At 68.3% G+C, this 54218-nt stretch carries 57 protein-coding genes and 1 pseudogene (2 of these 58 only partly in view); 32 read left to right on the forward strand and 26 right to left on the reverse strand.

Going from position 1 to position 54218, the window contains the following annotated elements; translation table 11 throughout:
- From gmd to QTI45_RS08170, 4 genes are all read right to left on the reverse strand, one after another.
- Positions 1-267, reverse strand: the 5' end (the start) of a protein-coding gene (gene gmd / locus QTI45_RS08155) for a GDP-mannose 4,6-dehydratase (protein ID WP_286654001.1). Its footprint begins 771 nt before the window's first position; the window shows 267 of its 1038 coding nt (coding positions 1-267); its start codon is at positions 265-267; the stop codon falls past the left edge of the window.
- A gap of 79 nt (positions 268-346) precedes the next feature.
- Complete coding sequence (locus tag QTI45_RS08160; RefSeq protein ID WP_286654002.1) at positions 347-1048, reverse strand: ABC transporter ATP-binding protein; 702 nt, start codon at positions 1046-1048, stop codon at positions 347-349.
- A gap of 6 nt (positions 1049-1054) precedes the next feature.
- Entirely contained in the window at positions 1055-1858 is an 804-nt protein-coding gene (locus tag QTI45_RS08165) for an ABC transporter permease (protein WP_286654003.1), read from the reverse strand.
- Positions 1855-3273 carry a mannose-1-phosphate guanylyltransferase/mannose-6-phosphate isomerase gene (locus tag QTI45_RS08170; RefSeq protein ID WP_286654004.1) on the reverse strand — a complete coding sequence of 473 codons (1419 nt, stop codon included), beginning with the start codon at positions 3271-3273 and terminating at the stop codon, positions 1855-1857. Before QTI45_RS08170 ends, QTI45_RS08165 begins: the two co-directional genes overlap by 4 nt.
- A gap of 215 nt (positions 3274-3488) precedes the next feature.
- On the opposite strand from QTI45_RS08170, the gene QTI45_RS08175 reads away from it, so the two are divergent.
- Together QTI45_RS08175 and QTI45_RS08180 are read left to right on the forward strand one after the other, a co-directional pair.
- Positions 3489-4481, forward strand: coding sequence for a glycosyltransferase family 2 protein (locus QTI45_RS08175; RefSeq protein WP_286654005.1), 993 nt, complete (start codon positions 3489-3491; stop codon positions 4479-4481).
- Between the two features lie 31 nt (positions 4482-4512).
- A complete protein-coding gene (locus QTI45_RS08180; RefSeq protein ID WP_286654006.1) occupies positions 4513-5565 on the forward strand; it encodes a glycosyltransferase family 2 protein in 1053 nt (350 codons plus the stop codon).
- On the opposite strand, the gene QTI45_RS08185 is transcribed toward QTI45_RS08180, so the two are convergent.
- Positions 5547-6314 carry a glycosyltransferase family 2 protein gene (locus QTI45_RS08185; protein ID WP_286654007.1) on the reverse strand — a complete coding sequence of 256 codons (768 nt, stop codon included), beginning with the start codon at positions 6312-6314 and terminating at the stop codon, positions 5547-5549. The genes QTI45_RS08180 and QTI45_RS08185 overlap by 19 nt on opposite strands.
- 44 nt (positions 6315-6358) lie before the next feature.
- On the opposite strand from QTI45_RS08185, the gene QTI45_RS08190 reads away from it, so the two are divergent.
- Both QTI45_RS08190 and argB read left to right on the forward strand, forming a co-directional pair.
- Positions 6359-7453, forward strand: coding sequence for an MraY family glycosyltransferase (locus tag QTI45_RS08190; protein ID WP_286654008.1), 1095 nt, complete (start codon positions 6359-6361; stop codon positions 7451-7453).
- 57 nt (positions 7454-7510) lie between these two features.
- Positions 7511-8404 carry an acetylglutamate kinase gene (argB, locus tag QTI45_RS08195; RefSeq protein WP_286522163.1) on the forward strand — a complete coding sequence of 298 codons (894 nt, stop codon included), beginning with the start codon at positions 7511-7513 and terminating at the stop codon, positions 8402-8404.
- Between the two features lie 13 nt (positions 8405-8417).
- Here the strand turns inward: argB and QTI45_RS08200 are convergent, their stop codons facing one another.
- The 4 genes and pseudogenes from QTI45_RS08200 to galE form a co-directional block, all read right to left on the reverse strand.
- Positions 8418-9098, reverse strand: coding sequence for a class I SAM-dependent methyltransferase (locus tag QTI45_RS08200; protein WP_286654009.1), 681 nt, complete (start codon positions 9096-9098; stop codon positions 8418-8420).
- A gap of 180 nt (positions 9099-9278) precedes the next feature.
- On the reverse strand, positions 9279-9503 hold the full coding sequence (locus QTI45_RS08205; protein ID WP_286654010.1) for a hypothetical protein: 225 nt from the start codon (positions 9501-9503) through the stop codon (positions 9279-9281).
- Between the two features lie 124 nt (positions 9504-9627).
- Positions 9628-9771 (reverse strand): annotated as a pseudogene (locus QTI45_RS08210) (integrase core domain-containing protein); the annotation flags it as partial.
- A gap of 9 nt (positions 9772-9780) precedes the next feature.
- Complete coding sequence (galE, locus tag QTI45_RS08215; protein WP_286654011.1) at positions 9781-10800, reverse strand: UDP-glucose 4-epimerase GalE; 1020 nt, start codon at positions 10798-10800, stop codon at positions 9781-9783.
- Between the two features lie 122 nt (positions 10801-10922).
- Between galE and slmA the strand changes: the two genes are divergently transcribed.
- Positions 10923-11567: a nucleoid occlusion factor SlmA gene (gene slmA / locus QTI45_RS08220; RefSeq protein ID WP_286654012.1), complete on the forward strand. Its 645-nt coding sequence runs from the start codon at positions 10923-10925 to the stop codon at positions 11565-11567.
- A gap of 159 nt (positions 11568-11726) precedes the next feature.
- A complete protein-coding gene (katG, locus tag QTI45_RS08225) occupies positions 11727-13982 on the forward strand; it encodes a catalase/peroxidase HPI (RefSeq protein ID WP_286372858.1) in 2256 nt (751 codons plus the stop codon).
- 86 nt (positions 13983-14068) lie between these two features.
- On the opposite strand, the gene QTI45_RS08230 is transcribed toward katG, so the two are convergent.
- The 8 genes from QTI45_RS08230 to QTI45_RS08265 all read right to left on the reverse strand — a co-directional run bounded on the left by QTI45_RS08230 (position 14069) and on the right by QTI45_RS08265 (position 21907).
- On the reverse strand, positions 14069-14473 hold the full coding sequence (locus QTI45_RS08230) for a DUF2501 domain-containing protein (protein WP_286372859.1): 405 nt from the start codon (positions 14471-14473) through the stop codon (positions 14069-14071).
- A gap of 89 nt (positions 14474-14562) precedes the next feature.
- Positions 14563-15621, reverse strand: a complete 1059-nt coding sequence (locus QTI45_RS08235) for a malate/lactate/ureidoglycolate dehydrogenase (protein ID WP_286372860.1) — start codon at positions 15619-15621, stop codon at positions 14563-14565.
- A gap of 5 nt (positions 15622-15626) precedes the next feature.
- Positions 15627-16568 (reverse strand): SMP-30/gluconolactonase/LRE family protein, encoded by a 942-nt coding sequence (locus QTI45_RS08240; protein ID WP_286372861.1) that lies wholly within the window; start codon positions 16566-16568, stop codon positions 15627-15629.
- A 4-nt stretch (positions 16569-16572) separates the two neighbouring features.
- On the reverse strand, positions 16573-18099 hold the full coding sequence (locus QTI45_RS08245; RefSeq protein ID WP_286372862.1) for a UxaA family hydrolase: 1527 nt from the start codon (positions 18097-18099) through the stop codon (positions 16573-16575).
- 26 nt (positions 18100-18125) lie between these two features.
- The gene (locus QTI45_RS08250; protein ID WP_286372863.1) at positions 18126-19520 is read right to left on the reverse strand and encodes a TRAP transporter large permease; all 1395 of its coding nucleotides are present in this window, start codon (positions 19518-19520) and stop codon (positions 18126-18128) included.
- 9 nt (positions 19521-19529) lie between these two features.
- Positions 19530-20087 carry a TRAP transporter small permease gene (locus QTI45_RS08255; RefSeq protein ID WP_286372864.1) on the reverse strand — a complete coding sequence of 186 codons (558 nt, stop codon included), beginning with the start codon at positions 20085-20087 and terminating at the stop codon, positions 19530-19532.
- A gap of 67 nt (positions 20088-20154) precedes the next feature.
- Positions 20155-21150: a sialic acid TRAP transporter substrate-binding protein SiaP gene (locus QTI45_RS08260; protein WP_286372865.1), complete on the reverse strand. Its 996-nt coding sequence runs from the start codon at positions 21148-21150 to the stop codon at positions 20155-20157.
- A 49-nt stretch (positions 21151-21199) separates the two neighbouring features.
- The gene (locus tag QTI45_RS08265) at positions 21200-21907 is read right to left on the reverse strand and encodes a FadR/GntR family transcriptional regulator (protein WP_286372866.1); all 708 of its coding nucleotides are present in this window, start codon (positions 21905-21907) and stop codon (positions 21200-21202) included.
- 158 nt (positions 21908-22065) lie between these two features.
- On the opposite strand from QTI45_RS08265, the gene QTI45_RS08270 reads away from it, so the two are divergent.
- Genes QTI45_RS08270 through QTI45_RS08280 form a run of 3 tightly spaced genes read left to right on the forward strand, consistent with a single transcriptional unit; the run spans position 22066 to position 24415 of the window.
- Positions 22066-22800, forward strand: coding sequence for an SDR family oxidoreductase (locus QTI45_RS08270; protein WP_286372867.1), 735 nt, complete (start codon positions 22066-22068; stop codon positions 22798-22800).
- Positions 22797-23543, forward strand: coding sequence for an SDR family NAD(P)-dependent oxidoreductase (locus tag QTI45_RS08275; protein WP_286372868.1), 747 nt, complete (start codon positions 22797-22799; stop codon positions 23541-23543). The genes QTI45_RS08270 and QTI45_RS08275 overlap by 4 nt, the downstream gene beginning before the upstream one ends.
- A gap of 20 nt (positions 23544-23563) precedes the next feature.
- Entirely contained in the window at positions 23564-24415 is an 852-nt protein-coding gene (locus QTI45_RS08280) for a fumarylacetoacetate hydrolase family protein (protein WP_286654013.1), read from the forward strand.
- Positions 24416-24587: 172 nt separating this feature from the next.
- Here QTI45_RS08280 and QTI45_RS08285 read toward each other — a convergent pair whose 3' ends face one another.
- Genes QTI45_RS08285 through QTI45_RS08310 form a run of 6 tightly spaced genes read right to left on the reverse strand, consistent with a single transcriptional unit; the run spans position 24588 to position 29537 of the window.
- Complete coding sequence (locus QTI45_RS08285; protein WP_286372870.1) at positions 24588-25568, reverse strand: tripartite tricarboxylate transporter substrate binding protein; 981 nt, start codon at positions 25566-25568, stop codon at positions 24588-24590.
- A 59-nt stretch (positions 25569-25627) separates the two neighbouring features.
- On the reverse strand, positions 25628-25984 hold the full coding sequence (locus QTI45_RS08290; protein ID WP_286372871.1) for a cupin domain-containing protein: 357 nt from the start codon (positions 25982-25984) through the stop codon (positions 25628-25630).
- A 12-nt stretch (positions 25985-25996) separates the two neighbouring features.
- Positions 25997-26995 (reverse strand): quinone oxidoreductase family protein, encoded by a 999-nt coding sequence (locus tag QTI45_RS08295; RefSeq protein WP_286654014.1) that lies wholly within the window; start codon positions 26993-26995, stop codon positions 25997-25999.
- The gene (locus tag QTI45_RS08300) at positions 26992-27873 is read right to left on the reverse strand and encodes a beta-keto acid cleavage family enzyme (RefSeq protein ID WP_286372873.1); all 882 of its coding nucleotides are present in this window, start codon (positions 27871-27873) and stop codon (positions 26992-26994) included. The genes QTI45_RS08295 and QTI45_RS08300 overlap by 4 nt, the downstream gene beginning before the upstream one ends.
- On the reverse strand, positions 27870-28634 hold the full coding sequence (locus tag QTI45_RS08305; protein ID WP_286372874.1) for an SDR family NAD(P)-dependent oxidoreductase: 765 nt from the start codon (positions 28632-28634) through the stop codon (positions 27870-27872). Before QTI45_RS08305 ends, QTI45_RS08300 begins: the two co-directional genes overlap by 4 nt.
- 36 nt (positions 28635-28670) lie before the next feature.
- Positions 28671-29537 carry a dioxygenase family protein gene (locus tag QTI45_RS08310; protein WP_286372875.1) on the reverse strand — a complete coding sequence of 289 codons (867 nt, stop codon included), beginning with the start codon at positions 29535-29537 and terminating at the stop codon, positions 28671-28673.
- A gap of 135 nt (positions 29538-29672) precedes the next feature.
- On the opposite strand from QTI45_RS08310, the gene QTI45_RS08315 reads away from it, so the two are divergent.
- The 15 genes from QTI45_RS08315 to QTI45_RS08385 all read left to right on the forward strand — a co-directional run bounded on the left by QTI45_RS08315 (position 29673) and on the right by QTI45_RS08385 (position 45715).
- A complete protein-coding gene (locus QTI45_RS08315) occupies positions 29673-30704 on the forward strand; it encodes a LacI family DNA-binding transcriptional regulator (RefSeq protein WP_286372876.1) in 1032 nt (343 codons plus the stop codon).
- 109 nt (positions 30705-30813) lie between these two features.
- Positions 30814-31596 (forward strand): GntR family transcriptional regulator, encoded by a 783-nt coding sequence (locus tag QTI45_RS08320; protein WP_286372944.1) that lies wholly within the window; start codon positions 30814-30816, stop codon positions 31594-31596.
- A 17-nt stretch (positions 31597-31613) separates the two neighbouring features.
- A complete protein-coding gene (locus tag QTI45_RS08325; RefSeq protein WP_286372877.1) occupies positions 31614-32834 on the forward strand; it encodes an ABC transporter substrate-binding protein in 1221 nt (406 codons plus the stop codon).
- Between the two features lie 146 nt (positions 32835-32980).
- Positions 32981-33853, forward strand: coding sequence for a branched-chain amino acid ABC transporter permease (locus QTI45_RS08330; RefSeq protein ID WP_286372878.1), 873 nt, complete (start codon positions 32981-32983; stop codon positions 33851-33853).
- Positions 33850-34830 carry a branched-chain amino acid ABC transporter permease gene (locus QTI45_RS08335; RefSeq protein WP_286654015.1) on the forward strand — a complete coding sequence of 327 codons (981 nt, stop codon included), beginning with the start codon at positions 33850-33852 and terminating at the stop codon, positions 34828-34830. Before QTI45_RS08330 ends, QTI45_RS08335 begins: the two co-directional genes overlap by 4 nt.
- Positions 34823-35590 (forward strand): ABC transporter ATP-binding protein, encoded by a 768-nt coding sequence (locus QTI45_RS08340; RefSeq protein WP_286654016.1) that lies wholly within the window; start codon positions 34823-34825, stop codon positions 35588-35590. Before QTI45_RS08335 ends, QTI45_RS08340 begins: the two co-directional genes overlap by 8 nt.
- Positions 35587-36297 (forward strand): ABC transporter ATP-binding protein, encoded by a 711-nt coding sequence (locus QTI45_RS08345; protein WP_286654017.1) that lies wholly within the window; start codon positions 35587-35589, stop codon positions 36295-36297. The genes QTI45_RS08340 and QTI45_RS08345 overlap by 4 nt, the downstream gene beginning before the upstream one ends.
- A gap of 30 nt (positions 36298-36327) precedes the next feature.
- Entirely contained in the window at positions 36328-37281 is a 954-nt protein-coding gene (locus tag QTI45_RS08350; RefSeq protein ID WP_286654018.1) for a tripartite tricarboxylate transporter substrate binding protein, read from the forward strand.
- A complete protein-coding gene (locus QTI45_RS08355) occupies positions 37278-38567 on the forward strand; it encodes a 3-isopropylmalate dehydratase large subunit (protein ID WP_286654019.1) in 1290 nt (429 codons plus the stop codon). Before QTI45_RS08350 ends, QTI45_RS08355 begins: the two co-directional genes overlap by 4 nt.
- Positions 38564-39061 carry a LeuD/DmdB family oxidoreductase small subunit gene (locus QTI45_RS08360; RefSeq protein ID WP_286654020.1) on the forward strand — a complete coding sequence of 166 codons (498 nt, stop codon included), beginning with the start codon at positions 38564-38566 and terminating at the stop codon, positions 39059-39061. Before QTI45_RS08355 ends, QTI45_RS08360 begins: the two co-directional genes overlap by 4 nt.
- The gene (locus tag QTI45_RS08365; RefSeq protein ID WP_286372885.1) at positions 39058-40758 is read left to right on the forward strand and encodes a hydantoinase B/oxoprolinase family protein; all 1701 of its coding nucleotides are present in this window, start codon (positions 39058-39060) and stop codon (positions 40756-40758) included. The genes QTI45_RS08360 and QTI45_RS08365 overlap by 4 nt, the downstream gene beginning before the upstream one ends.
- Positions 40755-42824 (forward strand): hydantoinase/oxoprolinase family protein, encoded by a 2070-nt coding sequence (locus tag QTI45_RS08370; protein WP_286654021.1) that lies wholly within the window; start codon positions 40755-40757, stop codon positions 42822-42824. Before QTI45_RS08365 ends, QTI45_RS08370 begins: the two co-directional genes overlap by 4 nt.
- The gene (locus QTI45_RS08375) at positions 42821-43435 is read left to right on the forward strand and encodes a cysteine hydrolase family protein (protein WP_286372887.1); all 615 of its coding nucleotides are present in this window, start codon (positions 42821-42823) and stop codon (positions 43433-43435) included. Before QTI45_RS08370 ends, QTI45_RS08375 begins: the two co-directional genes overlap by 4 nt.
- On the forward strand, positions 43432-44862 hold the full coding sequence (locus QTI45_RS08380) for an FAD-dependent oxidoreductase (protein WP_286654022.1): 1431 nt from the start codon (positions 43432-43434) through the stop codon (positions 44860-44862). The genes QTI45_RS08375 and QTI45_RS08380 overlap by 4 nt, the downstream gene beginning before the upstream one ends.
- Positions 44852-45715 (forward strand): isocitrate lyase/PEP mutase family protein, encoded by an 864-nt coding sequence (locus tag QTI45_RS08385; protein WP_286654023.1) that lies wholly within the window; start codon positions 44852-44854, stop codon positions 45713-45715. The genes QTI45_RS08380 and QTI45_RS08385 overlap by 11 nt, the downstream gene beginning before the upstream one ends.
- 3 nt (positions 45716-45718) lie before the next feature.
- On the opposite strand, the gene QTI45_RS08390 is transcribed toward QTI45_RS08385, so the two are convergent.
- Positions 45719-46021, reverse strand: coding sequence for a type II toxin-antitoxin system RelE/ParE family toxin (locus QTI45_RS08390; RefSeq protein WP_286372890.1), 303 nt, complete (start codon positions 46019-46021; stop codon positions 45719-45721).
- Positions 46018-46251, reverse strand: a complete 234-nt coding sequence (locus tag QTI45_RS08395) for an addiction module protein (protein WP_286654310.1) — start codon at positions 46249-46251, stop codon at positions 46018-46020. The genes QTI45_RS08390 and QTI45_RS08395 overlap by 4 nt, the downstream gene beginning before the upstream one ends.
- 85 nt (positions 46252-46336) lie before the next feature.
- Between QTI45_RS08395 and QTI45_RS08400 the strand changes: the two genes are divergently transcribed.
- Entirely contained in the window at positions 46337-47296 is a 960-nt protein-coding gene (locus tag QTI45_RS08400; RefSeq protein WP_286654024.1) for a Bug family tripartite tricarboxylate transporter substrate binding protein, read from the forward strand.
- 20 nt (positions 47297-47316) lie between these two features.
- Positions 47317-48210, forward strand: coding sequence for an NAD(P)-dependent oxidoreductase (locus QTI45_RS08405; RefSeq protein ID WP_286654025.1), 894 nt, complete (start codon positions 47317-47319; stop codon positions 48208-48210).
- A 121-nt stretch (positions 48211-48331) separates the two neighbouring features.
- Here QTI45_RS08405 and QTI45_RS08410 read toward each other — a convergent pair whose 3' ends face one another.
- A complete protein-coding gene (locus tag QTI45_RS08410; protein WP_286372894.1) occupies positions 48332-49240 on the reverse strand; it encodes a LysR substrate-binding domain-containing protein in 909 nt (302 codons plus the stop codon).
- Positions 49241-49380: 140 nt separating this feature from the next.
- Between QTI45_RS08410 and QTI45_RS08415 the strand changes: the two genes are divergently transcribed.
- The 6 genes in view from QTI45_RS08415 to ligA are tightly spaced (at most 49 nt apart) and all read left to right on the forward strand, a layout consistent with a single transcriptional unit that may run on beyond the window.
- Entirely contained in the window at positions 49381-50073 is a 693-nt protein-coding gene (locus QTI45_RS08415) for a substrate-binding domain-containing protein (protein ID WP_286654026.1), read from the forward strand.
- A gap of 49 nt (positions 50074-50122) precedes the next feature.
- The gene (locus QTI45_RS08420; protein ID WP_286654027.1) at positions 50123-51151 is read left to right on the forward strand and encodes an amidohydrolase family protein; all 1029 of its coding nucleotides are present in this window, start codon (positions 50123-50125) and stop codon (positions 51149-51151) included.
- 20 nt (positions 51152-51171) lie between these two features.
- Complete coding sequence (gene ligK, locus QTI45_RS08425; protein WP_286654028.1) at positions 51172-51855, forward strand: 4-carboxy-4-hydroxy-2-oxoadipate aldolase/oxaloacetate decarboxylase; 684 nt, start codon at positions 51172-51174, stop codon at positions 51853-51855.
- Positions 51856-51884: 29 nt separating this feature from the next.
- On the forward strand, positions 51885-52883 hold the full coding sequence (locus QTI45_RS08430) for a Bug family tripartite tricarboxylate transporter substrate binding protein (RefSeq protein ID WP_286372898.1): 999 nt from the start codon (positions 51885-51887) through the stop codon (positions 52881-52883).
- A gap of 4 nt (positions 52884-52887) precedes the next feature.
- Positions 52888-53808, forward strand: a complete 921-nt coding sequence (locus QTI45_RS08435) for an amidohydrolase family protein (RefSeq protein WP_286372899.1) — start codon at positions 52888-52890, stop codon at positions 53806-53808.
- Positions 53808-54218, forward strand: partial view of a protocatechuate 4,5-dioxygenase subunit alpha gene (gene ligA, locus QTI45_RS08440; RefSeq protein ID WP_286372900.1) — the 5' portion only. The gene runs 30 nt beyond the window's last position; 411 of the gene's 441 nt are visible here — the first part of the coding sequence; its start codon is at positions 53808-53810; the stop codon falls past the right edge of the window. The genes QTI45_RS08435 and ligA overlap by 1 nt, the downstream gene beginning before the upstream one ends.

Below are 54218 nucleotides of genomic sequence, written 5' to 3' on the forward strand. Positions count from 1 at the left end.
GACGAAACTCTGCGCCGCCAGGTTATAGACTTCGTCAGGCTCGGCATTCGTGATCAGCGACAGTGAACTGCCGAGGTCGGTCATGTCGTGCTCGGTCAACTTCAAGTCCGGATTATTCTGGATCCCGAGTTCTTCGATGCGCCAGAAATTGACCGAACTGGTTCTTCGGAATGTGCCGTAGACGGTGTAGCCCTTGCTGAGCAGCAGTTGAGCCAGATAGGCTCCATCCTGACCGGTGATGCCAGTGACGATCGCACGCCGTTTCATGAGACTCCTTTGAAGTGAGAGAAGCTGCACCGCGCCAGCGTTGTTGCGTCCACGACGCGAATCCGATCAGGGGCCGGCGTCATCGTTCCACGATCCGGCCGTGCTCCAGATGGATCACCCGATTGCACTCCTTGGCGATCAGGTCCGGAGAATGCGATGCCAGCACCAGGATGCCCGATTTCGCCACGACATCTTTCATGCGCTTTTCCGCTTTGCCCGTGAACTCGGCATCGCCGACCGACAGCCACTCGTCCATCAGCAGGATGTCGGCTTCAACGCTGGTCGAAATCGAGAATGCGAGACGCATGAGCATGCCGGTGGAGTACGTCCGCACCGGCATGTTGACGTATTCGCCCAGCCCGCTGAACTCGCAGATTTCGGGAGTCAGCGCATCGATCTGCTTCTTGCTCATGCCCATGACGAGGCCACGAAGCATGATGTTCTCGATGCCGGTGGCGTCGGCTTCGATGCCCAGCGAGGGATCGATCAGGCTGGACACCGATCCTTGCCGGACAAACTCGCCCGAGGACGGTTCATAGACTCCGGCGAGGGCGCGCAGCAGCGTCGACTTGCCGGCGCCATTGTGGCCGATCAGGCCCAGCCGGTCGCCGCTTTTCAATTCCAGGTTGATGTCGCTCAGGGCCTGGACGACATTGACGCCGGTCTCCTTGCCGAAGCGGCCGCCGGTGACCGACGCGGCGAGGGTTTTCTTGAAGGAGGCGGCGCCGGCGCCATAGATCGGGAAGTTGACCGAAACGTTCTTGAGTGAAATGAAAGCCATGATTGTTTACAGCCAGTAGACGACGCGCCTGCGGTACTTCGCGAACAGCATGCTCGACACCACCAGCGTTACCGCAGTCCAGCCCAGGATGCCCCACCAGTTGTGGCTTTCGGACACGCCGCCCATCAGCGGCGCGCGCAACAGGTCCAGCATCTGGGCGAACGGATTCCAGAGAATGTACTTGGCACGCCCGGGAAGGCTGGAGGGGAGCCAGAAAACGGGTGTCAGGAACATCAGCATCTGCATGACGCTGGTCACGATCTGGGTCACGTCGCGGAAGCGGGTGCAGACCAGCCCGAGGGCGATGCCGATCGCTTGCGCATTGACGAGCAGAAGCAGGAAGGCAGGGACGAATAGCAGGGCGGACCAGGACAGGGAAATGCCAGCCCAGATAGCCACTGGCACATAGAGAATGATCTGGTGCCCGAACTGAATCAGGTTCCGCGCCATGCTCCGCCAGACGAACAGGCTGATAGGAAAATAGCCTTGCTTGAGGTAGTTGCCGGAGCCGATGAAGGCGTTGCAGGAGTCGGTCACCATGCTGGCGAAGAAGCCCCAGAAGATGATGCCGAGCGCCAGGTGCGGGAAGAACTTGGAGAGCTCGGTGCCGAACAGCGAGCTGTAGAGCGGCCCCATGCCGCCGATCATGGCGGCCATGCTCAGCGTCAGCCACAGCGGACCCAGCATGGAGCGGCGATAGCGCAGGACGATGTCGAACCAGGCGAGCGTCCACCAGATGTCGGTGCGGCGGGTGCCTTCCCACCAGTCGGTCCAGGCGCTGCGATGCAGATTGGAATGTGCTTGACTCATGCGCGTCCGTAGGTATCGGCCAGCCGCACGATGTCGTCTTCGCCGAGGTAGGCGCCGCACTGAACTTCGATGAGCACGAGTTCATCATTGCCGATGTTGGTCAATCGATGTCTTTCTTTGAGAGGGATGTAACGATATTGTCCGGGCAGCGTTTCGTACTGAGCGTCGCCGACCTGCACCATGGCGGTGCCACGGACCACCACCCAATGCTCCGCGCGCTGGTGATGGTATTGCAGCGACAGCGACTGGCCCGGCTTGACCGTGATGCGCTTGACCTTGTAGCCGTCTTCTTCCTTGAGCGAAGCATACGTGCCCCACGGCCGGTGGACGACGGCTGGAAGTTGCACCGCGTCGTGCTTTCTCGCCGCGAGCGCGTCGAAGATTTCATCGACGCGGCCCACGCTGTCCTTGTGCGCGACGAGCAGCGCATCGGGCGTGTCGACAACCACCAGGTCATGGACGCCCAACAGGCCAACCAGCTTGGGCCCGTGGCTGTCGATACGAACGTCGGTGCCACTGGCGTCGAGCGCGACGGAGCCGGTCGGCAGCGTGTTGCCGTCCGCGTCCGCGGCCTGGGCGTGGGCAACCTGGGGCCAACTGGCGACGTCGCTCCAGCTGAATCTGGCGGGAATCACCTGGAGGTTGTCCGCGAGTGATGCCAGCGCCAGCGGGAATTCCACGGCCGGCAGGCGCTCAAAAGCCTCGACATCGAGTGAGACCTTGCTGCCGCTGGTCTGCGACGACTCGACCACCTGTCGTGCCGCGGCCAGCAGCCCGGGCGCATGGTGTTCGAGAGCTGAAATGATCGTTTCAGCCTTGCCGCAAAGCATTCCGCTGTCCCAGTAGTACCGATCGCTGGCGAGATACTGTCGAGCAGCTTGGCCGTCAGGCGCCGCGACCATCCCCAGGGCAGCCTGGCTTTCGCTCGAACGTCGCTCGACCTCGATGTATCCGCAGCGGGTATCGGGACCCGTGGGATTGATTCCCCACACCACGAGCCGGCCTTGGTTCGCGAATTCGAAGGCTTCGGCTGTGCTGGCCGTGAAGGCTTCGGCATCGGGCACGAGATGGTCGGCCGACAGGACCAGCATCACTGTTTCCCCTCCGAATTCCCGGGCGCACTGAAGCGCCGCCAGCGCGATGGCTGGACCCGTGCCCCGGCTTCCAGGCTCGAGCAGGAGCGTCGAAGGCGGTCGCGTGCGCAACTGGAGGAGCACGTCCTCGGCGAGGAACTGATGGTCCTTGCCGGTGACGACCATGAGGTCGCCGGCACCGCAAGCCTGGCCCCGTTCGATCGCTTGCTGGAGCAGAGTCGATCCGCCGAGCGTCACGAAGGGAGTCGGGAAGGCTTGCCGGGATAGCGGCCAAAGCTTGGAACCGGATCCTCCCGCGAGTACCACTGAAAGCAGTCGCATCTTTGGTCTTTCTCTGTGAGCGGGCGATTTTACCGGCCGTTGCGCAGTTCCCCCGATCGCGCGTCCCCGGATCCCGTGACCCAGTTCCTGCCCTTGCGAAGATAATCACGCGCCGCCCAAGGCCGGAGGTCCCCTCCTTGGCCGGCAACGCTGAACGACCTCAATTTTCATCCCCTGACCCGCCCCGGCCCCTCCCCGGCGGGCCCCGCAGCCCCATGACCCTCTCCGTCTCCGTCGCGCTCTGCACCTACAACGGCGCCCGCTACATCGGCGAGCAGGTCCGCAGCATCTGTCTCCAGACCTTGCCGCCCTCGGAAATCGTCTTGTCCGACGACGCCTCCACCGACGGCTGCGTCGAACTGGCGCAGGCCGCCCTCGAGGCCTGTCAGCGCGAGCGTCCGGGCCTGTCGATCCGCTTCAAGGCGATCCGCAATGCCAAGGCGCTGCGCGTCACCAAGAATTTCGAGCAGGCTGCCAGCGCCTGCACCGCCGACCTGATCGCCCTCAGCGACCAGGACGACGTCTGGCATCCCGAGCGCCTGGCCCGGATGGTGGCCGAGTTCGAGGCGCGCCCGGACCTGCTGCTGCTGCACACCGATGCCCGCCTGGTCGATGGATCGCTCGAGCCGCTCGGCAACACGCTGTTCCACGCGCTGGAGGTCAAGCCCTTCGAGCGCGCCTGGATCCATGGCGGCCGCGCCTTCGACGTCTTCCTGCGGCGCAACCTCGTGACCGGCGCGACGACCCTGTTCCGGCGCTCCCTGCTGGTCCAGGCCCTGCCTTTCCCCAAGGAGTGGCTGCACGACGAGTGGCTGGGCATCGTCGCCGCCGCGATCGGCCGGGTCGACGTGCTCGAACAGGAACTGATCGACTACCGCCAGCACGAAAGCAACCAGATCGGCGCCCGCCGAGACAGCTTCATGGGCAAGGTGCGCAAGGCCCTGGCGTCCCGTGGCACGACCCACCAGGAACGCGCGCGGAAGGCCGAACTACTGCTCGAACGCCTGCAGTCGCTGGGCGACCAGGTGGCTGCGGATACCATCCAGAAGCTGCGCGACAAGCTCGAACACCAGCGTTTCCGGGCCGCGCTGCCGGCGTCGCGCCTGGCACGCTGCGTGCCGGTGCTGCGCGAAGCCATGACCGGCCGCTACGAGAAGTTCGGCCGCGGCGCGCGCGGCGTCGTGCGCGACCTGTTCGAATCCGTCTGAGACCGCCCCGATGAATCACAAGCCACGCTGAATGCCCGCCAACATCGATTCCCCCGCTGCCGCCAAGCCCACCGTCGTCGTCGTCATCCCGTTCTACAACGGCGCCGACTTCATCGAGCGCGCCGTCAAGAGCATCTTCAACCAGACGGTGTCCGCTGATGAAGTGTTCGTCGTCAACGACGGCTCGCGCCCGGAAGAGCGGGAAGCGCTGGTAGCGCTGGCCGAACGTTATCCGTTCCGAATCATCGACAAGGAGAACGGCGGCCAGGGCTCGGCGCGCAACGCGGGCGTGGCGGCGTCGCGTTCGGACTACATCTGCTTCCTGGATCAGGACGATTTCTATCTTCCGAACCACATCGAGCTCCTCGCGAACGCCATCCCCGGGGACGACGCGCGCTTCGGCTTCGTCTACGCGGATCTCTACGAGGCGGATGTCGACGGCAACGTGGTGCGCACCGAACTCGTCAAGCAGCACTCGAAGGACCATCCCAAGACCAGCATCTTCGACATCCTGCGCTACGACATGTTCGTGCTGCCGTCGGCGACGCTGGTCAGCCGCGCGGCCTTCGACGCCGTGCAGGGCTTCGATCCGCAGTTCATGGGTTTCGAGGACGACGACCTGTTCCTGCGAATCTTCCGCAAGGGCTACAGCAACCATTTCCTCGACCGCGCGGTCACGGTCTGGTGCATCCACACCGAGAGCACCTCGTTCGGCATCCGCATGATCCGCAGCCGCTACCGCTTCTTCCTGAAGCTCGCCGCGCTGTTTCCGGACGAACCGAAGCGCAATCGCTACTACCTGCGCGACTACCTGATGCCGCGCTTCGGCAAGCTGTTCGTCGATCACGCGATCCAGGCCATCAAGCTCGACAACGAGTACCGCGAAGAGATGTTCGCCCATCTCGACGACTACGCCCGGATGGTCCTGACCAACCCCTACGTCGGCTTCAAGGCCAAGACCAAGCTGCGGCTGACCCGCTTCCTGCTCTCCCACAGCACCCCCGGCATGGTCCGCGCCATCGGCGCCGCCACCAAGCTGCCCCTGATCCGCGGCTTCCGCCGGCTCTACCGCGCCGAGGCCTGAGCCTTGCGCAGGGCGCCGCGGAAGCGCCAGAACGCGGCCGAACTCCACACCTTCAGCAGGCTGGTCACGTGCCAGTACAGGTGCCGGTGGCTGGTGCGGCTGGCGCGTTGGGCGTCGTGCCGGGCCAGCAGGTCTTCCGCCACCTGCAGCTTCCAGCCGGCGAGCTGGGTGCGGGCGCAGATGTCGAAATCTTCCCCGTACATGAAGAAGCGCTCGTCGAAGCCGCCGAGCTCGCGGTAGGCGTCGCTGCGGAACAGCATGAACAGCCCCGGGATCCAGTGGGGCACCGCGGGGCGCTGGTATCCGGGCCGCCGGCGCACCAGGATCTCGTACGGCGTGATGATCGCCCGGTGCTGCTCCGGCTCGTCCTTGCCGGGCTCGAGGATGCGTGGCGTCAGCAGGCCGCAGTCCGGCCGCGCCTGGGCCACCAGCGGCGCCAGGATGTCGCGATCGAAGCGGATGTCCGGGTTCAGCACCAGGAACCACGGCGTCGGGCAGTGGCCGAAGGCCTGGTTGTGGTTGGCGCCGAAGCCCATCGGGGCCGGATTCTCGATCCGCTCCACCTCGAAGCCCCAGTGCAGGCCCGCCAGCGCATCGGTCTCGGGAATGTTGATCGTCAGCACCACCTTGGCGACCGTGCCGCGGCTGAAGCGGTCGAGCTCCTCCATCAGGGGGCGCACTAGGTCGAGCTGGCCGTGGCTCACGATCGACACCGTGATGGAGGCAGGGGAAGAGGGGGGCATCGGCATGGTCTAATTTCGTCCGGGAATTCTAGGGTTCCCCAACACCACCCATGATTGCCCTGATCGTCATCAGCTTCCTCTTCTCCGCCTTCGCGGTGCAGCTGTTCATGCGCCGCGCCCGCCGGCATGCACGTCGCTACGGCGCCGACATGCCGCAGCGCTTCCACAAAGGGCACGTGCCGCGGCTCGGCGGGGCCGGCATCTTCCTCGGCACCGGCGTCGCCTGGCTGGTCGCGGGCATCGGCTCGGACCCGTTCAATGTCTCCTGGCCGCTCAAGAGCTCGGCGCTGACGCTGCTGTGCATCGCGCCGGCCGTGCTCGGCGGCATCATCGAGGACGTGACCCAGCAGGTGTCGGTGCGCTACCGGCTCAGCCTGACCATCGGCTCGGCGCTGCTGCTGTGCTGGGTGCTGAACCTGGGCCTCGCGCGGGTCGGCGTCCCGGCCGTCGACGGCTGGCTGCAGGCCATGCCCTATGCCGCGATCGTGTTCGCCGCCCTGGCCATCGGCGGCCTGCCGCATGCCTTCAACATCATCGACGGCTACAACGGCCTGGCGGGCACGGTGGCGGTGCTGGTCTGCCTGGCGATTTCGCACGTGGCGCTGCAGGTCGGCGACCGGCAGCTCGCCGCCATGGTGATCTGCCTGGTCGGCGCCACGCTCGGCTTCCTGATCTGGAACTACCCGCGCGGCAAGATCTTCGCCGGCGACGGCGGCGCCTATGTCTGGGGCATGGTGATCGCCATCGCCGCCGTCACGCTGGTGCAGCGGCACCGCGTGGTCTCGCCCTGGTTCCCGATGCTGCTGCTGATCTACCCGGTCTGGGAGACGCTGTTCTCGATCTACCGCAAGGTGGCGCGCGGCCAGTCGCCGGGCACGGCGGACGCGCTGCACTTCCACCAGCTGATCTTCCGCCGCATCGTGCGCGTGGCCTTCGCCGACGACGAGGCCCGGCAGCTGCTGGCGCGCAACAACCGCACCTCGCCGTACCTGTGGATCTTCGCGGCGCTGACCGTGGTGCCGGCGGTGCTGTTCTGGAACAACACGCTGGTGCTGATCGCCTTCTGCGTCCTGTTCGTGGCCACTTACGTGGCCGCCTACCTGATGATCGTCCGGTTCAAGGTGCCGCGCTGGCTGCGGCCGTAACCTCGGCGTCGCCGAGTTCCGCCACAATCCGGAAATTCGTCTTTTCCATCGCTCGCCATGACTGACCCCGTCCTGAACATCCCTCCGCGCGACAAGGCCGAGATCCTGGCCCAGGCGCTGCCCTACATCCGCAAGTTCCACGGCAAGACCATCGTCATCAAGTACGGCGGCAATGCCATGACCGACCCCGAGCTGCAGGCCGACTTTGCCGAGGACGTGGTGCTGCTCAAGCTGGTCGGCATGAACCCGGTGGTGGTGCATGGCGGGGGCCCGCAGATCGAGGCTGCGCTCAAGAAGCTCGGCAAGACCGGCCACTTCATCCAGGGCATGCGCGTGACCGACTCCGAGACCATGGAAGTGGTCGAATGGGTGCTCGCCGGCGAGGTTCAGCAGGACATCGTGGGCCTGATCAACCAGGCCGGCGGCAAGGCGGTGGGCCTGACGGGGCGCGACGGCGGATTGATCCGGGCCCAGAAGCTCAAGATGGCCGACCGCAACGATCCCAACCTCGAGCACGACGTCGGGCAGGTCGGCGACATCGTCTCGATCGACCCGAGCGTGGTCAAGGCGCTGCAGGACGACGCCTTCATCCCCGTGGTGAGCCCGATCGGCTTCGGCGAGAACAACGAGAGCTACAACATCAACGCCGATGTCGTGGCCGGCAAGCTGGCCACCGTGCTGCAGGCCGAAAAGCTCATGATGCTGACCAACACCCCCGGCGTGCTCGACAAGAACGGCACGCTGCTGACCGACCTGAGCGCCCGCGAAATCGACGAGCTGTTCGCCGACGGCACCATCTCCGGCGGCATGCTGCCGAAGATCGAGGGCGCGCTCGACGCCGCCAAGAGCGGCGTCAACGCGGTCCACATCATCGACGGCCGCGTGCCGCACGCGATGCTGCTGGAAATCCTCACCGACCAAGCCTACGGCACGATGATCCGGGCCCGTTGAGGGCGCTGTCGGGCTATGCGCGGGTGCCGCGCACCCAGTACTGGCCGCCCAAGGGAAGCCAGCCTAAGGCGCGCTCCATCCAAGCCAATGCCGACAGCTTCGGCGGGATGAATAGGCAGTAGGCCGAAGCCGTCACTTCGAACGAAGCGCCGCGAATGAGCGACCTCAACTCGGCCGGCTTGAGCAGCACGGCATCGGCGTCATAGGGACAATTGTTGACAATCCGCCGAGTGACCGGGTTGTAGGGGTTGTGCTCAAAAACATAGAGCTCGCCGCCCGACCTCAAGCGCCTGAACAGGCTCGCGGTCGCCGCGCTGCGCTCGGCTGGCGGAATGTGGTGATAGACGCTCGCCACGAAGATCATGTCGAAAGGCTCAGCATCGTGTGACCCATCCTCTAGGTAAAACGACACCCCCGGATTTTCCTTGCGTGCCATCTCAAGGCTGGCAGACGCGACGTCGCTGCCCTCGATCACGGCGGTTGGAAACGCCGCCTTCAGGAATGGGATATTGCGGCCGATGCCGCAGCCATATTCGAGGATTCGCAAAGGCCGCTCGGAGCGGGCGGCCTTCTTCACCAGTTCCACCTTGTAACGCGCAAAGTACGCCTCGTCTGGGGAAAAGAACCCGACGCTCTCCCTAAGCAGTGCGTTGTAGGTGTCCTTGTGGTCATCGAAGTCAACCTTGTCGTTCACTAATTTTTCCTTTCGCTTGCGAGAGCGGCTGAATGTCTCGCGCGAATGATTTTGGCATCAAGACGGCAACCGTTCGTGAAGCAATACATATTGTTGACGAATTGGTAGGGCGTCACGCGTGAAGATCTGGAACGCCCTCTGCTTCGGCTGGTCGTCTCTTCTCACTGCTCGGCCATTGAGTTAGGCCCGGCCTCCGCGCCCTCGGTTCAGGCGGAAGAAGCTTATGGCACCGTCGGCGCGTGGCAACGCAGGGGGATGTCCAGTCAAGCGCGTGAGTTCCAGCACCACCGCGCCGCCATTGTCGGCATAGCTCCTGCGATACACGTAGATCCCAAATAAGTCCATGGCCTTGATGGTGACCAACTGCTCGGCCATCGGCTTCGTGCTTAGTTTTCGATAGAACATGGCGGTTCCACACTGCATTCGCGGCGAGCGCGAAGAAGGCGATGAAGATGCTAAAGCGATCCCACCCCCGGATCCGGATCATCGGAGACACGAGCAACGCGAACAAGACGTTGAGTCCGCCGACGGTGTTGAGTTGCATTAGGTTATTCCCGCCAAGTCGAGAGGCAGGAGGCTTGTAGCCCAGGGCGGAGTGGGGCTTCCGGGCGTTGTAGTAGCTCAGGAGGGCGGCCAACCAGGCGGTATGTTCGCGGCTGTTGGCCCAGACGCGGCGAGACTCCTAGCTTTCGTAGCCCCGCGGGTTGGCCTGCTGCCAGCGCCAGCTGTCGGCGCACATCTGGTCGATGCCGCGCTGCGCGCGCCAGCCCAGGGTGGCCTGCGCCAGCGCCGGGTCGGCCCAGTTCGAGGGCACGTCGCCGGTTCGCCGCGGCCCGATCTCGTAGGCGATCGAACGGCCGCTCGCGCGCTCGAAGGCCTTGACGACTTCCAGCACCGAGGTGCCCCGGCCGGTCCCCAGATTCAGCGTCGCCAGCCCGGCCTGCCGCTCGGCGTGCCGCAGTGCCGCCACGTGGCCCTCGGCCAGGTCCATCACGTGGACGTAGTCGCGCACGCCGGTGCCGTCGGGGGTCGGGTAGTCGCCGCCGTGCACTGCCAGCTTGTCGCGCAGGCCCACGGCCACCTGGCTGACGTAGGGCATCAGGTTGTTGGGCTTGCCGTGCGGGTGTTCCCCGATCAGGCCCGATTCGTGCGCGCCGACGGGGTTGAAGTAGCGCAGCAGCGTGATCCGCCAGCGGGGGTCGGAGCGCTGCAGGTCGGCCAGGGCCTGCTCGACCATCTGCTTCGAGTGGCCATAGGGATTCGTCGGCTGCAGCGCCTCGCCTTCCCCGATCGGCAGCCGGTCGGTGGCGCCGTAGACCGTGGCCGACGACGAGAAGATCAGGGTGTGCACGCTCGCCGCCTCCATCGCCGCCGCCAGCACCAGGCTGCCATGGACGTTGTTGTCGTAGTAGGCGAGCGGGTCGGACACTGACTCGCCGACCGATTTGAGGCCGGCGAAATGGATCACGCCAGCGATCGGCTGTTCGGCGAACAGACGATCGAGCAGGGCGCGGTCGCGGACGTCGCCTTCGACGAAGCGCGGCGCGCTGCCGATGATGCGCGCCAGGCGCTCGAAGACCCGGACATCGCTGTTGCAGAAGTTGTCGAGCACCAGCGGTGCATAGCCGGCAGCGGCCAGCGCGACGCAGGTGTGGCTGCCGATGAATCCGGCGCCGCCGGTCACGAGAATGGTTGGGCTCATGGTCTGTCTTGTGTCTGAAGCGTGAATGATTTGTCGATTCTGCGCGACAGGCAGGGCTTGCCCGGTTGGCGCGCGCTAACGTCCCTATGCGAGAATCATTTTTTTACAATTTGCACGCGCCCATGCAGAACGACGAGCCGAGCGCCACTGGCGCCACAAGCAGTTCAGAACCGGTGGCCGCACCGACGCGCAAACGCCCCAAGCCGGGCGAACGGCGCGTGCAGATCCTCCAGGCGCTGGCCGCCATGCTGGAGCAGCCGGGGGCCGAGCGCGTCACCACGGCGGCGCTGGCCGCCAGGCTCGAGGTCAGCGAGGCCGCGCTGTATCGCCATTTCGCCAGCAAGGCGCAGATGTTCGAAGGCCTGATCGACTTCATCGAGCAGAGCGTGTTCACGCTGGTCAACCAGATCGTGGAGCGCGAGGCCCCGGGCCACGAGCAGGCGGCGCGCATCGTCGCGATGCTGGTCCAGTTCGCCGAGAAGAACCCGGGCATGACCCGCGTCATGGTGGGCGACGCGCTGGTGTTCGAGAACGAGCGCCTGCAAAGCCGCATGAACCAGTTCTTCGACAAGATCGAGGCGACCCTGCGCCAGGCGCTGCGCGACGCGGCTGCGGGCGACGGCTCGGCCACGCCAAGCGTCGACGCGCAGGTGCGGGCTTCGGCGCTGACGGCTTTCGTGGTCGGCCGGCTGCAGCGCTTCGCGCGCTCGGGCTTCCGTCGCGCGCCCTCGGAGCATCTGGACGCGGCCGTGGCGCTGATGCTCTGAGCCTTCGGGTTCGACCGCGACAGACCCGGCTTGCCGGCCGCCCGCGCGCGGCCCGGCGCCCGCTATCGCCGGCATAAATCGTTCCTATTCCCTTGTGGCCCGCTTCTGCCACAGAATCCATCTCCCCCCTGTGATTGCACACAACGTAGGAGAACCCAGATGGAAAATCAGAAGACCGAAGCAGCCAAGTGCCCGTTCAGCAAGGCTGCAGGCGATGGCACCTCGAATCGCGACTGGTGGCCCAAGCAGCTGCGCCTGGATCTGCTCCATCAGCATTCGTCCAAATCGGATCCCATGGGGGCCGACTTCGACTATGCCGCCGCCTTCAAGAGCCTCGACTATCCGGCGCTGAAGAAGGATCTCGCCGCCCTGATGACGGATTCGCAGGACTGGTGGCCGGCGGACTTCGGGCACTACGGCGGGCTGTTCGTGCGCATGGCCTGGCACAGCGCCGGCACCTACCGCATCGGCGACGGACGGGGAGGCGGTGGCCGCGGCCAGCAGCGCTTCGCGCCGCTCAACAGCTGGCCGGACAACGTCAGCCTCGACAAGGCGCGGCGCCTGCTCTGGCCGATCAAGCAGAAGTACGGCAACAAGATCTCGTGGGCCGACCTGATGCTTCTCGCGGGCAACGTCGCACTGGAAACCATGGGCTTCAAGACCTTCGGCTTCGGCGGCGGCCGGCCCGACGTGTGGGAGCCCGACCAGGATGTGTACTGGGGCCGCGAGACGACCTGGCTCGGCGGCGACCTGCGCTATGCCCACGGCTCGCCGGGCGTCGAGAAGGAGGGCGGGGTGCTCGTGTCCGACGACGACGCGGACGGCGACAAGCACAGCCGGAAGCTGGAGAACCCGCTGGGCGCCGTGCAGATGGGGCTGATCTATGTCAACCCCGAAGGTCCGGACGGCAACCCAGATCCGATCGCCGCGGCCTACGACATCCGCGACACCTTCGGCCGCATGGCGATGGACGACGAAGAAACCGTGGCGCTGATCGCCGGCGGCCACACCTTCGGCAAGACCCATGGCGCCGCCCCGGCGACCCACGTCTCGCACGAGCCCGAGGCGGCCGATCTCGAAGCCCAGGGCCTCGGCTGGAGCAACAGCTACGGCACCGGCAAGGGCGCCGACGCGATCACCAGCGGCCTCGAGGTGACCTGGACCACCACGCCGACGAAGTGGAGCAACAACTTCTTCTGGAACCTGTTCGGCTATGAGTGGGAGCTGAGCAAGAGCCCGGCCGGCGCGCAGCAATGGGTGGCCAAGGGCGCCGGCGCGACGATCCCGCATGCCTTCGATTCGTCGAAGAAGCTGGTGCCGACGATGCTGACCACCGACCTGTCGCTGCGCTTCGACCCGGCCTACGAGAAGATCTCGCGCCGCTTCATGGAGAACCCCGACCAGTTCGCCGACGCCTTCGCCCGCGCCTGGTTCAAGCTCACCCACCGCGACATGGGGCCGCGCGCCCGCTACCTCGGGCCGGAGGTGCCGGCCGAGGAGCTGATCTGGCAGGACCCGATTCCCGCGGTCGACCATCCCCTGGTCAACGAGCAGGACGTCGAGGCCCTCAAGAAGAAGGTACTGGCGTCGGGCCTCACGACTTCGCAACTGGTCTCGACGGCCTGGGCGTCCGCATCCACGTTCCGCGGCTCCGACAAGCGCGGCGGCGCCAACGGCGCGCGCATCCGCCTCGCGCCGCAGAAGGATTGGGCTGCCAATCAGCCGGAGCAGCTGGCGAAGGTGCTGCAGGCGCTCGAAGGCATCCGCAGCGAGTTCAACGGCGTGCAGACCGGTGGCAAGAAAGTGTCGCTCGCCGACCTGATCGTGCTGGCCGGTGGGGCGGCCATCGAGAAGGCGGCCAGCGATGGCGGCCGCGAGCTCAAGGTGCCGTTCACGCCGGGGCGTGCGGACGCCTCGCAGGAGCAGACCGACGTGCCTTCCTTCGAGCCGCTGGAGCCCTATGCGGATGGCTTCCGCAACTTCGCGAAGGCGCGCTTCAGCGTGCCCGCGGAGGCCCTGCTGGTCGACAAGGCGCAGCTCCTGACGCTGACGGCGCCCGAGATGACGGCGCTGGTCGGCGGGCTGCGCGTGCTCGATGCCAACTTCGGCCAGACGCGTCACGGCGTCTTCACGCAGAAGCCGGGCACGCTGAGCAACGACTTCTTCGTCAATCTGCTCGACATGGCGACGGAGTGGAAGCCTGTCTCGAGCGCCAAGGACGAGTTCGAGGGACGCGACCGCAAGAGCGGCGACCTCAAGTGGACCGCGACGCGCGTCGACCTGGTCTTCGGATCGAACGCGCAGCTGCGCGCCCTGGCCGAGGTCTATGCCAGCTCGGACGCCAAGGGGAAGTTCGTCGACGACTTCGTGGCGGCGTGGACCAAGGTGATGAACCTCGACCGCTTCGACGTCTAGGCCGAGGCCGGCGCCGGGCCGCCCCAAGGCGGCCTGCGGCCCCCTCGGGGGGCAGCGACCCACGCGCAGTGGGGGAGCGTGGGGGCCTACAACATTCCTTTGGCTTGCTTGAGCACGAAGTCACATGCCTTGCGTGTGACTTCCTGCTTCAGGCCGCCGCCGGTGAGGTCCATCTTCTTGCCGTCGGTGCCGGTCAGGATGCCCTGCGCGCCATCCACATAGCCGGGATCGGAGGCCGGCTTGCCGCCCGGGATCTTGCCCATCAGCTGGTCCTTCACGGCGGTGGTGGCGCCGTCGGCGCTCAGGTAGTTGTTCTTGAGGCAGTACTCGATCACGCCGGCGGCGTTGCCGAGGCTGCCCGAGGCCATGCCGCCACCGCCGCCGGCCAGGCCCTTGAGCATGTCGAGCGACTGGGCCTGGGCGAAGCCGGCGCTGCCGAGCAGCAGGGCGATGGCGCTGACGCGCATGAAGCGTTGTCGTGTGGTGTTCATGTCGGCTCCTTGTACTTCGAGAACAGTTGGGGAAACCATAGCTCAAGCCCAAGGCCCGGCGAAGACGACATTGAAACAGTTGGTGGGCCCTAGCCCACCGTGACGCCGACCTTGCGTCCCGCCTCCACGATCTCGCCCCAGGTCGCGTCGTCGAGCCAGATGCCCTCGGTGGCGCGCGCGGCGCGTGCCTTGCGCTCGGGCTCGCCCGCGATCTGCACCGCCTCGAAGCCCGCGCCCGGCGGACTCTGGCGGAGCCAGTCGACGAAGGCCTTCGCCTCCTGCTCGAAGCTCGCCTGGGTGCCCAGCTTCGCCGGGTCGATCAGCACCGCCAGCATGCCGTTGAGCACGGTGCGCGCGGTGTCGGCCGGCCGGTGCCAGGTGCCGCCGCCGGTCAGCGCGCCGCCGAGCAGTTCGCAGGCCACGGCCATGCCGTAGCCCTTGTGCTCGCCGAAGGTCATCAGGGCGCCAAAAAGGCCGTTGCTCTGGGGCACCACCACCACGCCCGGGTCGTCGGTCGGCGCGCCGTGCTCGTCGATCAGGTGTCCGGGCGGCACGCGTTCGCCCTTGTTGTGCGCCACGCGCATCTTGCCCTGCGCCACCCGGCTGGTTGCGAAGTCGAGGATGAAAGGCTCGGCGCCGGCGAGCGGCACGCCGATGCAGCAGGGGTTGGTGCCGAAGCGTCCGTCGCCGCCGCCCCAGGGCGCGACCACCGGCCGCGACAGCACGTTGACGAAGTGCATCGCCACCAGCCCCTCGGCCACCGCCATCTCGGCGAAATGGCCGATGCGGCCGAGATGGTGCGCGCTGGCGAGGGAAAGGATGCAGCTGCCGTGCTGCTTCGCCCGGGCGATGGCGAGCTCCATCGCCTGCACGCCGACGATCTGCCCGTAGCCGTGCTGGCCGTCGAGCGCCAGCATGGCGCCGGTGTCCAGCTTGATCTGCACCACGGCGTTGGGCACCAGCCCGCCTTCGGCCACGGCATCCACATAGCGCGGCAGCATGCCGACGCCGTGCGAATCGTGGCCGCTCAGATTGGCAAGCACCAGGTTGGCGGCCACCTGTTCGGCTTCGGCCGGCGTGCTGCCGGCCGCTTCGAGAATGCGCGCGACCTGCGTCTGCAGGAAGCCGGCTTGAAGGGTTTGCGACATGTGATTCAGACTCCCCTGGCGTTGACGGTGATGGCGTAGAGCGAACTCGTGGCGCAGATGAAGAGGCGATTGCGCTTGGGGCCGCCGAAGCAGACGTTGGCCACGCGCTCGGGTAGCAGGATCTTGCCGATCAGGCTGCCGTCGGGATCGTAGACATGCACGCCATCGGCGGCGCTGGTCCAGATGCGGCCCTGGGTGTCTAGCCGGAAGCCGTCGAACATGCCGTGCGTGCATTCCGCGAACAGGCTGCCGTCCCCCAGCCGGCGACCATCGCCCGCAACCGCGAAGCGGCGGATGTGGCGCGGTCCGCCGTCCGCATGGCTGGCGCCGGTGTCGGCGATGTAGAGCATCGATTCGTCGGGCGAGAAGGCCAGCCCGTTGGGCTTGACGAAATCGTCGGCGACCAGGTCCACCGCGCCGCTCGCGGGGTCGATGCGGTAGACGTTGCAGGCGCCGATCTCGCTGTCGGCGCGGAGGCCCTCGTAGTCGCTCAGGATGCCGTAGCTCGGATCGGTGAACCAGACGCCGCCGTCGGAGTGGACCACGACATCGTTCGGCGAGTTCAGGCGCAGGCCCTGCCAGTGCGAGGCCAGCACCGTGAGGCTGCCGTCGTGCTCGGTGCGGGTCACGCGCCGCGTCAGGTGCTCGCAGCTCACGAGACGCCCCTGGCGGTCGACCGTGTTGCCGTTCGAATTGTCGGCCGGCTCGCGGAACACGGCGACGCCGCCGTTGCGTTCGTCGAGCCGCATCATGCGGTTGTTCGGGATGTCGGACCAGATCAGCGTGCGATGGGCGCCGAACCATGCCGGCCCTTCGCACCAGCGGGCGCCGGTCCAGAGCCGCTCGACCTTCTCGGGCCCGGGCACCAGCCGGTTGAAGCGCGGATCGAGTTTCTCGATGCCGGTGCCTTCGAGCGTGCCGTAGGGCGCTTGAACGGAGGAGGCCATCGCGCTACATCACCGCGCCGACTTGCCAGGGCACGAACTCGTTCTGCCCGTAGCCGTGGCGCTCGCTCTTCGACGGCTCGCCCGAAGCGGTCGCCAGCACCATCTCGAAGATGCGCTGGCCCATCTCCTGGATCGACACCGTGCCTTCGACGATCTCGCCGCAGTTGATGTCCATGTCTTCTTCCTGCCGCTGCCACAGCGCCGAGTTGGTGGCCAGCTTGAGCGACGGCGAGGGCGCGCAGCCGTAGGCCGAGCCGCGGCCGGTGGTGAAGCAGATGATGTTGGCGCCGCCCGCCACCTGGCCGGTGGCGCTGACCGGGTCGTAGCCCGGCGTGTCCATGTAGACGAAACCGTGCGCGGTCACGGGCTCGGCGTACTCGTAGACCGCCTCGAGGTTGCTGGTGCCGCCCTTGGCCACCGCGCCCAGCGACTTCTCGAGGATGGTCGTGAGTCCGCCGGCCTTGTTGCCGGGCGAGGGGTTGTTGTTCATCTCGCCCTCGTTGATGGCGGTGTAGTGCTCCCACCAGCGGATGCGCTCGACCAGCTTCTCGCCGACCTCGCGCCGCACCGCGCGGCGCGTCAGCAGGTGCTCGGCGCCGTAGACCTCGGGCGTCTCCGACAGGATCGCGGTGCCGCCGTGCGCCACCAGCAGGTCGACCGCGGCGCCCAGCGCCGGGTTGGCGCTGATGCCCGAGTAGCCGTCGGAGCCGCCGCACTGCAGCCCGATCGTGATGTGGGCGGCACTCACCGGCTCGCGCTTCACGGCGTTGGCCCTCGGCAGCATCTCGTTGATCAGCGCCACGCCTTTCTCGACCGTCTTGCGGGTGCCGCCGGTGTCCTGGATGTTGAAGACGCGGAAGTTCTGGCCTTCGCTCAGGTGGCCGGTGGCGAGCCAGGCATTGATCTGGTTCGCCTCGCAGCCCAGTCCGACCACCAGCACGGCGGCGAAGTTGGGGTGCGTGGCGTAGCCCGTGAGAGTGCGTTCGAGCAGCTGCATGCCCATGCCGCCGGTGTCCATGCCGCAGCCGGTGCCGTGCGTGAGCGCGACCACGCCGTCGACGTTCGGGAAGTCGGCCAGCGCCGCCGGGTGGGTCTGGCGCGAGAAGTGGTCAGCGATCGCGCGTGCCGCGGTGGCCGAGCAGTTGACGCTGGTCAGCACGCCGATGTAGTTGCGCGTCGCGACGCGGCCGTCGGCCCGCCGGATGCCCATGAAGGTGGCCTCGCGTTTCGGCGGCGGCGCCTTCACGTCGGCGCCGAAGGCGTAGTCGCGCTCGAAGTGGCCCTTGTCGGGCCCCATGTCAAGGTTGTGCGTATGCACGTGCTCGCCGGGCGCGATCGGCCGGCTCGCGAAGCCGATGATCTGGTTGTAGCGGCGCACCGGCGCGCCCTCGGCGATGGCGCGCACCGCGACCTTGTGGCCGGGCGGGATCAGGCCGCGCGCCGTCACGTCCTCGACCGGCGTGCCGCCGACCAGTTGCCCGCGCGCGATGACGACGTCGTCGGCGGGATGGAGACGGATAAAGGGGTTCATCGGGGCTCCCGTTCTCGTGGGTGGATTCATTGCATGATCTTCGGCAGCCACAGCACGGTGGCCGGCCAGTAGGTGATCAGTGCCAGGCTCAGCAGCAGCGGTATCAGCCACGGCAGGATCGCCATCGTGGTGCGCTCGATGCTCAGGTTGGCGATGCGGGCGAGCACGAACAGCACCATGCCCATCGGCGGGTGCAGCACGCCGATCATCAGGTTGAGCACCATCACCACGCCGAAATGGACCGGGTCGATGCCGAGCTGGTTCGAGATCGGCAGCAGGATCGGCACCAGGATCGTGATCGCCGCGGTGGTTTCGAGGAAGCAGCCGACGAACAGCATCAGCAGGTTCGCCAGCAGCAGGAACACCCAGGCTTCCTTGGTGAAGTTGAGCACCCAGGCCGCGATGTCCGCCGTGACGCCCGTGGCCGTGAGCATCCAGCCGAAGATCGATGCGGCCGCGACGATGAACAGCACGGTCGAGGTCGACTCCACCGTCTCCAGGCAGACCTTGACGAACATCTTCCACTTGAGCGTGCGGTACCAGAAGAAGCCCAGCACCATCGCCCAGACGCAGGCCGCGATGGCGCCTTCGGTGGCCGTGAAGAGGCCCGTCGCCATGCCGCCGATCAGCAGCACCGGCGTCATGATCGGCAGCACCGCGTCGAACTTGAAGATCTTGTCGGCGACGAACAGGATGACCAGCGCGACGAGCACCGCCGGCTGCGCGGGCGCACCGAAGTCGTCGACCGCGATCCACAGCAGCGTCGGCCAGAGGCAGACGATCAGCAGTTCGACCAGCGCCTTGATGAGTCGCGGCCACTGGAACTTGACGTCCGCTCCCCAGCCGTTCTTGTGCGCGTAGTAGGTGACCGTGAGCATCATCAGGAGGGTCATGATCGCGCCCGGCAGGATGCCGGCGATGAACAGCGCGCCGACCGACACGTTGGCCATCATCCCGTAGATCACGAAGGGCAGGCTCGGCGGAATGATCGGGCCGAGCGTGGCCGAAGCGGCCGTCACGCCGACCGCGAACTCGGTCGAGTAGCCATGCTCCTTCATCGCCTTGATCTCGATGGTGCCCAGGCCCGCGGCGTCGGCGATGGCCGTGCCGCTCATGCCCGAGAAGATCACGGAACCCAGCACGTTGACGTGGCCGAGTCCGCCCTTGAGCCACCCTACCAGCGCCAGCGCGAAGTTGTAGATGCGGTTGGTGATGCCCGCGTTGTTCATCAGGTTGCCGGCCAGGATGAAGAAGGGCACGGCCAGCAGCGGGAAGCTGTCGACGCCGCTCACCATGCGATGGATGACGACGAAGCCGGGCAGGTTGCCGGTCCAAAGGATGTAGACCAGCGAGGCGCCGGCCATGGCCACGGCGACCGGGATGCCGGCGCTCATGAAAAGGAGGAAAGCGATCTTCAGCATGCGGCGTCCTCAGCGGTCGTGGATGGTGGTTTCGGGACGCTCGAGCACGGTGTAGCCGCGCCGCCAGTGCACCACGCTGGCCTGGATCGAGCGCACCAGCATGGCGAGGAAGCCGAACAGGCAGACGCCGTAGACGATGTTCATCGGCAGGTCGACGATGGTCATGCTCGCGTTGTTGCCGATCTTGGCCATCATCTGCGCGGTCATGATCACGGCCGCAACGAAGAACAGCGTGCGCACCAGGTCGACCAGGATGCCCATCACGCGGCACATCGCCGGCGGCATGTGGCGGTAGAAGAAATCGACCTGGATGTGGTTGTTCTTGGCGACGCCGATCGCCGCGCCGACGAACACCACGCCCACCAGCAGGTAGCGCGCGATCTCCTCGGTCCAGGCGGCCGAGTCGTTCATCACGTAGCGCGTGACGAATTGGTAGAGCACCGTGAGGCCGAGCAGCCAGAAGATGCCCAGCGCGAGCCAGCCTTCGAAGATGGTGTCCGACAGGTCGATCGCCTCGTCGGTCACATGGAACTCGCCGTCGTCGCCGAGCAGTTTCTGGTCGCTCATCGTGGGTCCTTGTCGTTGGGGCGAAGGGCCCGGCGGCCGCGCGGTCGCCGGGCGCGGCAGGCGCGGCCTACTTGATCGCGAGGATGCGGTCGTAGTCCTGCTGGCGATAGCCCTGGTCGGTCGGCTTGGTGGCCTTCAGCACGGCTTCGCGGAAGGCGTTCTTGTCGACCGTGATGACGTTGTTGCCCTTCTTCTTGAACTCGTCGGCCAGGCGGATCTCGGAGGCGATGATCTCGCGGCCGGTCTTCTCGGCGGCTTCCTGCATCACCTCGCTGAAGATCTTCTTTTCATCGGCGCTGAGCTTGCCCCAGAGCTGGCCCGAGGTCACGGTGAGCAGCGAATCGACGATGTGGCCGGTCAGCGAGATGTTCTTCTGCACTTCGTAGAACTTCTTGGCCTCGATGGTCGGCAGCGGGTTCTCCTGGGCGTCGACCGTGCCGCTCTGCAGCGCGAGGTAGACCTCGGCGAAGGCGATCGGCGTGGCATTGGCGCCCAGCGATTTCGGGAATGCGAGGTAGGCCGGCGCATCGGGCACGCGGATCTTCAGGCCCTTCATGTCCTCGGGCTTGCTGACCGGCTTGGCGGCACTCGAGGTCACGTGGCGCGCGCCGTAGTAGTTGAGGGCCGTGATGTGGTTGCCGCTCTTCTCGTCGTAGCCCTTGGCGAGCTCCTTGAAGACATCGCTCTGCGCGTACTTCAGCAGATGCTCCGAGTCGCGGAAGATGAACGGGAAGTAGGTCACGGCCAGCGGCTTGTAGGTGTTGCCCGCGAAGCTCGCGCCGGTCAGGATGATGTCGACCGTGCCCAGCGTCAGGCCCTGGTTGATGTCCGATTCCTTGCCCAGGCTCGAAGCCGGGAAGACCTGGATGTCGTACTTGCCGTTGGTGCGCTTCTTGATCTCCTCGGCGGCCCACACCGAGTACTTGTGGAAGGGCTCGGAGGTCTCGTAGACATGTGCCCACTTGAGCTTGGTCTGGGCCTGCGCGAGGCCGAAGGCGCCGAGAGCGCCGGCCGCGATGGCGCAGGCGGCGAGGGTTCTGAGGGCGAAACGTTTGCTGGTCATCGGCTTGTCTCCGTTGTGGTTGGAAAAGAAAGGCTGACTCGGGCGGGGATCAGGTGGCTTTGGCGCGGCGCCAGCTGGCGCTGAATCTCTGGTGCGACTTGTCCATGTGCTCGTGCATCGCGCTGCGGGCCGCCTCGGCGTCGCGCGCGGCAATCGCGTCGCGGATGGCCTCGTGCTCGGCGATCGCGCTGCGCCAGGACTTCACGGTCTCGAAGTAGCCGCCCAGGCGGGTGAAGATCGGGCCGTTGCGCGAATCCCAGAAGCCCTGCACGGTCTCGGACAGCACCACGTTGCCGCAGGCCTCGACGATCGCCAGGTGGAAGGCCCGGTCGCCCTCGAGCGGCATCACGTTGCGGTCGGCCATCTCGCGCATGCTCTCGATCGCGCGCGACATCGTGTCGAGGTCGCGGCGCTTGGCCGACGCCGCGGCCAGCGCCGCGGTCTCGCCCTCGACCACGCGGCGCGCGCGGATCAGTTCGAGCGGCCCCCATTCGGCTGCCGCCACCGGCGCCGCCGCGCGGTGCGAGCGGTCGAGCACGTAGACGCCCGAGCCGGTGCGCACCTCGACCCAGCCTTCGACTTCGAGCGCGATCAGCGCCTCGCGCACCGAAGGGCGGCTGACACCCAGCTGCCTGGCGAGGTCGCGCTCGGCCGGCAGCCGGGCGCCGACCGCGAACTCGCCCTCGGCGATCAGCGCGCGCAGCTGGTCGGCGATCTGGCGATACAGGCGCTGGGGCTCGACGGTTTGAAGCGGCACGTGGGGCTGGGGGGGCGTTAAGGGTTGTCCTGAATTGGACAAGTGGTAAGGCCAATTCAGAATACGATCCGCATCGGAGACCAGCCATCGGGCGAAACCCTGAATGCGCGGCGGCCTTCGCGGCATCACCATCGCTACCAGCTTCGAGAGGACATTCCATGAGACTTCAGGGCAAGACCGCGCTCGTCACCGCGGCCGGACAGGGCATCGGCCATGCGAGCGTGCTCGCACTCGCGGCCGAGGGCGCGCAGGTGTGGGCCACCGATGTCAACGAGAAGCTGCTGGAGCGCTTCGACGGCGTCGCCAACGTCAAGACCGCCAGGCTCGACGTGCTCGACAAGGCCGCGATCGCCGCGCTCGTGAAGTCGCTGCCGACGCTGGACGTGCTCTTCAACTGCGCCGGCGTGGTGCACAACGGCAGCGTGCTCGACGCCGCCGACGCCGATCTCGAGTTCGCCTTCAGCCTCAATGTGCGGGCCCAGTTCTGGACCATCCAGGCGGTGCTGCCGGGCATGCTCGCGGCCGGCCGCGGCAGCATCATCAACATGGCGAGCGTGTGCTCGAGCATGAAGGGCCTGCCCAACCGCTTCGTCTACGGCACCACCAAGGCGGCGGTGCTCGGCCTCACCAAGAGCGTCGCCGCCGACTACGTGACCAAGGGCATCCGCTGCAATGCGGTCTGCCCCGGTACGGTCGACACGCCCTCGCTCGGCGACCGCATCAACGCCAACGCCGACCCCGAGGAAGCACGCAAGGCCTTCATCGCGCGCCAGCCGATGGGCCGGCTCGCGCGGGCCGAGGAGATCGCGCCGGTGGTGGTGTTCCTGGCCAGCGACGAATCCGTCTTCGCGACCGGCCAGGCCTTCACCGTCGACGGCGGCATCATGATATGAACCAGCTCGACTTCAACGGCCGGCACGCGGTCGTCACCGGCGGCGCCACCGGCCTGGGCTTCGGCATCGCCAAGCGGCTGCTGGCCTCCGGCGGCAGCGTCACCGTGTGGGACCGCGACGGCGAGGCCGCGACCAAGGCTGCCTGGGCGCTCGGCGCCAAGGCCTATGCGCTGACGGTCGATGTCACGCAGCAGCCCTCGGTGGCCAAGGCCGTCGCGGCGACGCTGGCGCAGGCCGGTCGCATCGACGCGCTGGTCAACAGCGCCGGCATCACGGGCCCCAACACGCGGCTGTGGGACTACCCGGTCGACGCCTGGCGCCAGGTCATGGAGGTCAACCTCACGGGCCTCTTCATCTGCTGCCGCGAGGTGGTCGGCCAGATGCGCAGCCAGGGCTATGGCCGCATCGTCAACATCGCCTCGGTCGCGGGCAAGGACGGCAATCCCAATGCCAGCGCCTACAGCGCGAGCAAGGCCGGCGTGATCGCGCTGACCAAGTCGCTGGGCAAGGAGCTCGCCGACACCGGCATCCGCGTCAATTGCGTGACGCCGGCGGCGGTCAAGACCGCGATCTTCGACCAGATGACGCCCGACCACATCGCCTTCATGCTGTCGAAGATCCCGATGGGGCGCTTCGGCACGGTCGACGAGGTGGCCGCGATGGTGGCCTGGCTTTGCACCGAAGATTGCTCTTTTTCCACCGGCGCGACCTTCGACCTCTCGGGCGGTCGCTCCACCTACTGATCCAACGACAAAGGACATTCATGAAACTCGTTCGCTATGGCAACCCGGGCAAGGAGAAGCCCGGCCTGGTCGATGCCGAAGGCAAGCTGCGCGACCTCAGCGCGGTGGTCGGCGACATCGGCCCCGACCAGCTCGGCGACGCCGCCCTGGCCAAGCTGCGCAAGCTCAAGGTCGACAAGCTGCCGCTGGTCAAGGGCAAGCCGCGCTACGGCTGCCCGGTGGCCAAGGTCGGCAAGTTCATCGCGATCGGGCTCAACTACGCCGACCATGCGGCCGAATCGGGCATGCCGATCCCCAAGGAGCCGGTGGTGTTCACCAAGGCCAACAGCTGCATCCAGGGGCCGAACGATCCCGTCATGCTGCCCAAGGGCTCGGTCAAGGGCGACTGGGAGGTCGAGCTCGGCGTGGTGATCGGCACCCGCGCGCGCTATGTCTCGCAAAAGGACGCGCTCGATTTCGTCGCCGGCTACTGCGTGATCAACGACGTCAGCGAGCGCGAATGGCAGCTCGAGCGCGGCCTGACCTGGGACAAGGGCAAGGGCTTCGACACCTTCGGCCCCATCGGTCCCTGGCTGGTCACGCGCGACGAGGTTCCCAATCCGCAGAAGCTCGCGATGTGGCTCGACCTCAACGGCAAGCGCGTGCAGACCGGCAGCACCAAGACGATGATCTTCAACGTCGCCAAGCTGGTGAGCTACGTGAGCCAGCTCAACACGCTCGAGCCCGGCGACATCATCACCACCGGCACGCCGCCCGGCGTCGGCATGGGCATGAAGCCGCAGCCGGTGTTCCTCAGGAAGGGCGACGTGATGACCCTCGGCATCGAGGGCCTCGGCGAGCAGCGCCAGGAAGTGGTGCCGTTCAAACTCTGAAACGGAAACACCCCCCGAAGCGCCTGCGGCGCTTCCCCCCTCGAGGGGGGCGATACCAGCGGCCCGGCAAAGCCGGTTCCGCGGTATCCCTGGCAGTTCGCTGCGCCAGTTTCATGCGTTGCGGGTCAGGCGATCGGGTGGTGGATCACCGAGATGAAAATGGTTCGGTGGCTCAGTCCACCTTGATCCCGGCCGCCTTGACCACCTGCTGGGCCTTGGCGGTCTCGTCGGCCAGGAACCTGTCGAAGTCCGCCGACGGCATCGTGAAGGGCTCGGCGCCGAGCTTGTCGAGGCGCTCCTTGAGATCGGGCGCCGCCATGATCTTCGCCACCTCGGCCTGCAGCCGGTCGACGATCGGCTTCGGCGTTTTCGCCGGCGCGAACAGGCCGACCCAGAACAGGTACTCGGAGCCGGGCACGCCGGCCTCGACCGTGGTCGGCACCTGAGGCATGACGGACGAGCGCTTGCTGGTGCCGACCGCCAGCGCCTTGAGCCGCCCGTCCTTGATCAGCGGCAGCGCCGACACCATCGGCGCGAAGAACCAGTCGACCCGTCCGCCCATCACCTCGGTCATGGCTTCCGGCGTGCCGCGGAAGGGCACATGCTGGGCCTGCAGGCCGGCCGCGAGGCGGAACACCTCGGCGTTCATGTGGGTCGCGGAGCCGTTGCCGGCCGAGGCGTAGTTGAAGCTGCCGGGCTTGGCCTTGACCTGCGCGACCAGGTCCTTCACGTCCGCGAAGCGGGCCGGCGTGGCGACCAGCACGTTGGGCAGGCTGGCCAGCGGCGTGACGCCGGCGAAGTCCTTCAGCGTGTCGTATGAGAGGCCCGGGTAGATCGACGGGTTCACCAGGTGCCCGGCCGAATGGACCAGCAGCGTGTAGCCGTCGGGTGCCGCCTTGGCGACCTGGGCCGCGCCCAGCGTGCCGCCGGCGCCCGGCTTGTTGTCGATGATGACGCTCGTGCCGAGCGCGGGCCCGAGTCGCTCGGCCACCAGCCGGGCCACGATGTCGGTCCCGCTGCCGGCCGTGAACGGCACCACCATCCGGATCGTCTGGCCGCGCGGCCAGTCGCCCTGGGCCTGGGCGGCCGGGAAGGCGCAGAGGGCCATCGCTGCGGCGAGCAGCTGGCGGCGGCCGAGGAAGAATGTCGTCATGGGTTTGTCTCCGTTGGAATGATGGGTGTGTCGAGGAACGACGAAAGGCGAAAAGACGCTCAGCCCGGTGCGGCGTTGGCCATGACCAGCGCCACCAGCACCGGCCGCTGGCTGCGGTTCAGCAACTGCCGCTTCTCGCCCGGCGCGAAGCGGCAGCTGTCGTAGGGGCCGAGCTCCTGCTCTTCCTGGCGGCCGTCGAGTTCGGACACCACGGTCAGCCGCCCCTCGAGCACCAGGTAGAGCTTCTCGATCGGCGAGCCGTCGAGCGTGGTGTGGCCGCCCGGCAGGATCTGGCTCATGCCCATCCACATCTGGGTCGACGGCCCGGCCTCCTTGCCTTGCAGCCGCAGGCAGCGCATGTCGAAGTGGTTGGGCGCCTCGTAGGCCGGTGCCTGGTCGAATCGGGTCAGGTGCATGGCATCTGCTCCTCAGGGCCGCAGCACGACGCGGTCGGTGCTGCCGGACAGCACCAGCCTGTAGGCTTCCAGCGCCTGGTCGAGCGTGAAGGCGCGCGCCACCGGAAAGGGCTTCAGCGTGCCGCGCTCGAAGCCTTCGCGCATGGCATCGAGCTGCGCGGTCGCGGCGACGCAGTCCATCGCCAGCGAATCGATGCCGACATAGCTGTGCATGCCGCGGTAGAAGGCGAAGATGTCGAAGGGCACCGCACGGTCCTGGGTCGAGATCAGGATCTGCGTCGCGCCCTTGCCCATCGCCTTGTTGGCGGCCTCGAAGTAGGCGCTGCCCACCGTGTTGTAGGCGATGTCGACGCCGCGTCCGTTGGTCAGTTCGCGCACCCGCTCGCCGACGTCGCCGCGGGTGGCATCGACCACTTCGACCGCCGCACAGGCGAAGCCCTCGAAGGGCCCCGCGCGCCGCTGGACCGCGATCACGCGCGCACCGCCCTGGGCCGCGAGCTGCACCGCCGCCTGGCCGACCTTGCCGTTGGCGCCGAGCACCAGCACGGTCTGTCCGGGCTGCGGCATGCCGCTGCGCCGGAAGCCCTCGTAGGCCGTGACGAAGGGCACGCCGACCGCGCCCGATTCGTCCATCGAGATGCTGCGCGGACGGTCGCGCAGCGCCGCTTCGGGCAGCACCAGGAAGCGCGCATGCGAACCGTCGCGCGTGATGCCGATGTCGCCGCCGGAGCCGTAGACCTCGCGTCCGATCCATTCGCTCGGGCCGTCGACCACCACGCCGGCGAAGTCGCGCCCGGGTGTGCGGGGCCATGCGGCCTGGGGCATCAGGCCGAGCGCAGCCTTGACGTCGCTCGGGTTGACCGCCGCGGCGCCGACGCGCACGACCGCGAAGCCGGGCTTGGCGACCGGCTCGGGCTGCGCCGTCGCTTCGAGCTGCAGTCCGGCCAGGTCGGCCGCCTTGCGGGCCAGCCGCAGGGCGCGGGCGCTTTCGTTGACAGTGACGGCGTTCATGCGCGGCCTCCTTCCAGTCCCAGCATGGCGCGCGCCTCGCGCGCCGAAGCCACCTCGCCGCCCAGGCTGACGATGATGTCCCTGGCCTTCGCGACCAGCTGCGCGTTGCTCTCGGCCAGCACGCCGCGGTCGAGGTAGATGTTGTCTTCCATGCCGACGCGCACGTGGCCGCCCATGAGCCAGGCCTGGGCGACGATCGGGAACTCCATGCGGCCGATGCCGAAGGCGCTCCAGAAGGCGCCGCGCGGCAGCATGTTGCGGGCATAGAGCAGGGTCTCGGGCGTCGGCGCGAAGCCGTACTTCACGCCGAGGACGAAGGTCCACATGGCCGGGCCTTCGAGCGTGCCGTCGGCGATGAGATCGAGCGCCAGGTTGATGTCGCCGGAGTCGAAGATCTCGAGCTCGGGCTTGACGCCCGCCTCGCGGATCACGCGGGCCATTCGGCGCACGTTCTTCGGCGTGTTCATGACGACGTCGGGTCCCGAGTTCATCGTGTTGAGGTCCAGCGAGCAGACGTCGGGCTTGATCAGCGCGATGTGCTCGACCCGCTTCTCGGGCGGCAGCAAGGTGCTGCCCGGCGCGGCGACCTTCGGATCGTCCTCGCTCGGGATGAAGCGGCCGCCGGGGCCGGTGGTCAGGTTGATGACGAGTTCGCGGTTCTGGCTGCGGATGCGGTCGACCACGTCGCGGTACAGCTCGACCTCCATCGACGGCTTGCCGGTCTCGGGATCGCGCACGTGGATGTGGACCTGGCCGGCGCCGGCCTCGGCCGCGGCCAGGCATTCGTCGGCGATCTGCGCCGGCGTGATCGGCAGGTGCGGCGTCTGTTCGGGCTTCACGAGGTTGCCCGTGACCGCGCAGGTGATCAGCGTTTTCACAGGTGACGCCCTCCATCGACCACGATGCGGGTGCCCGTGACGAAGCGCAGCGTGGTGGCCAGCGCTTCGATGGTGGCGGCCACGTCCTCCGGTCGGCCGATGCGGCCCAGCGGGGTGGTGGCGGCCATCTTGTCGGCGAACTCGGCGCCGCGGCCCGGCACGAAGCCCGATTCGACCGCGCCCGGCGACACCGAGACCACGCGCACGGCGGGCGCCAGGGCCTTGGCCAGTGCATCGCCGACGACGTCGAGCCCGGCCTTGGCCGCGACATAGGCCAGGTTGCTGCCGACGCCGGTGAAGCCGGCGATCGACGAGACGTTGACCACCAGCCCGTCGCCGCTGGCCTTTAGCATCGGCGCGAAGGCGCGGATGGTGGCGAACACGCCGCGGAAGTTGGCGCGCAGCAGCTCGTCGATGAGTTCGTCGGTCAGCGCGTCGAGGTCGGCGGCCGGCACCGGCCGCGTGTGGCCGGCGCTGTTGACCAGGATGTCGCAGCGGCCGTAGCCGGCCTGCACCTCGGCGGCGGCCCGCTGCAGGCTCGGGGTGTCGACGATGTCGGCGCGCAAGGCCGCATGGCGCTGGCCTTCGCCGCCGGGCAGGGCCGCGGCGCGGGCGTCGGCGTCCTCGCCCTTGCGGTGCAGCAGCACGCAGCTGGCGCCGAGCGCGGCGAGCCTGCGTGCGCTCGCATAGCCGATGGCGCCGAGGCCGCCGGTGATGACGGCGACCTTGCCGTCGAGTCGGGGTGTGGGATCGAAGCTCATGAGGTTTCCAGGGTTGAAGGCATGGGATGCGGTGGTTCAGGGAATCGGTGCGCGCGGGAACTTCATCTCCCCGGGCTCCAGCACGAAGTCGTACTGCAGCGTGGCGTTCTGCCCGCCCTGCTGCGGCTCGAAGCGGCCGATGAGCCGGCGCGTGACGCCGAAGACCGGATCGCTCTCGAGGTTCTCGTCGTCGTCCGCGAAGACCTGCGTGACGAGCACCTTGTGGCCCGGCTTGCTGACCATGAAGTGCAGGTGCGCGGGACGGTTGGGATGACGCAGCTGGGCGCGCAGCAGTTCGCCGCAGGGGCCGTCGGTCGGGACCGGATAGCCGGCCGGACGCACGCTGCGGAAATGGAAGCCGCCGTCGGCATCGGTCTGGAAGCGGCCGCGCAGGTTCATGTCTTCCTGCCCCGGGTCCTGGTTCTCGTAGAGCCCGACCGGCGAGGCCTGCCAGACGTCGATGGTCGCGTCGGCGACCGGCCGGCCCGCGGCGTCGCGCACCGTGCCGGCGACCTCGAGCGGAACGCCCGGCGTTTCCGAGCGGGCGATGCTCTCGCCGCAATCGCAGACCGGCGCGTTGGCGCGCCAGAACGGGCCCAGCAGCGCGGCCGGCGATTCGCCCTGCGGGTCCTGGTTGTTGAGCAGGGCCACCAGCGTCGAGACGCCGAGCAGGTCGGCGGCCAGCACCACCTCGTTCTTCTTGTCGCCGCTGGCCTGGCCGATGGCGACCAGGAACTCGAGCGCGCGCTCGAATTCGTCCTCGGTCAGCTCGACTTCGCGCGCGAAGGCATGCAGGTGGCGGGTGAGGGCGGCCATCACGCTGCGCAGGCGCGGGTCGGGGGTGCGCTCCATGGCCTGGAGGGCGATCTGGAGCACCGATTCGGGAGTGGTGACGAAGTTCATGGGGTGTTCGGCCTTTCTGCAAACGTTTGCATATTATTTCCCGATATCGGCGGAAAGTACAATCCAAAAATCCACTACGTCATCGTGGAAAATGCCAGAAGCCGCTGAAACTGAAGTCATCAATCGTTTGCACCCATGAAGCCCCAGCCTGCGTCCACCGTCACCATCCGCGATGTCGCGCAGGCTGCCGGCGTGCACGTGTCCACGGTCTCGCGCGCGCTCAATCCGGACAAGCGCGGCCTGATCAGCGCCGAGGTGCTCAAGGTGGTCGAGGAGGCGGCGCGCAAGCTCGGCTACCGGCCCAACCGCGCGGCCTCGGCGCTGCGCACCGGGCGCACCCACACCATCGGCGTGCTGGTGCCCGACATCACCAACCCGGTCTTTCCGCCGATCCTTCAGGGCATCGAGGCCAGCGCGGCGGCGCGCGGCTACTTCGTCTTCGTCACCAACGTGGTCGACCCCACGCTGGCGCGTCCGATCGTCGAGCGCATGCTGGCGCAGCGGGTCGACGGACTGGTGCTCGCGATCGCCACGCGCGACGATCCGCTGGTCGACTACATCGCCAAGGCCGGCATGCAGGCGGTGCTGGTGAACCGGGCCGACGAGAGCGGGCGCCTGCCCGCGGTGGTAAGCGACGACCGGCTGGCGATGAAGCTGGCGGTCGACCACCTGGTGTCGCTCGGCCATCGCCGCATCGGCCACCTGGCCGGCCCGCAGAACGTGCCGACCGGCGTCGGCCGCCGCCAGGGCGTCGAGCAGGCGCTGCGCGACCGCGGGCTCGAACTGGCCTGCGTCGAGGCGTGCGAGGGCTACAGCCGCGAGGCGGGCCGGGTCGCGATGCAGAAGCTGCTCGAGGGCCATGAGCGCCCCGAGGCCGTGGTCTGCTGCAACGATCTCGTGGCCCTCGGCGCCTACGATGTCCTGCGCGCGCACGGCATCCGCGTGCCGCAGGACATCTCCATCACCGGCCACAACGACATGCCGCTGGTCGACATGGTCAACCCGCCGCTCACCACGATCCGGCTGCCGCACCGCGAGCTGGGCTGGCGCGCGGCCGAGATGCTGTTCGAAGGCATCGAGGGCCGCGTGCTGTCGAGCTTCACGGTGGTGCTGCGGCCCGAACTGGTGGTGCGCGAGTCGACGCGGGACCTGGCCGGCGAGCCCTGAGAGCGCCTGAACGAAGCCGGGGCGGCCGGATGGGACAGGTTTCGACCTGTCTTCAAATGTCCCATTGACAGAACAATCGAAGTGCCCAACCATCGCGGGCATGTCGCAGATGCCCTTGCCGAAGTACCACCAGATCTATCTGGTGCTGCGCGAGCAACTCGAGGAAGGGCGCTTCGCCGAAGGCGTGCCGGGCGAGCTCGCGCTGATGGCGCAGTTCGGCGTGGCCCGCGTGACGATCCGGCGCGCGCTCGGGCAGCTGTCGTCCGAAGGCCTGATCTCGCGCAACCCCGGCCGGCGCACGCGCCCGGTGGCGCCCAAGCCGGGCAGCGAAGCACGCGCGGCCGACGGCATGGCGCGCGCCAACCTGCGCGGCCTGCTCGAGAACCTCGTGACGATGGGCCTGCACACCTCGGTCAAGGTGATCGACGTGGCGACGATCTCCGCCTCCACGCAGGTGGCCGACGCGCTGCAGCTGAAGCTCGGCGACGCGGTGCAGAAGGCGGTGCGCGTGCGCTCGACGCGCGAAGGCCCCTTGTCGCACATCACGACCTACGTGCCAAACGACATCGCGCGCAAGTTCGGCCGCCGCGAACTCTCCAGGAAGCCGATCCTGGTGCTGCTCGAGGAGTCGGGCGTGAAAGTCGGCCGCGCGCACCAGACCATCTCGGCGCGCCTGGCAGACAACGTGCTTGCGGAGCATCTGGAAGTCTCGGTGGGCTCGGCCCTGCTGGCCGTGCGCCGCCTCATCTACGACGAAGCCGAACGCCCGGTGCAGTGGCTGCACGGCTTCTACCGGCCCGATCGCTACACCTACGAGATGCAACTGTCGCGGGTCGGCAGCATCGACGCCAAGGTGTGGGTCAGCAAAGACGTGTCAGCCCAGTTCAACTGAAGAAAAAGGAAAGCCCCATGCCCAATCGCTTCGATCGTCCCGACCGCCGCCGCTTCATGTCGCAATCCGCCGCGGTGGCTTCCGCCATCGCGTTTCCGTTGGTGGCCGGCGCCCAGCCGAAGCCGATCAAGGTCGGCGTGCTGCATCCCGTGACCGGCGCGCTGGCCTACTCGGGCCAGCAGTGCCGGCTCGGTGCGCTGATGGCGATCGAGGACATCAACAAGGCCGGCGGCATCAAGTCGCTCGGCGGCGCCAAGCTCGAAGCGCTGCTCGGCGATGCGCAGTCGCAGCCGCAGGCCGGTGCGGCCGAGGTCGAGAAGATGAACGAGGCCGGCGTCTCGGCGATCGTCGGCGCCTTCGCCTCGGCGATCTGCCTGGCCACCACCCAGGCCGCGGCCAAGTACAACCTGCCGCACGTGGTCGATGTCGGCGTGGCCGACCAGATCGTCGAGCGCGGCCTCAAGAACACCTTCCGTTTCGGCCCCGGCTACAAGAAGTCGACCGAGGTCGCGATGGCCAACCTGCTGGTGCTCAACAAGGCCGCGGGCAATCCGGCCAAGACCGTGATGATCATCCACGAGGAGTCGCTGTTCGGCGCCGGCACCGCGGCGCTGCTGGCGCGCGAGCTGCCGGGCTACGGCTTCGAGGTCAAGGAGGTGGTGAAGCACGCCAACCCGACGCGCGACTTCAACAACATCGTGCTGCGCATGAAGTCGCTCAACCCCGACATCGTGATCCCGGCCAACTACTACAACGAGTACGCGCTGCTGGTGCGCACCATGCAGCAGCAGAAGGTGCGGCCCAAGGCGATCTTCTCGGTGCTGGGCGGGGCGGCGTCGAGCTACAAGTTCGTGAAGGAGTTCCCCGAGGCGGCGAACGGCATCATCGACTGCAACCACTGGTTCAACCCGAAGGACAAGCGCTCGCAGGAACTGCGCCGCCGGGTCGAGGCGCAGGGCCAGTTCTTCAGCTACGAGGTCTTCATGACCTACACCGCGATGGGGCTGCTGGCCGATGCGCTGGAGCGCGCCAGGTCGAGCGAGCGCGCCGCCATCATCGACGCGCTCGAGAAGAGCACGTTCGCCAACCACATCATGCCGTACGGCCCGACGAAGTTCGTCAACGGCCAGAACGAAGGCGCGCAGCCGCTGATGACGCAGGTCGTGAAGAACGACATCAAGGTGATCATCCCGCGCGACTTCCGCGAGGTCGAGCCCATGTTCCCCTTGAACGCCTAGAGATGGAGCTCGCCCCCAGGTTGCCCGGCACTTCGTGTCCGGGCGCCCACCCCCTACCGGGGGCAACACCGTCGGCCCGGCAAAGCCGGTTCCGAGGTGTTTCACCAACGGGCCTGGCTGCGCCGGCCGGCTTTTAGACAAGGCACATGTTCGACCCCAGCATCCTTTTCTCGTCGGTCCTGAACGGCCTGACGACCGGCGCGGTGTATGCCTTGATCGCGCTCGGCCTCACCTTGATCTACGGCGTGCTGCACATCATCAACTTCGCGCACGGCGCCTCGCTGATGCTGGCCTTGTATGCGGTGTACTTCCTCAAGGAGCGCTGGGGCATCGATCCCTACCTGGCGCTGCCGCTGGTGATTCCGGCCATGTTCGCGCTCGGCTACGGCCTGCAGCGCATCGTGATCAACCGGGCCGGCCACGGCAAGGACGAGAACATCCTGCTGGTCACGCTCGGCATCGCGATCGTGATGGAGAACCTGGCGCTGCTGTTCTTCAAGTCGGACACGCGCAACATCGACACCGCCTACTCGCTCAGCACGGTCGCGATCGGGCCCGCGATGATCGCGGTGCCCAAGCTGGTGGCCTTCGCCGGCGCGCTGGTGGTGTCGGCGCTGCTGTTCTGGATCATGGGCCGCACCGACCTGGGCCGCGCGATCCGCGCAGTCGCCAAGGAGAAGGAAGGCGCCAAGCTGATGGGCATCGACGTCGACCATGTCTACGCGATGAGTTTCGGCATCGGCCTGGCCTGCCTCGGCGCGGCCGCCTGCTTCCTGCTGCCGGCCTACTACGTCAATCCGCAGGTCGGCGGCGGCTTCGTGCTGGTGGCCTTCACGATCGTGGTGCTGGGCGGCATGGGCAGCTTCGTCGGCGCGCTGATCGGCGGCTTCCTGGTCGGCGTGGTGGAGTCGCTGGGCGGGCTCTACCTCGGCGAATCGCTGGGGCAGATCGGCATCTTCGCGATCTTCATCGGAGTCGTGCTGTTTCGGCCTCAGGGCATGTTCGGAGCGAAGGCATGAGCGGCCCGCGTCAACTGGCGGGCATCGCCCTGTTCGCCCTGCTGGTGGCCTGCGTGCCGCTGGTCACGTCCTCGGGCACCACCCTCAACTTCGTGATGATGGCGCTCTACGCCACCTTGATCGCGCAGGCCTGGAACATCCTGGGCGGCTTCGGCGGCCAGTTCTCCTTCGGCCATGCGCTGTTCTTCGGCACCGGCGCCTACATCCAGGCGATCGCGCAGCTCCAGGGCGGCATCAACGCCTGGGTGGCGCTTGCCCTGGCGCTCGCCGGCGCCGCGGCGGTCGGCCTGTTCATCGGCGCGCTGAGCTTCCGCTACGGGCTCAAGGGCTCGTACTTCGCGCTGGTCACGCTGGCCTTCGCCGAGGTGTTCCGCATCCTCGCCACCTCGGTGCCGTTCACCGGCGGCGGCGTCGGCCTGATGCTGCCGCTGCGCGAGGCGCCGTCGAACCTGCAGTTCGCCTCGCGCGCCGGCTACCTGTGGGTGGTGCTGGCCTTCGTCACCGCCGCGCTGCTGGTCACCTGGTGGCTGCGCAACGGCCGCTTCGGCGCCTGGCTGCAGGCGGTGCGCGACAACGAGGACGCGGCACGCGCGGTTGGCGTGAACCCGTTCCGCGTCAAGCTCGGCGCGATCGGCATCTCGGCCGCCTTCATGGGTGCTGCCGGGGCCTTCTACGTGCAGGTGTTCCAGTACATCGACCCGGGCATCGCCTATGGCTCGGCGACCTCGGTCGAGGCGCTGGTGGCGGCCATCGTCGGCGGCGTCGGCACGCTCTGGGGGCCGGTGCTGGGCGCGGTGGTGCTGCATCTGCTGGCCGACCTCACGCGCAACCTGTTCGGCGAACTGCCCGGCATCAACATGGTGATCTACGGCACGGTGCTGGTGCTGATCGTGATCTTCCTGCCGCGCGGCATCGCGGGCGTGGGGCTCTCGGTGCGGCAGCTCTGGTCGCAGGCGAAGGGAGGCGGCCGTGGCTGAACCGCTGCTCGTCCTCGACGGCATCTCGCGCGCCTTCGGCGGCCTGAAGGCGGTGCAGGGCGTGAGCCTCTCGGTGCCCGAAGGCAGCCTCACGGCGCTGATCGGACCCAACGGCGCGGGCAAGACCACGCTGTTCGCGCTGATGTCGGGCTTCCTCAAGCCCGATGCCGGAACCGTGCGCTTCGCGGGACAGGACATCACGGGCCGCGAGCCGCATCGCAACGCCCTGCTCGGCATGACGCGCACCTTCCAGATCGTCAAGCCCTTCGCGGCCCAGACGGTGCGCGAGAACATCGCGGTCGGCGTCCACCTGCACGAGCGCAGCCGTGGCGCGGCACTGCGGCGCGCGGACGAAGTGGCGCGGCGCGTGGGTCTGGCGGCGCAGCTCGACAAGCCGGCCTCCGACCTCACGGTCGCCGGCCGCAAGCGGCTCGAACTGGCGCGCGCACTGGCGACCGAGCCGCGCCTGCTGCTGCTCGACGAAGTGCTGGCCGGCCTCAATCCGCAGGAGATCGCCGAGATGATGCCGGTGGTGCGCGGCATCGCCGATGGCGGCGTCACGGTGCTCATGATCGAGCACGTGATGCAGGCCGTGATGAACCTGGCCGAGCATGTGTGGGTGCTGGCGCAGGGCCAGCTGATCGCCGAGGGCAGCCCGGCCCAGGTGACCTCGAACGACAAGGTGGTCGAGGCCTATCTGGGGCATGGCACCGCGGCGCGGCTGCGCAAGGCGGCAGCGGCGAAGGGAGAAGTCCGATGACCGCGCTGCTGGAGATCCAGGGCCTGCGCGGCGGCTACGGCCGGGTCGAGGTGCTGCGCGGCGTCGACCTGCAGGTGAAGGCCGGCGAGATGGTCGCGCTGCTCGGCAGCAACGGCGCCGGCAAGTCGACCTTGAACAAGATGGTCTGCGGCCTGTGCCCGGCCTGGAGCGGCAGCGTCCGCTTCGACGGCAAGGACCTGAGCGGCGCGCACTACCGCGAGGTCGTCAAGGCCGGGCTGATCCAGGTGCCCGAAGGCCGCAAGGTGTTCCCGAACCTCAGCGTGCTCGAGAACCTCGAGCTCGGCTCCTTCACGCGGGCCCGCGAACGCCGGGCAAGCAACCTTGAAAAGGTGTTCGGCATCTTCCCGCGCCTGCGCGAGCGCATCCGCCAGAACGCCGGCACCATGAGCGGCGGCGAGCAGCAGATGCTGGCGATCGGCCGCGGCCTGATGGCCGAGCCGGTGCTGCTGATCCTCGACGAGCCCTCGCTCGGCCTCTCGCCGCTGCTCGTCGAAGAGATGTTCACCCTGATCCGGCAGTTGCGCGACGGCGGCCTCGCGGTGCTGCTGGTCGAGCAGAACGTCGGCCAGTCGCTCGAGATCGCCGACCGCGCCTATGTGCTGGAGAACGGCAGCGTGCGCTTCTCGGGCGCGCCGGACGCCCTGCTCGGCAGCGACGAACTGCGCCGCGCCTACCTCGGCCTCTGAGCCGGGGAACCCCATCCGAAGGAGACACCCATGAAACGCAGAGACATCCTGATCGCGTCCGTGACCGCGCTGGCCGGTGCCGCGGAGGCCCAGGTCGGCGGCGCACCGGTGCGCATCCTGGTCGGCGCGCCTGCGGGCGGCTCGACCGATTCCATCGCCCGCACGCTGGCAGCCGGCATGGGCCCGTTGCTGGGGCGCACCGTGATCGTCGAGAACCGGCCCGGCGCCGGCGGCAACATCGCCGCCGATGCGGTGGCCAAGGCCGCGCCCGACGGCAACACGCTGCTCATGAGCTTCACCAGCCACGCGATCAACGCCACGCTCTATTCCACGCTGCCCTTCGATCCGGTCAAGGACTTCACGGCGCTGACGCTGGTGGCGACATCGCCGTCGATCCTGGTCGCCCACCCCTCGGTGCCCGCGAACAACGTGCGCGAGCTGATCGCGCTGGCCAAGGCCAAGCCGGGGCAGCTCAATTTCGCCATCGGCGCGCTCGGCTCCTCGCTGCACATGGCCGGCGAGGCCTTCAAGATGCAGTCGGGCGTCTACATCGTCAACATCCCCTACCGCGGCACGGCGCCGGCGGTGCAGGACGTTCTCGCGGGCCAGGTGCAGCTGATGTTCGCCGCGGTCGGCAACGTGCAGCAGCACATCAAGGCCGGCAAGCTCAAGGCGCTGGGCGTGACCTCGGCCAGGCGGCTGCCCGAGTTTCCCGATCTGCCGGCCATCGCCGAGACCCTGCCCGGCTACGAATCGAGCGCCTGGTTCGGCCTCTTCGGGCCGGCGCACATGGCGCCCGAGCTCACCCGCCGCATCGCCGACGCCGCGCGCCAGGCGATCGGCGAGCCGGCGATGCGCAAGCGCCTCGAAAGCGAAGGCGCGATTCCGGTCGGCAATGCCCCGGAGCAGTTCGGCCCCTTCGTCCAGAGCGAGATCAAGCGCTGGGCGCAGGTCGTCAAGTACTCGGGAGCGAGGCCCGAATGACCGCCCCGACCGACGCCTTCCCCGACGCGCCGCAGACGCTGGCGCAGAAGCTGATCGCCCGCGCCTGCGGCCGCGAGGCGGTCGCGGTCGGCCAGATCGTGACCTGCAAGGTCGACATGGCGATGTTCCACGACTCCTCGGGGCCGCGCCGGCTGCAGCCGATGCTCGAGGAACTGGGCGCCCGGATCTGGGACCGGTCGAAGATCGTGCTGGTGATGGACCACTACGTGCCGGAGCGCGACGACGACTCGCGTCGCATCGTGCGCATCGCGCGCGACTGGGCGCGCGACCAGCGGCTGCCGCATGTCTACGACAGCCAGGGCATCTGCCACGTGGTGGTGCCGCAGCACGGCCACATCCGGCCCGGCATGCTGTGCGTCGGCGGCGATTCGCATTCGCCTACCGGCGGCGCCTTCGGTGCCTACATGTTCGGCATCGGCAGCACCGAGATGCTCGGCGTGGTGGTCAGCGGCGAGATCTGGCTGCGCGTGCCCGAGACGATCCAGATGTGGTGGGACGGCCGGCTGCCCGCGGGCGTCACGGCCAAGGACATGATGCTGCACATGCTGGCGCGCTTCGGCATGAACGGCGGGCGCTATCAGGCGGTCGAGTTCTGCGGGGCAGCGGTGCAGGCGCTGTCGATGCAGGAGCGCATGACGCTGTCGAACATGAGCGCCGAGCTCGGTGGGCAGGTGGGGCTGATCGCGCCCGATGCGACCACCTCGGACTTCCTCGCCGGCACCGGCGCACCGGCGATCGATACGGCGCCATGGTTCACCGACGAGGGCGCCGAGCTGACGCGCCATCGCTTCGATGCCTCGACGCTCGAACCCTACGTGGCGGCGCCGCACAGCCCAGCCAATGCGCACGGCGTGAGCCAGTACCTCGGCACGCCGATCGACGTCGCCTATGTCGGTGCCTGCACCGGCGCCAAGCTGGAGGACCTGCGCGCCGCGGCCGAGGTATTGCGCGGCCACAAGGTGGCGTCCGGCGTGCGCTTGATCGTCGCGCCGGCCAGCTTGCTCGACCAGCAGCGCGCCCGCGACGAAGGCGTGCTGCAGGCGCTGCTCGACGCCGGCGCCGAGCTGTTCCCGACCGCCTGCGGCGCCTGCTCCGGCTATGGCGATCCGATGGGCGACGACATCACCGTGATCTCGACCACGGCGCGCAACTTCAAGGGCCGGATGGGTTCGCCGACGGCGCAGGTCTACCTGGGCTCGCCGTACACCGTGGCCGCGGCCGCACTGCGCGGCTGCGTCACCGACCCGCGCGAGGTGCTGGCATGACGACGCATCGCGTCTGGCGCCTGGGCGCCGATGTCGACACCGACGCGCTGGCGCCGGGCCATGCGATGAAGCACGGCATCGACGTCATCGCCCGGCATTGCCTCGAAGCCGTGCGGCCCGAGTTCGCCGGCCAGGTGCGCGCCGGCGACGTGATCGTCGCCGGGCCCAACTTCGGCATCGGCTCCTCGCGCGAGCAGGCCGCCGCCGTGTTGGTGCATCTGGGCGTGGCCGCGGTGATCGCGCCTTCGTACGGCGGGCTCTACTTCCGCAATGCCTTCAACCTGGGGCTGCTGCTGCTCAGCTGCGCGGAGGCCGAGACGCTGCAGGACGGCGACCGCGTCACGCTCGACGTTGCGCTTCCCTCGGTGTCGACGCCCGGCGGCCGGACCCTGGCCTGCGAGCCGGTGCCCGATTTCCTGATGGACATGGTCCGCGCGGGCGGCCTCATGAAGCAGCTGCGGCAGCGCTTCGCCAAAGAAAGATCCGAACCATGAACGATTCTCCCCACGCCCCGATGGACCCGGTCACGCTGGCCGTGCTGCGCGGCCGCCTCGAGCAGGTGGCCGACGAGATGGATGCGACGCTCTACCGCAGCGCCTTCAATCCGATCATTGCCGAGGCCCACGACGCCTGCCACGGCCTCTACGACGCGGCGACCGGCGACACGCTGGTGCAGGGCAAGTCGGGCTTGCCGGTGTTCGTCGGCGCGATGGCCTTCGCTGTGCGCGCGACCGCGGCCGCCGCCGCGCCGCGCGGCGGCATGAAGGACGGCGACATCTGGATCAGCAACGATCCCTACGACGGCGGCACCCACGCCAACGACTTCAAGCTGGTGCTGCCCTTCTTCCGCGACGGCCGGCTCTACTGCTACATGGCCTCGGCGGCGCACTGGCACGACGTCGGCGGCGCGGTGCCGGGCAACTACAACCCGGCGGCCACCGAGTGCTGGCAGGAGGCGGTGCAGATCCCGCCGGTGCGCATCGTGCGCGACGGCGTGCTGGACCCCGACGTGCTGGCGATCCTGCGCGCCAACACGCGGCTGCCCGAGAGCCTGTGGGGCGACCTCAACGGCCAGCTGGCGGCGCTCGAACTCGGCGCCAGGCGGCTGCACGGCCTGCTCGACGAGTACGGCGATGCGCTGGTGCTGCAGGCCATGGGCGAGCTGCGCAGCCGCGCGCTGCGCCTGATGCGATCGCACATCGCCTCGCTGCCCGATGGCCGCTACAGCTTCGAGGACGTGCTCGACAACGACGGCATCGTCAACGAGCCGCTCTCCATCGCGCTCGACATGACGGTGGCGGGCGAGCGCCTGCTGCTCGACTTCTCGCGCACCTCGCCGCAATGCGCGGGGCCGGTGAACATCTCGCGCGCCACCGCGATCGCGGCCTGCTACGTGGCGCTCAAGCATGTGTTCCCCGACGTGCCGGCCAATGCCGGCGTGCTCGATGCGGTCGACTTCCTGATCCCCGACAAGCTCGTGATCAGCGCCGAGCGGCCGCGCCCGGTCGGCGGCTACACCGAGACCATCCTGCGCATGATCGACGTGATCTTCAGCGCCACCGCGCAGGCCGATCCGACGCGCGCCGTGGCCCAGGCCTACGGCACCATCAATGCGCTGTCGATCGCCGGCCATCGCAGCGACGGCCCGCGCAAGGGCCAGCGCTGGGTGATGTTCAGCTTCTTCGGCGGCGGCCACGGCGGCCATTCGGGCGGCGACGGGCTCTCGCACGCCAACGCGCCGATCTCGACCGCGACCATCCCGCCGCTGGAGATCCTCGAGGCCGCCTATCCGGTTCGCTTCACCGAATGGTCGCTGCGCGCCGATTCGGGCGGCGATGGCCAGTTTCGCGGCGGGCTCGGCGCGGTCTACGAGCTCGAGCTGCTCGAGAAGGATGCCGAGGTCTTCGTCTTCGGCGAGCGCGGCAGTTCGCCGCCGAAGGGCATCGCCGGCGGCGGCGAGGGCGCGGTGAACGTCTTCAGCTACGAGAACGACGGCGCCTGGCACACGCCGCCGATGGTGTCGAAGATGCACGGCATCCGGCTGGCGCAGGGCGAACGCGTGCGGCTCGAGACGCCGGGCGGCGGCGGCTGGGGCGCACCCGGGCAGCGCAGCAGCGACAAGCGTGCGCAGGACCGGGCCATGGGCTATGTGAGCCAGGGCGAAGCAACCGACGAGAAGGCCGCGCGATGACAGCAGGGAACATCCACCAGGGCGCGGGCCGCCTGGTCGTCGGCGTCGACGTCGGCGGCACTTTCACCGACCTCTTCGTGCTCGACGAGGCCGCGGGCACGGCGCGCATCGTCAAGGTGCCGTCGACGCGCGGCGAGGAAGCGCGCGGCTTCATGAACGGCGTGGCGCGGGTGGCCGATTCGGCGGCGGCCATCGCCACCATCGTGCACGGCACCACGGTCGGCACCAACGCGCTGCTCGAACGCAAGGTGGCGCGCACCGGCATCATCACCACGCGGGGCTTTCGCGACGTGCTCGAGATGCGGCGCCGCGACCGGCCCCAGACCTGGGGCCTGCGCGGCAGCTTCGTGCCGGTGGTGCCGCGCGACCTGCGGCGCGAGGTCGACGAGCGCGTGCTGGCCGACGGCACGCTGCACACGCCGGTCGATCTGGAGCAGGTGCGCGAACAGGCTCGGGCGCTGCTCGAGGCCGGCTGCGAGGCGGTCTGCGTCTTCTTCATCAACACCTACGCGAACCCCGAGAACGAGCGCCTTGCGGTCGCGGCGGTGCGCGCGCTGTGGCCGAACGCGCACGTCACCTCGGCCTGCGAGGTGCTGCCCGAGATCCGCGAGTTCGAGCGCTGCTCGACCGCCACGCTCAACGCCGCGCTGCAGCCGGTGGTCGGCAACTACCTCGAGCGGCTGGAGTCCGATCTGCGCGGCCAGGGCTTCGACGGCGAACTGCTGGTGGTGCAGAGCAACGGCGGCGTGATGTCGCGCCGCACTGCCAGCGACCTGCCGGTGCGCACCGCGCTGTCGGGCCCGGCGGCCGGCGTGATCGCCTGCGCGGCGATCGCGCGCGCGGCCGGCTTCCCGAACGCGATCACCGGCGACATGGGCGGCACCTCCTTCGACGTCTCGCTGGTCGCCAACGGCGAGGCCGCGCTGGCGTCGCAGACCGCGATCGAGTTCGGCATGGTGATCCGCTCGCCGATGATCCAGATCGAGACCATCGGCGCCGGCGGCGGTTCGATCGCCTCGGTCGACGCCAGCGGCATGCTGCAGGTCGGCCCCGAATCGGCCGGCAGCATCCCGGGGCCGGCCTGCTACGGCCGCGGCAACATGCGCCCCACCGTGACCGATGCCAACGTGCTGCTCGGCCGCATCGCCGCCGACCGGCCGCTGGGCGGCGGGCTGCTGGCGGCGCTCGATGCCGGCAAGTCCTTCGAGGCGATCGAGACGCATGTCGCCAGGCCGCTCGGGCTCGATGTGTACCAGGCGGCCGAAGCCATCCTGACGGTCGCCAATGCGCGCATGGCGGGCGCGATCCGGCTGGTGTCGATCGAGCGTGGGCATGATCCGCGGCGCTTCGCCTACATGCCCTTCGGCGGCGGCGGCGCGCTGCATGTCTGCGCGATGATGCGCGAGGTCGGCGTTGCCACCGGCATCGTGCCGCGCTATCCGGGCGTGACCTCGGCGCTCGGCTGCGTGATCGCCGACATGCGCCACGACGCGGTGCAGACCCTCAATCGCCCGCTCGATGAACTCGATGTCGCGCAACTGGCGCAACGCATCGCCGAGCTCGCAGAGTCCTGTCAGCAGCGGCTCGATACGTCGGGCGTCCGCTTCGACGAGGTGCGCGAAGTGGTGGCGCTCGACATGCTCTATGCCGGCCAGACCCACACACTGCCCGTGCTGCTGTCCGCCGCCGCGGCGCAGGCACCCACGCGCGTCACGATCCGCGCGGCCTTCGAGGCCAGCTACGGCGCCGCCTTCGGCCGCGTGCTCGACGGCATCGGCATCCGCGTGATGAACCTGCGCTATGCGCGCATCGGCGTGCGGCCGAAGTTCGACCTCGCGGTGCTGGCGCCCGAGGGCGAGGGCAGCACCGCGCCGCTGGGCACGCAGCGCGTCTTCCACGACGGCCAGTGGCGCGAGGCGCAGCGCTATGCGCGCCTCGACCTGCCGGTCGCCTCGCGCATCGACGGGCCCGCGATTCTCGAGCAGGCCGACACCACCGTGTGGCTGGAACCCGGCTTCCATGCCGAGGTGGATGCGCACGGCAACCTGCTGGTGAGGCTGTCGTGAGCGGGGCCCTGGCGATTCAGGGGTCGACCACCGCACTCGTGGTGATCGACCTGCAGAACGACTTTCTCGACGCCAGCGGCGCCTATGCCCGCGGCGGCGACAGCAACCCGCCGGCGCTGCTGCTGCCGGACCGCGTGGCCGCGGTGGCCCGGGCCCTGAAGGCCGCCGGCGGCATGGTCGCCGCGAGCCAGTTCACGCTGTGGCCCGATGCGGCCGGCGAGCCGATGGTGTCGCCGCACCTGAAGGCGCTGCGCCCCTACCTGAAGAAAGGCGACTTCGCGCCGGGCAGCTGGGGGCAGGCGAACGTCGCTGCGCTGGAAGGGCTGGTCGATGTGGCGGTCAGCAAGGTCGCGTACTCGGCCTTCTTCAACACCCAGCTCGACTGGGTGCTGCGCCGCGCGTGCATCCAGACCGTGGCGGTGTGCGGCATCGTCACCAACGGCGGCGTCGCGAGCACCGTGCGCGACGCCCACATGCGCGACTACCGCACGCTGGTGCTGGCCGATGGCTGCGCGGCCTTCGGCGAGGAGCGCCACCAGGTCTCGCTGGCCGACATGCGCAACGTGGCCGAGGTGCTCGACTGCGCGGCCTTCGTGCGCTTGCTGACATGACGATCCAGGCCCAGGGCCCGGTGCGCCGCATTCGACGTGCCGCGCAGATCGAGGCCGACATGCATGCGGCTGTGGCGATCGTCGGCGCCGGCGCCTGTGGCCTCACGGCGGCGCTGATGCTGCATGACGCGGGCATCGAATGCGTGCTGCTCGAGCGCGACGCGGTGCCCAGCGGGTCGACCGCACTGTCCTCGGGCTTCATTCCCGCTCCCGGCACGCGCGCTCAGCTTTCTCAGGGCATCGAGGGCGACAGTGCTGCGCGTTTCGCGGCCGATATCCAGGCCAAGGCCCACGGCCGCGCCGCGCCCGATCTGGTCCGGGCCTACGCCGCGTCGGTGGGGCCGGCGCTCGATGCCTTGCAGGCCCGGCATGGCCTCGAATGGATCGTGCTCGACGCTTTCCTCTATCCCGGCCACAGCATCCACCGGATGCATGCGCTGCCGCAGAAGACCGGCGCGGCGCTGATGGCACGCCTGCAGGCGGCGGTCGAAGCCGTCGGCGTTCCGGTTCTGACGCAGGCACTGGTCGACACGCTGTGGCTGGACGACGAAGACCGCGTGAGCGGCATCGGCTACCGCCGCCCCGACGGACGCGAGGAGACACTGGCCTGCGATGCGCTGCTCTTGGCCTGCAACGGCTTCGGCGGCAACGCGGAGATGGTGCGCGCGCGGCTGCCCGAGATGGCCGATGCAGCCTTCGGCGGCCATGTGGGCAACGACGGCAGCGCGATCCTCTGGGGCGAGGCGATCGGCGCCCGGTTGCGCGATCTCGGCGGCTACCAGGGACACGGCTCCTGGGTCACGCCGCAGGGCGCGCTGATGTCCTGGGCCGTGATGATGGAAGGCGGGGTGCAGATCAACCGCGAGGGGCGCCGCTTCCATGACGAGACGCAGGGCTACTCCGAGGCCGCGGTGCATGTGCTGGCGCAGCCCGGCGGCATCGCGTGGAACGTGTTCGATGCCCCGCTGCTCGAGCTGGCGCGCGGCTTCCCGGATTTCGCCGAAGCCGAAGCGGCGGGCGCGCTGAGGCGCTGCGACAGCGTGGCCGCACTCGCGGCCTGCATCGGCTGCGACGCGCCGACGCTGCAGTCGACGCTCGACGCGATACAGGCCGGCGCCTCGCGCGCCGACGGCCGGGTGTTCGGGCGGACGCTGGCCGCACCGTACTTCGCGGTCAAGGTCACGGGCGCGCTGTTCCACACGCAAGGCGGCCTCGACATCGCCGCCGACGCGCGCGTGCTGCGCCGGGACGGCTCGCCGCTGCCCAACCTGCTGGCGGCCGGCGGCGCCGCGGGTGGCGTGTCGGGCGACGAAGTCTGGGGCTATCTCTCCGGCAACGGACTTTTGAGCGCGGTGGCCGGCGGCTACATCGCGGCGCGCACCGCGGCCGCGCTGATCCAGGAAAGGAAGGCATCCCATGGCCGATGAATCATTCAAGACCCGTCTGGCGCGCAGCGACATCGTGCTGGCGCCGGGCGTCTACGACGCGCTGAGCGCGCTGGTGGCCGAGCAGGCCGGCTTCGAGGCGCTGTACCTGTCGGGTGCCTCGATCGCCTACACGCGGCTCGGGCGCTCCGACGTCGGGCTCACCACCTTCACCGAAGTGGAGGACACGCTGGCGCGCATCACCGAGCGCGTGGGCCTGCCGGTGATCGTCGATGCCGACACCGGCTTCGGCAATGCGCTCAACACCCAGCGCACCGTGCGCGGCTTCGAGCGCGCCGGCGCCGCGATGATCCAGATCGAGGACCAGGGCTTCCCGAAGCGCTGCGGCCACCTGGACGGCAAGACCGTGGTGCCGCAGCGCGAGATGGTCGGCAAGCTCAAGGCGGCGCTCGACGCGCGCGCCTCGCCCGGGACGCTGATCCTCGCGCGCACCGACTCGGTCGCGGTCGAAGGGTTGGACGCGGCGCTCGATCGCGCGCAAGCCTATCTGGAGACCGGTGTCGACGCGCTCTTCATCGAGGCGCTTCGGTCGCCCGGACAGATGGACGCGGCCTGCCGCCGCTTCGCGCAGCGCGTGCCGCTGCTGGCCAACATGGTCGAGGGCGGCAAGACGCCGGTGCAGGGTGCCGACGCGCTGCAGGCGCACGGCTTTCGCATCGCGATCTTCCCGGGCGGCACGGCACGCGCGGTGGCGCACACGCTGCAGGGCTACTACGCGAGCCTGCAGGCGCACCGCACGACGCTGCCATGGCGCGACCGAATGCTGGATTTCGACGGGCTCAACGAGTTGATCGGCACGCCGGAGCTGATGGCGGCGGGGCAGCGCTACGAGTAAGCCTCAGAGATCGAGAAGTTCGCTCATGGTTCGAGGATCCCGGTGCTGATGAAAGCAGGAGAGAACGCTGACCGTGGCGTCGTCGAAGACGAAGAACAGCGAGTAGGGAAATCGATCGAGATTCGCTCGTCGGATCTCTTGCTCCACGCAAGGATAGAGGAACGGATTGCGCGCAAGAAAGCCACTCGTTCGTTCCAGTTCATCGACGAAGGCATCTCCCATGCGGATGTGCCCCTGCGCGTACCACGCGTAGGCTTCTGCAGCCTCGAGCTGCGCCCAAGGCGTGTAGATGACCTCGAAGTTCATGCCCGGCGAGAGTCGCCCAGCAGTTTGGCCTTGAGCTGCGAGAACCCGACGCCCGGTGCTTCCGGATGGGCACGATGGTGCGCGAGTCGCGAACGAAGCTCGGCGCGTTGAGCTTCCGTGACGAGCGATGCGGATGCCTCGCTGTCGGCGCTGACGATCAAGGCTTCGCCGAGGGCGCGCTTCTCGGCGGCACTCAGGTGTTCGAGCTCTTGGTAAAGGCGCGCATTCATGCGCAAAAGAGTAGCACATCGGACCGCTTGTCAGAAGCGGCGGCCTACACTGGCGGACTCTGAGGTGTAGGAATTCAACATGCACATGAAGCGTCGACAGCTTCTCGTTTCTTTGGCGGCCTTCGGCCTCGCCGCCCATGCCGACAGCCGCGACACCCAGCCGATCCGCCTCGTCGTGCCCTTCGGTGCCGGCGGTGTCGCCGACCTCACGGCCCGCGTGGTCGGCAAGGCGATGGCCAGCCATCTGGGCCAGCCGGTGGTGGTCGACAACCGCCCCGGCGCCGGCGGCGTGGTGGCCGGCACGATGGTGGCCAGCGCGGCGCCCGACGGCCTCACGCTGCTGCTGATGAGCAACGGCACCGCGGTCAGCGAGGGCTTGTTCCAGAAGCTTCCGTTCGACACCCGCAAGGACTTCGCGCCGATCTCGCTGCTCGGCTATTTCGACCTCGCGATCGTGGTGCCCGAGGCTTCGCCGCTGCGCAGCCTGGCCGACCTGGTCGCTGCGGCCAAGGCGCGTCCCGGCGGGCTGAACATCGGCACGGTGAACGTCGGCAGCACCCAGCACCTGTCGGCCGAGCTGTTCAAGAGCCGGGCCGGCATCGATGTGCAGGTCGTGCCCTTCAACGGCACGCCGGCAGTGGTGACGGCGCTGCGCAGCGGCCAGATCGATGCCGCGGTCGAGATCCTGTCGCCGGTCATGCCGCAGATCACGGGCAAGGCGCTGCGCGCGATCGCGGTCATGGGCGAGCGCCGCAACCCGGCACTGCCGAACGTGCCCACGGCGGCCGAGGGGGCGGGGCTCAAGGGTTTCGACGTGCGCTCCTGGAATGCGCTGGCCGCGCCCGGGAAGACGCCGCGCGAGCGGGTCGACCGGCTCAATCGCGCCGTGCGGGCCGCGTTGGCCTCGGCCGAGGTGCAGCAGCAGTTGGCAACCCTCAACGTCCAGCCGCGGGCCGGCACGCCCGAGGAACTGGCCGCGCTGCTCGACAGCGAGATCCGGCGCTGGAGCGGCGTGATCGCCGCGGCCGGCATTCCACGGCAATAGATTTCTCGAAGGGGACTGGCATGCAGCTCGAACACATCGGCGTGATCGGTTATGGCGAGGTCGGCAAGATCTTCGCGTTCGGACTCAAGGACAAGCCCGGCGTCCGCACGGTCGGCGCCTGGGACCTGAAGTTCATCGATCCCGCGCGCCAGGCGGCCGAGCGGGCGCACGCCGCGCAGGCCGGGGTGGCGGCGCACCCGTCCATGGCGGCGGTGTGCCAGGCCAGCACGCTGCTGATCTCCGCGGTCACGGCTTCGAACACGCTGGGCGTGGCCCGGGAGGCCGCGCCGCACCTGCGGCCGGGCACCGTCTTCCTCGACCTCAACTCGGCCTCGCCCGGCACCAAGCAGCAGTGCGCGGCGCTGGTCGAAGCCGCCGGCGCGCACTACGTCGAAGCCGGTGTGATGACCTCGGTGCCGCCTTACGGGGTCCGCGTGCCGATGCTGCTCGGCGGCGAGCGCGCGGCCGCATTGGCCGAAGCCTTGTCCGGCTGGGGCCTCGACGCCCGGGCGGTGAGCGAGCGCCTCGGCGTCGCCAGCGCGATCAAGATGAGCCGCAGCGTGATGATCAAGGGCCTCGAGGCGCTGGCGATCGAGAGCTACGCCACCGCGCGCGCCTACGGCGTCGAAGACCATGTGCTGCCGACCCTGCAGGAGACCTTTCCGGGCATCGACTGGAGCCGGCAGGGCGCCTACTTCTTCAGCCGCGTGGTGCAGCACGGCCAGCGCCGGGCCGAGGAGATGCGCGAGGCGGCCAACACGGTGCGCGAGGCCGGCTTCGTGCCGCTCATGGCCTCGGCCATCGCCGACAAGCAGCAATGGGTGGCCGACCAGGCCAAGGCCGGCGTGTTCGAAGGACTGGCCAAGGACGCCGCCTGGCAGGACTACGCCGACCGCTTGCTGGCCGCGCGATGAAGTGAAACACCCCCCGAAGCGCCTGCGGCGCCTCCCCCCTCGAGGGGGGCGATACCAGCGGCCCGGCAAAGCCGGTTCCGCGGTATCCCCGGCATCTGGCTGCGCCGGTTTGTGAGTCCTTTCAGCCTCGCAGCAGCGCTTCGCCGGTCTTGCGGATCAGCTCCAGCGTTGCCTGTTGCGTCAGCGTGGCGCGGCGCAGCGCGCTGACCGCGGTGAAGACCGGGATCTGCAGCGGCGGCGACACGATCTCCCGCAGGGTGTAGGCCGAGGGATTGATCGAGCGGATCACCGCATTGCGCGACAGGATCGCGAACCCGGCGCCGTCGGCCACCAGGTCGAGCATCGCCGAGACGCCGTCGATCTCGAGCGCCACCCGCGGCGTGCAGCCGACGCCGGCCATCTCCGACTCGACGTACATCCGGATCGCATTCGGCCGGCTCGGGATCACGAGCGGAAGGCGGGCCACTTCGGCCAGCGACAGGGGCGCCGGCGGCGGATCTTCCTGCAAGCCCGGCGGACGGCGGCCGACCAGCAGCAGCGACTGATCCAGCAGCCGCTGCACATCGAGGCCCGGCATCGGGCGGGCGTCGTAGAGCACGGCGATGTCCAGGCCGCCGTGCAGCAGCTGGTCCTGCATCGCGGTCGACAGGTTCTCGCTGATCGACAGCTGCGCCTGCGGCATCTGCTCGCGGAAGGCGCGGGTCAGCGGCACCGTCAGCACGCGCGCGATGCTGGGCGGCAGGCCGACCGCCACCCGGCCGGCCAGCGAGCCGCGCACCCGGTCGAGCTCTTCGCGGGCGCGTTCGACCTGGTGCAGGATGCCGCGCCCATGGGCCAGCAGCACCTGGCCGGCTTCGGTCGGGGTGGCGCCGCGGCCGTTGCGCACCAGCAGGTTCTGCCGCAGTTCGACCTCGAGCAGGCGCACCTGCCGGCTCAGCGCGGGCTGCGCCACCTTGAGCGCCACCGCGGCACGGGTGAAGCTGCCCAGTTCGGCGACGCGGACGAAATACGCGAGTTGCTTCAGGTCCAAGCTTCATCTCCGGGATCAGCGTCGGATGATATGCCGATTTGTTCTAGCTGCTAGTGGCTTATGGCAAATCTTGCAGGGCAATACGGTCGCAAAATCCGGCCCATCGAGCCGAGCACCGGCACGGAGACAAGGCGAAAAGCATGCTGAAGACCGCGATCAAGGGTATTTCGTCGATGGCCACCCGCCAGGTGCTGGCCGACCTCGTCGTTGCGTTCCAGGCTCGTTCGGGCGCCGCGGTCGCGATCGAATCGGTCGGCGGCGTGGATGCCGCCAAGCGCGTGCAGGCCGGCGAGGCCTTCGATGTGGTGGTGCTGGCCTCCGACGCGATCGACAAGCTGATCGCCGCCGGCCGCGTCGATGCCGGCAGCAAGACCGACCTGGTGCGCTCGGGCGTCGCGGTGGCCGTGAAGGCCGGCGCGCCGCACCCCGACATCGGCTCCGAGGACGCGCTGCGCAGCGCAGTGCTCGCCGCCCGCAGCCTCAGCTATTCCACCGGTCCGAGCGGCGTCGCTCTGGCCGCCCTGTTCGAGCGCTGGGGCATCGCCGAAGAGATCAAGCCCCGCATCGTCCAGGCCCCGCCGGGCGTGCCGGTCGGCACGCTGGTCGCGCGCGGCGAGGTCGAACTCGGCTTCCAGCAGCTCAGCGAACTGATCCACGTCCAGGGCATCGACCTGCTCGGCCCGATGCCGGCCGCGATTCAGATCGTCACGACTTTTTCAGGCGGCGTCTGCAGCGGATCGGACCAGGCCGAGACCGTGCGTGCGATGCTGGCTTTCATGGCATCGGCCGAGGCCGACGCGGCGAAGCGGGCGCAGGGGATGGAGCCTTGCTGAGACCTTGCGGGACAGATCAAGAAACAACTGACTAAATAGGAGCAACCACATGATCATCGATGTCCACGGTCACTACACGACCGCCCCCGCTGCACTCGGCGCCTGGCGCGACCTGCAGATCGCCGGCCTCAAGGATCCGTCCAAGGCCCCCAAGGCCGCAGAGCTCAAGATCAGCGACGACGACATCCGCGAGACCATCGAGAGCAACCAGCTCAAGCTGATGAAGGAGCGCGGCTCCGACCTCACCATCTTCAGCCCGCGCGCCAGCTTCATGGCGCACCACATCGGCGACTTCAACACCTCGTCGACCTGGGCCGCCATCTGCAACGAGCTCTGCTATCGCGTGAGCCAGCTGTTCCCGGACCATTTCATCCCGGCGGCGATGCTGCCGCAGTCGCCCGGCGTCGACCCCAAGACCTGCATCCCCGAGCTGGAGCGCTGCGTCAAGGAATACGGCAACGTCGGCATCAACCTCAACCCGGACCCGAGCGGCGGCCACTGGACCAGCCCGCCGCTGAGCGACCGCCAGTGGTACCCGATCTACGAGAAGATGGTCGAGTACGACATCCCGGCGATGATCCACGTCAGCACCAGCTGCAACCCGGCCTTCCACACCACCGGCTCGCACTACCTCAATGCCGACACCACGGCCTTCATGCAGTGCCTGACCTCGGACCTGTTCAAGGACTTCCCGACGCTGCGCTTCCTGATCCCGCACGGCGGCGGCGCGGTGCCTTACCACTGGGGCCGTTTCCGCGGCCTCGCGCAAGAGCTCAAGAAGCCGCTGCTCGACGAGCACCTGCTCAACAACATCTACTTCGACACCTGCGTCTACCACCAGCCGGGCATCGACCTGCTGAACACGGTGATCCCGGTCAAGAACGTGCTGTTCGCCTCCGAGATGATCGGTGCCGTGCGCGGCATCGACCCGACCACCGGCCACTACTACGACGACACCAAGCGCTACATCGAGTCGAGCAAGATCCTGAGCGACGCCGACCGCTTCCAGATCTACGAAGGCAATGCGCGCCGCGTGTTCCCGCGGCTCGACGCCGCACTCAAGGCCAAGGGCCTCTGACCCCTCAAGGAGACATGACCATGTACGAACTCGGAGTCGTCTATCGCAACATCGAGCGCACCGACCGCGCCACCGCCGACGCCCTGGCCAAGCTCGGCTCGGCCACGGTGCACGAGGCCATGGGCCGCGTCGGCCTGCTCAAGCCCTACATGCGGCCGATCTATCCCGGCGTGCAGGTGTCGGGCACCGCGGTCACGGTGCTGCTGCAGCCCGGCGACAACTGGATGATGCATGTGGCGGCGGAGCAGATCCAGGCCGGCGACATCGTGGTGGCGGCGGTCACAGCCGAATGCACCGACGGCTATTTCGGCGACCTGCTGGCGACCAGCTTCCAGGCCCGCGGCGCCCGCGCGTTGATCATCGATGCCGGCGTGCGCGACGTGAAGACGCTGCAGGAGATGAACTTCCCGGTCTGGAGCCGCGCGATCTCGTCCAAGGGCACCATCAAGGCCACGCTCGGCTCGGTCAACATCCCGGTGGTCTGCGCCGGCATGCTGGTCACGCCCGGCGACGTGATCGTGGCCGACGACGACGGCGTGGTCTGCGTGCCCCGCGCGATGGCGGCGAAGGCGCTCGAAGCGGCCGTGGCGCGCGAGGCCAACGAGGGCGCCAAGCGCGAGAAGCTGGCCTCCGGCGTGCTCGGCCTCGACATGTACAAGATGCGCGAGCCCCTCGAGAAGGCCGGCCTGCGCTACATCGACTGATTTCCCTTCATCCTCACCTGAATCTCATCATGCAAGTCACTCGACGTCTTCTCGCGACCCGCGCCCTCGCTCTCACCGCCGGCGCACTGACCGCCGCGGCGCTGCCCATGGGTGCCTTCGCGCAGCAGTTCCCGACCAAGGCGGTGCGCATCATCACGCCGTTCCCGGTCGGCGGCGGCCCCGACGGCGTCGCCCGCCTGGTGGCCGACAAGCTCTCGCGCGCCTGGGGCCAGCCGGTGGTGGTCGAGAACCGCCCGGGCGGCAACGGCTTCATCGCGATCGACGCCTTCAAGCGCGGCGCCAAGGACGGCCACGACATGATCGTGCTCGACAACGTGCATCTGGCAGCCTACCCGGCGCTGTTCAAGAAGCTGCCCTACGACCCGGTGAAGGACTTCGACACGCTGCTGCCGCTGTTCAAGACCTACTTCTTCTTCACGGTCGCGACCGACAGCAAGTACAAGACCGTCGGCGACATCATCGCGGACGCCAAGGCCAACCCGGGCAAGCTCAACTTCGGCTCCTGGTCGATCGGCAACCCGGTGCACCTGGGCTCCGAGCTGTTCGCGAGCACCGCGGGCATCAAGATGGAGCACGTGCTCTACAAGGAAACCACGCAGCTCTACACCTCGGTGTCGACCGGCGAGCTGGCCTTCGCGCTCGGCAGCGCCGCCACCGCGGGCCCGCTGCAGCGCGCCGGCAAGCTGCGCTTCCTGGCCGTGACCGCTCCGCAGCGCAACGCCGCTTTCCCGGACGTGCCCACGGTCGGAGAATCCGGTGGCCCGAAGGGCTTCGAGGTGACCGGCTGGAACGCGATCGCGGTGCCGCCGGGCCTGCCGCCGGCAGTCACCGACAAGATCAAGAAGGACATCGAGACCGCGCTCGCGAGCCCGGACGTGCTGGAGAAGTTCAAGAGCTTCGGCTACGAACCGTTCCCGCAGACGCGCGACCAGTTCAACCAGTTCGTCAAGGCCGAGACGCAACGCTTCGGCGACGTGATCCGCAAGGCCAACATCTCACTGGACTGACGCCATGACCGAGAAATTCACCAAGACCCCGGGTTGGCTCGACTGGTACGCCGGCCCCTCCAAGCCGCGCTTCAAGGTGCCGGCCGGCAGCGTCGATGCGCACTGCCATGTGTTCGGCCCGGGCGACCAGTTCCCGTTCGCCCCGGAACGCAAGTACACGCCCTGCGATGCCTCGAAAGACCAGCTGTTCGCACTGCGCGACCACCTCGGCTTCGACAAGAACGTGGTCGTCCAGGCCACCTGCCACGGCGCCGACAACCGCGCCATGGTCGATGCGCTGAAGGCCTCCGGCGGACGTGCCAAGGGCATCGCCACGGTCAAGCGCAGCATCAGCGACGCCGAGCTCAAGGAGCTGCACGACGCCGGCGTGCGCGGTGTGCGCTTCAACTTCGTCAAGCGGCTGGTCGATTTCACGCCCAAGGACGAACTGCTGGAGATCGCCAGCCGCATCGCGCCGCTGGGCTGGCACGTGGTGATCTACTTCGAAGCGGTCGATCTGCCCGAGCTGTGGGACTTCTTCACCGCGCTGCCGACCACCGTGGTGGTCGACCACATGGGCCGCCCCGACGTCAGCAAGCCGATCGACGGCCCCGAGTTCGAGCTGTTCCTGAAATTCATGCGCGAGCACACCAATGTGTGGAGCAAGGTCAGCTGCCCCGAGCGCCTGTCGCTCACCGGCCCGAAGGCATTGAACGGCGAGCAGGCGGCCTACCAGGACGTCGTGCCCTTCGCCCGCAAGGTGGTCGAGAGCTTCCCCGACCGCGTGCTGTGGGGCACCGACTGGCCGCACCCGAACCTCAAGGACCACATGCCCGACGACGGCCTGCTGGTCGATTTCATCCCGCAGATCGCGACCACCGCCGAGCTGCAGCGCAAGCTGCTGGTCGACAACCCGACGCGGCTGTACTGGCCGGAGCTGAAGTAATGTCGCTCGAGAAACCCTACAAGGACGTGCCCGGCACGACCATCTTCGACGCCGAGCAATCGCGTCTGGGCTATCACCTGAACCAGTTCTGCATGTCGCTCATGAAGGCCGCCAACCGCGAGCGCTTCAAGGCCGACGAGCGGGCCTACCTCGACGAGTGGCCGATGACCGAAGAGCAGAAGCTCGCGGTGCTCGCGCGCGACCTCAACCGCTGCATCGCGCTCGGGGGCAACATCTACTTCCTGGCCAAGATCGGCGCCACCGACGGCAAGAGCTTCCAGCAGATGGCCGGCAGCATGACCGGCATGACCGAAGAGGAATACCGCGACATGATGATCAAGGGCGGCCGTTCGGTCGAGGGCAATCGCCGCGTCGGCGAGGACGGCACTGCGCAGGCGCATCGGCAGCCT

Source organism: Variovorax saccharolyticus, from assembly GCF_030316765.1.
GTDB lineage: Bacteria > Pseudomonadota > Gammaproteobacteria > Burkholderiales > Burkholderiaceae_C > Variovorax > Variovorax saccharolyticus.

Excerpts from the sequence above, each read along its gene's own strand:
- QTI45_RS08430 (WP_286372898.1), top strand. The coding sequence starts at position 51,885 with ATGCAAGTCACTCGACGTCTTCTCGCGACCCGCGCCCTCGCTCTCACC.
- QTI45_RS08370 (WP_286654021.1), top strand. The coding sequence starts at position 40,755 with ATGACAGCAGGGAACATCCACCAGGGCGCGGGCCGCCTGGTCGTCGGC.
- QTI45_RS08285 (WP_286372870.1), bottom strand. The coding sequence starts at position 25,568 with ATGACGACATTCTTCCTCGGCCGCCGCCAGCTGCTCGCCGCAGCGATG.
- QTI45_RS08260 (WP_286372865.1), bottom strand. The coding sequence starts at position 21,150 with ATGACCAGCAAACGTTTCGCCCTCAGAACCCTCGCCGCCTGCGCCATC.
- QTI45_RS08235 (WP_286372860.1), bottom strand. The coding sequence starts at position 15,621 with ATGTCGCAAACCCTTCAAGCCGGCTTCCTGCAGACGCAGGTCGCGCGC.
- QTI45_RS08180 (WP_286654006.1), top strand. The coding sequence starts at position 4,513 with ATGCCCGCCAACATCGATTCCCCCGCTGCCGCCAAGCCCACCGTCGTC.
- QTI45_RS08175 (WP_286654005.1), top strand. The coding sequence starts at position 3,489 with ATGACCCTCTCCGTCTCCGTCGCGCTCTGCACCTACAACGGCGCCCGC.
- QTI45_RS08165 (WP_286654003.1), bottom strand. The coding sequence starts at position 1,858 with ATGAGTCAAGCACATTCCAATCTGCATCGCAGCGCCTGGACCGACTGG.
- QTI45_RS08305 (WP_286372874.1), bottom strand. The coding sequence starts at position 28,634 with ATGAGCTTCGATCCCACACCCCGACTCGACGGCAAGGTCGCCGTCATC.
- argB (WP_286522163.1), top strand. The coding sequence starts at position 7,511 with ATGACTGACCCCGTCCTGAACATCCCTCCGCGCGACAAGGCCGAGATC.
- katG (WP_286372858.1), top strand. The coding sequence starts at position 11,727 with ATGGAAAATCAGAAGACCGAAGCAGCCAAGTGCCCGTTCAGCAAGGCT.
- QTI45_RS08295 (WP_286654014.1), bottom strand. The coding sequence starts at position 26,995 with ATGAACGCCGTCACTGTCAACGAAAGCGCCCGCGCCCTGCGGCTGGCC.
- QTI45_RS08320 (WP_286372944.1), top strand. The coding sequence starts at position 30,814 with ATGCCCTTGCCGAAGTACCACCAGATCTATCTGGTGCTGCGCGAGCAA.
- QTI45_RS08435 (WP_286372899.1), top strand. The coding sequence starts at position 52,888 with ATGACCGAGAAATTCACCAAGACCCCGGGTTGGCTCGACTGGTACGCC.
- slmA (WP_286654012.1), top strand. The coding sequence starts at position 10,923 with ATGCAGAACGACGAGCCGAGCGCCACTGGCGCCACAAGCAGTTCAGAA.
- QTI45_RS08240 (WP_286372861.1), bottom strand. The coding sequence starts at position 16,568 with ATGGCCTCCTCCGTTCAAGCGCCCTACGGCACGCTCGAAGGCACCGGC.
- QTI45_RS08335 (WP_286654015.1), top strand. The coding sequence starts at position 33,850 with ATGAGCGGCCCGCGTCAACTGGCGGGCATCGCCCTGTTCGCCCTGCTG.
- QTI45_RS08185 (WP_286654007.1), bottom strand. The coding sequence starts at position 6,314 with ATGCCGATGCCCCCCTCTTCCCCTGCCTCCATCACGGTGTCGATCGTG.
- ligK (WP_286654028.1), top strand. The coding sequence starts at position 51,172 with ATGTACGAACTCGGAGTCGTCTATCGCAACATCGAGCGCACCGACCGC.
- QTI45_RS08350 (WP_286654018.1), top strand. The coding sequence starts at position 36,328 with ATGAAACGCAGAGACATCCTGATCGCGTCCGTGACCGCGCTGGCCGGT.
- QTI45_RS08250 (WP_286372863.1), bottom strand. The coding sequence starts at position 19,520 with ATGCTGAAGATCGCTTTCCTCCTTTTCATGAGCGCCGGCATCCCGGTC.
- QTI45_RS08355 (WP_286654019.1), top strand. The coding sequence starts at position 37,278 with ATGACCGCCCCGACCGACGCCTTCCCCGACGCGCCGCAGACGCTGGCG.
- QTI45_RS08190 (WP_286654008.1), top strand. The coding sequence starts at position 6,359 with ATGATTGCCCTGATCGTCATCAGCTTCCTCTTCTCCGCCTTCGCGGTG.
- galE (WP_286654011.1), bottom strand. The coding sequence starts at position 10,800 with ATGAGCCCAACCATTCTCGTGACCGGCGGCGCCGGATTCATCGGCAGC.
- QTI45_RS08395 (WP_286654310.1), bottom strand. The coding sequence starts at position 46,251 with ATGAATGCGCGCCTTTACCAAGAGCTCGAACACCTGAGTGCCGCCGAG.
- QTI45_RS08270 (WP_286372867.1), top strand. The coding sequence starts at position 22,066 with ATGAGACTTCAGGGCAAGACCGCGCTCGTCACCGCGGCCGGACAGGGC.
- QTI45_RS08315 (WP_286372876.1), top strand. The coding sequence starts at position 29,673 with ATGAAGCCCCAGCCTGCGTCCACCGTCACCATCCGCGATGTCGCGCAG.
- QTI45_RS08170 (WP_286654004.1), bottom strand. The coding sequence starts at position 3,273 with ATGCGACTGCTTTCAGTGGTACTCGCGGGAGGATCCGGTTCCAAGCTT.
- QTI45_RS08385 (WP_286654023.1), top strand. The coding sequence starts at position 44,852 with ATGGCCGATGAATCATTCAAGACCCGTCTGGCGCGCAGCGACATCGTG.
- QTI45_RS08245 (WP_286372862.1), bottom strand. The coding sequence starts at position 18,099 with ATGAACCCCTTTATCCGTCTCCATCCCGCCGACGACGTCGTCATCGCG.
- QTI45_RS08345 (WP_286654017.1), top strand. The coding sequence starts at position 35,587 with ATGACCGCGCTGCTGGAGATCCAGGGCCTGCGCGGCGGCTACGGCCGG.
- QTI45_RS08275 (WP_286372868.1), top strand. The coding sequence starts at position 22,797 with ATGAACCAGCTCGACTTCAACGGCCGGCACGCGGTCGTCACCGGCGGC.
- QTI45_RS08310 (WP_286372875.1), bottom strand. The coding sequence starts at position 29,537 with ATGAACTTCGTCACCACTCCCGAATCGGTGCTCCAGATCGCCCTCCAG.
- QTI45_RS08400 (WP_286654024.1), top strand. The coding sequence starts at position 46,337 with ATGAAGCGTCGACAGCTTCTCGTTTCTTTGGCGGCCTTCGGCCTCGCC.
- QTI45_RS08415 (WP_286654026.1), top strand. The coding sequence starts at position 49,381 with ATGCTGAAGACCGCGATCAAGGGTATTTCGTCGATGGCCACCCGCCAG.
- QTI45_RS08160 (WP_286654002.1), bottom strand. The coding sequence starts at position 1,048 with ATGGCTTTCATTTCACTCAAGAACGTTTCGGTCAACTTCCCGATCTAT.
- QTI45_RS08390 (WP_286372890.1), bottom strand. The coding sequence starts at position 46,021 with ATGAACTTCGAGGTCATCTACACGCCTTGGGCGCAGCTCGAGGCTGCA.
- QTI45_RS08420 (WP_286654027.1), top strand. The coding sequence starts at position 50,123 with ATGATCATCGATGTCCACGGTCACTACACGACCGCCCCCGCTGCACTC.
- QTI45_RS08330 (WP_286372878.1), top strand. The coding sequence starts at position 32,981 with ATGTTCGACCCCAGCATCCTTTTCTCGTCGGTCCTGAACGGCCTGACG.
- QTI45_RS08230 (WP_286372859.1), bottom strand. The coding sequence starts at position 14,473 with ATGAACACCACACGACAACGCTTCATGCGCGTCAGCGCCATCGCCCTG.
- QTI45_RS08280 (WP_286654013.1), top strand. The coding sequence starts at position 23,564 with ATGAAACTCGTTCGCTATGGCAACCCGGGCAAGGAGAAGCCCGGCCTG.
- QTI45_RS08405 (WP_286654025.1), top strand. The coding sequence starts at position 47,317 with ATGCAGCTCGAACACATCGGCGTGATCGGTTATGGCGAGGTCGGCAAG.
- QTI45_RS08325 (WP_286372877.1), top strand. The coding sequence starts at position 31,614 with ATGCCCAATCGCTTCGATCGTCCCGACCGCCGCCGCTTCATGTCGCAA.
- QTI45_RS08205 (WP_286654010.1), bottom strand. The coding sequence starts at position 9,503 with ATGTTCTATCGAAAACTAAGCACGAAGCCGATGGCCGAGCAGTTGGTC.
- QTI45_RS08290 (WP_286372871.1), bottom strand. The coding sequence starts at position 25,984 with ATGCACCTGACCCGATTCGACCAGGCACCGGCCTACGAGGCGCCCAAC.
- QTI45_RS08255 (WP_286372864.1), bottom strand. The coding sequence starts at position 20,087 with ATGAGCGACCAGAAACTGCTCGGCGACGACGGCGAGTTCCATGTGACC.
- QTI45_RS08360 (WP_286654020.1), top strand. The coding sequence starts at position 38,564 with ATGACGACGCATCGCGTCTGGCGCCTGGGCGCCGATGTCGACACCGAC.
- QTI45_RS08365 (WP_286372885.1), top strand. The coding sequence starts at position 39,058 with ATGAACGATTCTCCCCACGCCCCGATGGACCCGGTCACGCTGGCCGTG.
- QTI45_RS08380 (WP_286654022.1), top strand. The coding sequence starts at position 43,432 with ATGACGATCCAGGCCCAGGGCCCGGTGCGCCGCATTCGACGTGCCGCG.